At 46.4% G+C, this 54,247-nt stretch carries 45 protein-coding genes, 5 tRNA genes, 1 pseudogene and 1 riboswitch; of the genes and pseudogenes, 39 read left to right on the top strand and 12 right to left on the bottom strand.

Translation table 11 applies throughout. The features are described 5' to 3' along the window. Window positions 1-40 precede the first annotated feature (40 nt). On the bottom strand, window positions 41-3,004 hold the full coding sequence (locus ACTHY5_RS00555) for a sensor domain-containing phosphodiesterase (protein WP_441874902.1): 2,964 nt from the start codon (window positions 3,002-3,004) through the stop codon (window positions 41-43). A 180-nt stretch (window positions 3,005-3,184) separates the two neighbouring features. Between ACTHY5_RS00555 and ACTHY5_RS00550 the strand changes: the two genes are divergently transcribed. Then, window positions 3,185-3,604 carry a YeeE/YedE family protein gene (locus tag ACTHY5_RS00550; protein WP_441874900.1) on the top strand — a complete coding sequence of 140 codons (420 nt, stop codon included), beginning with the start codon at window positions 3,185-3,187 and terminating at the stop codon, window positions 3,602-3,604. A 2-nt stretch (window positions 3,605-3,606) separates the two neighbouring features. Then, entirely contained in the window at window positions 3,607-4,020 is a 414-nt protein-coding gene (locus ACTHY5_RS00545) for a DUF6691 family protein (protein ID WP_441874898.1), read from the top strand. Window positions 4,021-4,148: 128 nt separating this feature from the next. Here ACTHY5_RS00545 and bcp read toward each other — a convergent pair whose 3' ends face one another. Continuing rightward, a complete protein-coding gene (gene bcp / locus ACTHY5_RS00540; RefSeq protein WP_441874897.1) occupies window positions 4,149-4,631 on the bottom strand; it encodes a thioredoxin-dependent thiol peroxidase in 483 nt (160 codons plus the stop codon). A gap of 351 nt (window positions 4,632-4,982) precedes the next feature. Between bcp and bamC the strand changes: the two genes are divergently transcribed. Both bamC and ACTHY5_RS00530 read left to right on the top strand, forming a co-directional pair. Continuing rightward, window positions 4,983-5,975 (top strand): outer membrane protein assembly factor BamC, encoded by a 993-nt coding sequence (gene bamC, locus ACTHY5_RS00535; protein ID WP_441874895.1) that lies wholly within the window; start codon window positions 4,983-4,985, stop codon window positions 5,973-5,975. A 217-nt stretch (window positions 5,976-6,192) separates the two neighbouring features. Beyond that, window positions 6,193-8,565 carry a DNA polymerase II gene (locus tag ACTHY5_RS00530; protein ID WP_441874893.1) on the top strand — a complete coding sequence of 791 codons (2,373 nt, stop codon included), beginning with the start codon at window positions 6,193-6,195 and terminating at the stop codon, window positions 8,563-8,565. A 76-nt stretch (window positions 8,566-8,641) separates the two neighbouring features. Here the strand turns inward: ACTHY5_RS00530 and ACTHY5_RS00525 are convergent, their stop codons facing one another. The 3 genes from ACTHY5_RS00525 to ggt all read right to left on the bottom strand — a co-directional run bounded on the left by ACTHY5_RS00525 (window position 8,642) and on the right by ggt (window position 12,408). Continuing rightward, the gene (locus tag ACTHY5_RS00525; protein WP_441874891.1) at window positions 8,642-9,007 is read right to left on the bottom strand and encodes an MGMT family protein; all 366 of its coding nucleotides are present in this window, start codon (window positions 9,005-9,007) and stop codon (window positions 8,642-8,644) included. 12 nt (window positions 9,008-9,019) lie between these two features. Continuing rightward, window positions 9,020-10,573: a methyl-accepting chemotaxis protein gene (locus tag ACTHY5_RS00520; RefSeq protein ID WP_441874889.1), complete on the bottom strand. Its 1,554-nt coding sequence runs from the start codon at window positions 10,571-10,573 to the stop codon at window positions 9,020-9,022. A 98-nt stretch (window positions 10,574-10,671) separates the two neighbouring features. Continuing rightward, a complete protein-coding gene (gene ggt, locus ACTHY5_RS00515; RefSeq protein ID WP_441874887.1) occupies window positions 10,672-12,408 on the bottom strand; it encodes a gamma-glutamyltransferase in 1,737 nt (578 codons plus the stop codon). Window positions 12,409-12,718: 310 nt separating this feature from the next. Between ggt and ACTHY5_RS00510 the strand changes: the two genes are divergently transcribed. From ACTHY5_RS00510 to ACTHY5_RS00500, 3 genes are all read left to right on the top strand, one after another. After that, window positions 12,719-12,794, top strand: a tRNA-Gly gene (locus ACTHY5_RS00510). A gap of 19 nt (window positions 12,795-12,813) precedes the next feature. Beyond that, window positions 12,814-12,887, top strand: a tRNA-Cys gene (locus tag ACTHY5_RS00505). Window positions 12,888-12,902: 15 nt separating this feature from the next. Further along, window positions 12,903-12,989, top strand: a tRNA-Leu gene (locus ACTHY5_RS00500). A gap of 195 nt (window positions 12,990-13,184) precedes the next feature. Here ACTHY5_RS00500 and ACTHY5_RS00495 read toward each other — a convergent pair. After that, a complete protein-coding gene (locus tag ACTHY5_RS00495; RefSeq protein ID WP_441874885.1) occupies window positions 13,185-13,988 on the bottom strand; it encodes a DUF1853 family protein in 804 nt (267 codons plus the stop codon). Between the two features lie 73 nt (window positions 13,989-14,061). On the opposite strand from ACTHY5_RS00495, the gene ACTHY5_RS00490 reads away from it, so the two are divergent. The 9 genes from ACTHY5_RS00490 (at window position 14,062) to ACTHY5_RS00450 (ending at window position 21,028) form a co-directional block, all read left to right on the top strand. Further along, window positions 14,062-14,820, top strand: a complete 759-nt coding sequence (locus ACTHY5_RS00490; RefSeq protein ID WP_441874883.1) for a Nif3-like dinuclear metal center hexameric protein — start codon at window positions 14,062-14,064, stop codon at window positions 14,818-14,820. Window positions 14,821-15,114: 294 nt separating this feature from the next. Beyond that, window positions 15,115-16,494 (top strand): sigma-54-dependent transcriptional regulator, encoded by a 1,380-nt coding sequence (locus ACTHY5_RS00485; protein WP_441874881.1) that lies wholly within the window; start codon window positions 15,115-15,117, stop codon window positions 16,492-16,494. Continuing rightward, window positions 16,487-16,858: an Hpt domain-containing protein gene (locus ACTHY5_RS00480; RefSeq protein ID WP_441874879.1), complete on the top strand. Its 372-nt coding sequence runs from the start codon at window positions 16,487-16,489 to the stop codon at window positions 16,856-16,858. Before ACTHY5_RS00485 ends, ACTHY5_RS00480 begins: the two co-directional genes overlap by 8 nt. Before the next feature lie 381 nt (window positions 16,859-17,239). Continuing rightward, window positions 17,240-17,386: riboswitch (molybdenum cofactor riboswitch) on the top strand. Beyond that, window positions 17,374-18,354 carry a GTP 3',8-cyclase MoaA gene (gene moaA / locus ACTHY5_RS00475; protein ID WP_441874877.1) on the top strand — a complete coding sequence of 327 codons (981 nt, stop codon included), beginning with the start codon at window positions 17,374-17,376 and terminating at the stop codon, window positions 18,352-18,354. It overlaps the preceding riboswitch by 13 nt. A gap of 104 nt (window positions 18,355-18,458) precedes the next feature. After that, entirely contained in the window at window positions 18,459-18,974 is a 516-nt protein-coding gene (gene moaB / locus ACTHY5_RS00470; protein ID WP_441874875.1) for a molybdenum cofactor biosynthesis protein B, read from the top strand. After that, window positions 18,971-19,456, top strand: a complete 486-nt coding sequence (gene moaC / locus ACTHY5_RS00465; protein WP_441874873.1) for a cyclic pyranopterin monophosphate synthase MoaC — start codon at window positions 18,971-18,973, stop codon at window positions 19,454-19,456. The genes moaB and moaC overlap by 4 nt, the downstream gene beginning before the upstream one ends. Continuing rightward, window positions 19,453-19,701: a molybdopterin synthase sulfur carrier subunit gene (gene moaD, locus ACTHY5_RS00460; protein WP_441874871.1), complete on the top strand. Its 249-nt coding sequence runs from the start codon at window positions 19,453-19,455 to the stop codon at window positions 19,699-19,701. Before moaC ends, moaD begins: the two co-directional genes overlap by 4 nt. A gap of 1 nt (window position 19,702) precedes the next feature. Next, window positions 19,703-20,149, top strand: a complete 447-nt coding sequence (gene moaE, locus ACTHY5_RS00455) for a molybdopterin synthase catalytic subunit MoaE (protein ID WP_441874869.1) — start codon at window positions 19,703-19,705, stop codon at window positions 20,147-20,149. Window positions 20,150-20,152: 3 nt separating this feature from the next. Continuing rightward, the gene (locus tag ACTHY5_RS00450; RefSeq protein ID WP_441874867.1) at window positions 20,153-21,028 is read left to right on the top strand and encodes an alpha/beta fold hydrolase; all 876 of its coding nucleotides are present in this window, start codon (window positions 20,153-20,155) and stop codon (window positions 21,026-21,028) included. Window positions 21,029-21,105: 77 nt separating this feature from the next. On the opposite strand, the gene ACTHY5_RS00445 is transcribed toward ACTHY5_RS00450, so the two are convergent. The 4 genes from ACTHY5_RS00445 to ACTHY5_RS00430 form a co-directional block, all read right to left on the bottom strand. After that, window positions 21,106-21,375 (bottom strand): DUF1289 domain-containing protein, encoded by a 270-nt coding sequence (locus tag ACTHY5_RS00445; RefSeq protein WP_441874866.1) that lies wholly within the window; start codon window positions 21,373-21,375, stop codon window positions 21,106-21,108. A 47-nt stretch (window positions 21,376-21,422) separates the two neighbouring features. Further along, window positions 21,423-21,653 carry a hypothetical protein gene (locus ACTHY5_RS00440; RefSeq protein ID WP_441874864.1) on the bottom strand — a complete coding sequence of 77 codons (231 nt, stop codon included), beginning with the start codon at window positions 21,651-21,653 and terminating at the stop codon, window positions 21,423-21,425. 3 nt (window positions 21,654-21,656) lie between these two features. Continuing rightward, on the bottom strand, window positions 21,657-22,322 hold the full coding sequence (locus tag ACTHY5_RS00435; protein WP_441874862.1) for a M15 family metallopeptidase: 666 nt from the start codon (window positions 22,320-22,322) through the stop codon (window positions 21,657-21,659). Window positions 22,323-22,437: 115 nt separating this feature from the next. Continuing rightward, on the bottom strand, window positions 22,438-22,788 hold the full coding sequence (locus ACTHY5_RS00430) for an ArsC family reductase (RefSeq protein ID WP_441874860.1): 351 nt from the start codon (window positions 22,786-22,788) through the stop codon (window positions 22,438-22,440). A gap of 247 nt (window positions 22,789-23,035) precedes the next feature. Between ACTHY5_RS00430 and ACTHY5_RS00425 the strand changes: the two genes are divergently transcribed. The 21 genes and pseudogenes from ACTHY5_RS00425 (at window position 23,036) to ACTHY5_RS00325 (ending at window position 47,823) form a co-directional block, all read left to right on the top strand. Further along, window positions 23,036-24,121 carry a GGDEF domain-containing protein gene (locus ACTHY5_RS00425; RefSeq protein WP_441874858.1) on the top strand — a complete coding sequence of 362 codons (1,086 nt, stop codon included), beginning with the start codon at window positions 23,036-23,038 and terminating at the stop codon, window positions 24,119-24,121. Between the two features lie 126 nt (window positions 24,122-24,247). Next, entirely contained in the window at window positions 24,248-25,945 is a 1,698-nt protein-coding gene (locus ACTHY5_RS00420; RefSeq protein ID WP_441874856.1) for an NAD-dependent malic enzyme, read from the top strand. 311 nt (window positions 25,946-26,256) lie between these two features. Further along, window positions 26,257-27,567, top strand: a complete 1,311-nt coding sequence (tig, locus tag ACTHY5_RS00415; RefSeq protein ID WP_441874855.1) for a trigger factor — start codon at window positions 26,257-26,259, stop codon at window positions 27,565-27,567. Between the two features lie 88 nt (window positions 27,568-27,655). Next, a complete protein-coding gene (gene clpP, locus ACTHY5_RS00410; RefSeq protein WP_441874853.1) occupies window positions 27,656-28,279 on the top strand; it encodes an ATP-dependent Clp endopeptidase proteolytic subunit ClpP in 624 nt (207 codons plus the stop codon). An 81-nt stretch (window positions 28,280-28,360) separates the two neighbouring features. Next, the gene (gene clpX, locus ACTHY5_RS00405; RefSeq protein ID WP_441874851.1) at window positions 28,361-29,641 is read left to right on the top strand and encodes an ATP-dependent protease ATP-binding subunit ClpX; all 1,281 of its coding nucleotides are present in this window, start codon (window positions 28,361-28,363) and stop codon (window positions 29,639-29,641) included. A 200-nt stretch (window positions 29,642-29,841) separates the two neighbouring features. Next, window positions 29,842-32,193 carry an endopeptidase La gene (gene lon / locus ACTHY5_RS00400; protein WP_441874906.1) on the top strand — a complete coding sequence of 784 codons (2,352 nt, stop codon included), beginning with the start codon at window positions 29,842-29,844 and terminating at the stop codon, window positions 32,191-32,193. Window positions 32,194-32,411: 218 nt separating this feature from the next. Beyond that, window positions 32,412-32,684, top strand: a complete 273-nt coding sequence (gene hupB / locus ACTHY5_RS00395; RefSeq protein WP_208004770.1) for a nucleoid-associated protein HU-beta — start codon at window positions 32,412-32,414, stop codon at window positions 32,682-32,684. A gap of 115 nt (window positions 32,685-32,799) precedes the next feature. Next, window positions 32,800-34,695, top strand: coding sequence for a SurA N-terminal domain-containing protein (locus tag ACTHY5_RS00390; RefSeq protein WP_441874849.1), 1,896 nt, complete (start codon window positions 32,800-32,802; stop codon window positions 34,693-34,695). Window positions 34,696-35,060: 365 nt separating this feature from the next. Further along, window positions 35,061-35,702, top strand: a complete 642-nt coding sequence (uvrY, locus tag ACTHY5_RS00385; RefSeq protein ID WP_441874847.1) for a UvrY/SirA/GacA family response regulator transcription factor — start codon at window positions 35,061-35,063, stop codon at window positions 35,700-35,702. A gap of 8 nt (window positions 35,703-35,710) precedes the next feature. Continuing rightward, the gene (gene uvrC, locus ACTHY5_RS00380; RefSeq protein WP_441874845.1) at window positions 35,711-37,540 is read left to right on the top strand and encodes an excinuclease ABC subunit UvrC; all 1,830 of its coding nucleotides are present in this window, start codon (window positions 35,711-35,713) and stop codon (window positions 37,538-37,540) included. Between the two features lie 65 nt (window positions 37,541-37,605). Then, window positions 37,606-38,154 (top strand): CDP-diacylglycerol--glycerol-3-phosphate 3-phosphatidyltransferase, encoded by a 549-nt coding sequence (gene pgsA / locus ACTHY5_RS00375; protein ID WP_441874843.1) that lies wholly within the window; start codon window positions 37,606-37,608, stop codon window positions 38,152-38,154. A gap of 203 nt (window positions 38,155-38,357) precedes the next feature. Beyond that, window positions 38,358-38,431: transfer RNA gene (locus ACTHY5_RS00370), tRNA-Cys, on the top strand. 15 nt (window positions 38,432-38,446) lie between these two features. Next, window positions 38,447-38,533, top strand: a tRNA-Leu gene (locus tag ACTHY5_RS00365). Window positions 38,534-39,125: 592 nt separating this feature from the next. Continuing rightward, window positions 39,126-40,073, top strand: a complete 948-nt coding sequence (locus ACTHY5_RS00360; protein ID WP_441874841.1) for a TAXI family TRAP transporter solute-binding subunit — start codon at window positions 39,126-39,128, stop codon at window positions 40,071-40,073. Window positions 40,074-40,203: 130 nt separating this feature from the next. Then, window positions 40,204-42,216, top strand: coding sequence for a TRAP transporter permease (locus tag ACTHY5_RS00355; RefSeq protein WP_441874839.1), 2,013 nt, complete (start codon window positions 40,204-40,206; stop codon window positions 42,214-42,216). A 25-nt stretch (window positions 42,217-42,241) separates the two neighbouring features. Next, window positions 42,242-42,598, top strand: a complete 357-nt coding sequence (locus ACTHY5_RS00350; protein ID WP_441874837.1) for a DUF1850 domain-containing protein — start codon at window positions 42,242-42,244, stop codon at window positions 42,596-42,598. Window positions 42,599-42,635: 37 nt separating this feature from the next. Next, the gene (locus ACTHY5_RS00345; protein WP_441874835.1) at window positions 42,636-44,351 is read left to right on the top strand and encodes an ATP-binding protein; all 1,716 of its coding nucleotides are present in this window, start codon (window positions 42,636-42,638) and stop codon (window positions 44,349-44,351) included. Next, on the top strand, window positions 44,348-45,658 hold the full coding sequence (locus tag ACTHY5_RS00340) for a sigma-54-dependent transcriptional regulator (RefSeq protein ID WP_441874834.1): 1,311 nt from the start codon (window positions 44,348-44,350) through the stop codon (window positions 45,656-45,658). Before ACTHY5_RS00345 ends, ACTHY5_RS00340 begins: the two co-directional genes overlap by 4 nt. Before the next feature lie 217 nt (window positions 45,659-45,875). Further along, the gene (locus tag ACTHY5_RS00335) at window positions 45,876-46,550 is read left to right on the top strand and encodes a L,D-transpeptidase family protein (RefSeq protein ID WP_441874832.1); all 675 of its coding nucleotides are present in this window, start codon (window positions 45,876-45,878) and stop codon (window positions 46,548-46,550) included. A 151-nt stretch (window positions 46,551-46,701) separates the two neighbouring features. Beyond that, a pseudogene (locus tag ACTHY5_RS00330) lies at window positions 46,702-47,400 on the top strand (methyl-accepting chemotaxis protein); the annotation flags it as partial. A 21-nt stretch (window positions 47,401-47,421) separates the two neighbouring features. After that, window positions 47,422-47,823, top strand: a complete 402-nt coding sequence (locus tag ACTHY5_RS00325; protein WP_441874904.1) for a CZB domain-containing protein — start codon at window positions 47,422-47,424, stop codon at window positions 47,821-47,823. On the opposite strand, the gene ACTHY5_RS00320 is transcribed toward ACTHY5_RS00325, so the two are convergent. Beyond that, complete coding sequence (locus ACTHY5_RS00320; protein ID WP_441874830.1) at window positions 47,810-49,585, bottom strand: sigma-54-dependent Fis family transcriptional regulator; 1,776 nt, start codon at window positions 49,583-49,585, stop codon at window positions 47,810-47,812. The genes ACTHY5_RS00325 and ACTHY5_RS00320 overlap by 14 nt on opposite strands. Before the next feature lie 294 nt (window positions 49,586-49,879). Here ACTHY5_RS00320 and exaC point away from each other — a divergent pair, with 294 nt between their 5' ends. Further along, window positions 49,880-51,397: an acetaldehyde dehydrogenase ExaC gene (gene exaC / locus ACTHY5_RS00315; protein ID WP_441874828.1), complete on the top strand. Its 1,518-nt coding sequence runs from the start codon at window positions 49,880-49,882 to the stop codon at window positions 51,395-51,397. Window positions 51,398-51,594: 197 nt separating this feature from the next. Then, window positions 51,595-52,746 (top strand): L-threonine dehydrogenase, encoded by a 1,152-nt coding sequence (gene yiaY, locus ACTHY5_RS00310; protein ID WP_441874826.1) that lies wholly within the window; start codon window positions 51,595-51,597, stop codon window positions 52,744-52,746. Window positions 52,747-53,400: 654 nt separating this feature from the next. On the opposite strand, the gene ACTHY5_RS00305 is transcribed toward yiaY, so the two are convergent. After that, window positions 53,401-53,517, bottom strand: a complete 117-nt coding sequence (locus tag ACTHY5_RS00305; protein WP_441874824.1) for a phage integrase N-terminal SAM-like domain-containing protein — start codon at window positions 53,515-53,517, stop codon at window positions 53,401-53,403. Window positions 53,518-54,247: the final 730 nt, after the last annotated feature.

Below are 54,247 nucleotides of genomic sequence, written 5' to 3'. Positions count from 1 at the left end.
AGCTTCCTCTATGGTTATCTATAAATGTGTAAAATAATCCCTAATCCCTAATCCCCTGCAACCACAAAAGCAGTTGCTCTGCTGGCATAGGGCGAGCGCGTAAGTAGCCCTGATAAGAGGGACAATTGAGCTCGTTAAGGGTGGCCAGTTGTTGTGTGGTTTCAATACCTTCGGCGACCACATCCATATTAAGGGTACGGGCTAAGTCCAGCAAGCAGGCAATAATGGCCTTATCTTGTGGTCGCTTATCAATATATTGCACAAACGAACGATCCAGCTTGAGTTCATCTGCGGGCAGCTCACGTAAATAGGCAAACGATGAATAGCCTGTGCCAAAGTCATCAATGGAGATCTTAATACCCAAGGCTTTAATTTGTGCCATACGGCTGCGACTATCGGTGAGGTTTTCCAGAAACACCCCCTCTGTCACCTCTAAAATTAAGCGGTGACGGCAGCTGGGGTATTGCTGTAACAGTTGTGATAACTGAGTAAGAAACTGAGGGCTGTGAAACTGTCGCGCGCTAATATTGACCGATAAACAACCCACATCAATAGCTGCTTCGTGCCAACGTTGAAAGTGGGCACAGGCAGTGTTTAGCACCCAAGCGCCAATGTCACAAATTAATGATGTTTCTTCAGCAATAGGAATAAATATACTGGGTGATATGGAATTTTTTCCCTCAGGTTGCCAGCGCAACAGGGCTTCTACTCCCACGGGCTGGTTGTCACTTACCCTTTGTTGAGGCTGAAAATGCAGTGAAAACTCTTGATTGGTCAGCGCTTGTTGTAAGTCATTAGAAATTTGTAACCTTTCTTGTATTTCATCGGCCATTTCCTGGCTAAAAAACACATGGCTACCAGGTGCAACTTGTTTGGCAATGTGGTTGGCGGTGTCAGCTTGGCGCAGGTACTCATCATGTGCAAATTGGGTGTTAGGAAATAAGCTAATGCCGATGCTGGCGCTTAAATGCAGGCGTAATTTATTTTGCTCAAAGGGTAATGAAAACTGCTCTAGCAAGCCGTGGGCTATTTGTTCGGCGCGGGTTTTAGCACTGGTATAGCCGTGGCCTAACCCAGGCACTAATAATACAAACTCGTCACTGGCAATGCGCGCCAAACTTGCCCCATCAATATGGGTAATAAAGAGGTTTAACCGCTCAGCCACTTGGATCAGCAGCTGATCGCCAATGGCATAGCCAAGCGAGTCGTTAATATTTTTAAAATCATCTAAGTCCAGTAAAAGCAGGGCGCCTCGGCTGGCATCACTTTCTGCTTGTGCCACCGTGAGATTGATATGCTTTACCATATAACGGCGGTTATGTAATCCGGTTAACTCATCAAAGTAGGCCATTTTTTCGATCTGCAAGTTCGCTGCTTTATGAGCAGACAGATCTTCTAAGGCACAAATATGATGAATAACACCTAATTTATCTTTTACTTGTGAGAGGTGTACGTTAACAGGCAAAGACTCACCATTATTACGCAATAAAGTTTGCTCTCCTTGCCAGCGTTGGTGCTGAGCCAAGCTCTCGGTAATATGCTCTGTGCTGGCATGTTCGTCATCGTCTATGCGTAAACGCAGGGCTGAGCGACCTAATAGGGTGTCAGAGTCATAGCCGCTCATTTGCATAAAAGCGTGATTAACCTGTTGGATACGCATTTGGTGATCAGTAATAAATAAGCTTTCTTGTGTTTCAAAGGCCACCGCGGCTACTTTTAATGCTTCTTGATCTTGGCGGCGTAATAACTCAGCACTCATTCTGTGCGCTAGCTGTTCCAGTAATAACTGTATTTGACTGGCGTCTTGTAGTGGCTGCTTAAACAGTAAGGCAAGTATGCCAATCGGCTGTTGGTCTTGATCGGTAATGGTTAAGCCAATATAGCCTTGCATATTATGTTTTTGCAGTATCACATCGTCGGGAAATAATTCAGACACGCTATGGTGATAAATAAGTATACTTTTTGTTTGTTGCAAACAGCAATAACAGGGGGTGCCGGTTAGGTGATAGCTAAAAGGCGGCTGTAACTCTCCTTGCAGTGCACAAGCCACTGCATGTACCTCTTGTTGCTGGCGCGAGAGCAATCCAACTAAGGCCCCCTCAGCTTGGCATTTGTTAGCAAGCTGCATGCACAGTTGATTAAAGAAGTCTTGGCCTGTGTGGCGCAGCAATAAAGGGGTGAACTGTTCAATATCTATCTTGATATTCTGTTCTGGGATAAGTGGTTTAGTATAAGTAATAAGCTCAGCTAAACGAGCAGCAATAGCGGCCACAAACTGCATATCTGAGGGCGTAACCGGCGCTCTAGTTTGAACATACTCTAAGCTAAGCACCCCCACCAGTTGCTGCTCAATCAGTAAAGGGATATCTAAGCGATGCACAATGCCGTCACCTGCCAAATACGTAAAAGCGCTTAGCAGTGGTTGATGCGCACAGTGGCTATAACTTAAGCCACCTCTTTGTTGTAGGGTGCGTAAATAACGTCGTTGTGCTTTAACAGGCTCAAGATCAAAGGGCAGGCCTTGGCTATAGAGTGGGCGCAATATTTCCTCTGTCGCATAATGGCGCCACAATACAACACGATTTGCCCTTTGTTCTGTCATCAGCAGATCAACTAAGTCGGGTAAACAGGCGGCTAATGAAGGAGAGGTCGTTTGTGCCCAGGTCTGTTGTAGCTGCCATTCACTGATCCCCAGCGTGTCTTGCTGTTGGTGTTGTGCTATGTCAGCACTCACTAACCAATGATTATTTTCAACAGGTGCAAGGTGGCATTGCCAGCGGCGCCCGTGAATCGTAAGCGCAATACTTGCAGGGAGCTGTTTGGCACAAAGCTGCTCTAATTGCTGCCTGTCTACCTCATTAAGTTGACTTAATAACGACAGCTGCGCATCTGGTAGTGAAATAGTATCAGCGGGAGCCGTTGTTAACAGGGTCAAATAGAATTGAGAGTCTAGCCTAAAAAAGCATAAGTGGTGCTGCGGACGGTGTAATGCAGGTAACTGCATATCGATACTATTCCTTTATTGAGCAAACGCTTACTTAGATCTTCTATAGTGAATGCTTAGTGATAAATTGTAAATAATGGCGGCACAATTGTGAGCAGCAAGTCTCATTAAAGAATAAGACCTTGCTAATATAGTGGTGGCTTGTATCATTAGGTAATACTAATGTAAGAGAGCATAAACATGACTATTGTAAATTTTACACCGTGGACGGCCTTAATAGGCGGGGCCTGCATTGGCGCAGGAGCCTTGTTATTAATGTTGGCAGCCGGAAAAACAGCCGGCATTAGCGGCATTGTATCGGGCATTGCGACACAAGCTGATAAGCATTGGCGGCTTGCCTTTGTGCTGGGATTGATATTAGTGCCTGGCGTATTATTTGCCACGCAGCTGGTGGCGGTACCTGAGTTGGCATCAATGTCTGTGGTTAAGTTAGTACTGGCCGGCTTGCTAGTAGGCGTAGGGACTCGCCTAGGCAATGGCTGCACCAGTGGGCATGGTATTTGTGGTATTGGGCGTTTTTCTTGGCGCTCTTTGGTGGCCACTGTGGTGTTTATGGTTGCCGGCATTGCAACGGTGAGTGCATTGGGATGGGGGGCGTAAAAATGTTGGCTATTATTTCATTATTATCGGGTGCGTTATTTGGTTTAGGCATTGCGGTGTCGGGCATGATTAACCCGGCTAAAGTACAAGGCTTTTTGAACCTATTTGGTGAGTGGGATCCCAGTTTAGCACTAGTGATGGGAGCCGCCTTGTTGGTCTTTACCCCCGGTTATTGGCTATGGCGCAAAGCGGGCCGCACTCAATCGCTACTTGGCACTGTAATGCCGAAGGTACCAGCTCCTGTCATTGATAAACGCTTGGTACTAGGCGCGCTTATTTTTGGTATTGGTTGGGGGTTAGTTGGCATCTGCCCCGGCCCTGCATTGGGGTTGTTAGGCAGTTTGCAGTGGCAAGCGGGTGTGTTTGTGTTGGCCATGCTTGGCGGGTTTTGGCTGGTAGGAAAAATACAGCGCTAAGCTAATAAAGATCCAACCCTATTTTGGCCACGAAATACACGGAGAAAAGAGCATCAAAAATGGCACTCGTCAATATTTTCTGTGTATTTCGTGGCGATAAAGTCTTTAATCTTGGGTTTAGCTGCGTGCTAGGCGTTCGGCGCTTGTGCTTCAGTTAAGTAATCCATGACGACTTGATGATGATCTTTGGTTTTAAACTTGTCGAACACGTGGGCCACTGTGCCTGTCTCATCAATTAAAAAACTAATGCGGTGAATACCATCGTATTCTTTACCCATAAACTTCTTCAGCCCCCATACCCCAAAAGCGTCGGCAATGGCATGATCTTCATCAGAGAGTAGCGTGAAGTTAAGCTCATCTTTTTCTTCAAACTTCTTTAAACGGGCGACGGGGTCGGGGCTAACCCCTAATACCACCACATTGTGTTCAGCCAGCTCAGCTTGGCTATCACGTAAACTACAGGCTTGCACTTTACAGCCCGGCGTCATGGCTTTGGGATAGAAATAGACCAACACTTTTTTACCGCTAAAGTCAGTTAAACTAACGGTGTTGCCGTTTTGGTCGAGCAGAGTAAAAGCAGGTGCCGGGCTACCAGCGGGTAAGTATGTCATTGTGAGTCTGTCCATATAAAGAGTGGAAGCGATAAATGATGTTAGCATAAATTGTACCGGCCTCCAGTGGCTCTCTTGTATTCAGCATCAGCCCCCACTAACATACGGTGTTATTTTATTCGACGGTGTCGCTTAGCCTGTGGGTTTGCGGCTTTTTAGTTGATAATAGAAAACACTAGGTGGTAGGGGAACTTATGCTTATCATGGCCATCCAAAATGCCATTCAATCCTCTGATCTCACCAGGTATATCTGTATTTAAAAGCCGCGTTTACCTTGGTGCACCATTAAAAAGGGAACTGTAGGTTGGGGATGCATTCATTAAAGCGGAGTTAAAAGGCGTGGATAAATCGTTGAACACAAAAAAATTAGTTATGGGGCTGCTGGCCGTTAGCGTATTGGCAGGCTGTAGTAACCCTGAAAAACGGGCACAAGCTAACCGTGGGTTTGAATATCAGGATGCAACATTAAGAACCACTCCTTTGTTGATTCCCGCAGGCCTTGAAGCACCACACTTTAATAATGAGTATGTGATCCCAGCCGCCGCGCCTACCGGCGACGACGTGGTTGGAAAAGCAGTCGACGTGCGTCCTCCCACTCAGGTGTTGCCCTTGATCCGGGGAACTGAAGTATTAGATAGCGGCAGTGGCTTGTGGTTTTATCAGCAACGTATAGATCAGCCATTAGCCCAAGAGCTAAACCAAGCATTAGCTGACTTTTTTAGTGAGCAAAATACGCAACATAGCCAAACTGAACAAGGGTGGCAGAGCAACGGCCAAGCCATTGGCAGCCCTAAGCAACAGTTTAATTGGACGTTAACGCCCAACAGCGTACGCCGTGCGGTGTCGGTACAAGTTACTATGAATAACGGCAGTGATGCCTTGGCACAAAATATTCAACGAGCAGAAGCGGCCATGCTTAACGCTTTTTCGCTGTCTTATCAACGTGCACTAACTCAACAGCAAAACTTACTAGACCGCAGCCCAATTAAGTTAACACACGACTCAGCACAAGGGCGGTTACTGGTCGCGCAAGGGTATGATAGAAGCTGGAAGCGCTTAATTACCTTGTTACCCAAACTTGGCTTTGAACTCACTAACCGCCAACAGGCACTCGGCTATGTTGATGTGGAGTATGATGGTTTAAGTAAGCGTAAATGGCGTGATTTAGGCGTGGCTAAGCTGGATATTCCTGAACAAAAGTACCGTATTCAGTTGGGTGATTTAGGGGAGCAAACAAGCCTTACGTTAAGTGATAAGAATAAGACGCCAGTATCGGCTGAGCTGCTCAGCCAAGTCGCTACGACTTTTGCGGATGCTTTTCAACGCACCGAACTATTGCGCTAACACAGCATGCTGAATTTGCTTAAGTGAGTACAACACTATCAAGCTCCGTTGTTCGGGGCTTTTTTGTACTTATGCTGCTTACCTTGCCTTTCTCGTAAAATAACTTCCCCCTTACCCCATGGTCGGGCTGATGGCGCGTCGAGGGAGGTGACTCTGTTTCTTCTTTATACTGCATTTAAATAGATCGATTATTTAGTGTGTTTGGTATAATGACATTATGAAACATATTGAGCAGGGATTTATTTTAACCCGCCATAGCCGCGACCGTCAGGGTTTGTGTGAAATAGTCTATTGGCTAATCACCGATCATGGCCCTGTACGCTTAGTACTCAGTGGTGAGCGGCCTTTGTTTATGGTGCCCCACCACCAGCATATTCAAGCCTTGCAACTCCTTTCTCATGCTCATATACCTGTGCAATGGTCTGATCCGGGGTTACAGACCTTGGAGCATCAAGCGGTAGGAGTATTATATTTTGTCACTATAGCAGGACATAAAGCTGCGGCGGATATACTGCGCCGCGAGGGCATTTCGGTATTTGAAGATGATATTCGTCTACATGAGCGATTTTTGCTCAGCCGTTTTATTCGCGGCAGTGTGGCTTTTAAAGGAGAGGCATTATCTGCTCCTGCAAGTGGCGCTTTACCCACAGCCGGCTTTCGTCAATTTAACCAAGCACGATTAAAAGCCGCCGATTACAGCCCTCAATTTCGGGTGCTGTCATTAGATATTGAATGCTCGGGTCAAGGCGAGCTGTATTCCATTGGGTTTTATGGTGATGGGCTGGCGCGAGTATTAATGATAGGCAAGCCAGAGCCAACTGATATCGATATGCAATGGCAGGCTAATGAGCAAGCCTTATTAAAAGCGTTAGTCGATACTCTTAACGATTATGATCCCGATATTATTATTGGTTGGAATGTGGTGGGCTTTGATTTTCGCTTACTGTTACAAAGGGCGGCTTTATATGGCATCAAACTGCGCTTAGGGCGAGCAGGAGAAACGGCATTTTTGCGGGAGTCAGCTTATACGGGACAAGCTTTCATTACCTTACCCGGCAGAGTGGTGATAGATGGCATTGCTGCTCTTAAAACGGCTTGTTATGAGTTTGATAGCTTTAGTTTAGAATCGGTGGCTCAACAGCTACTCGGGCGGGGTAAGCAAACTGAAGATGTTGCCAACCGACTGGCGGCCATTACGCGAGATTTTTATCATAATAAGCCGAAACTTGCCGCCTATAATCTAGCTGATTGCCGTTTAGTGTGGGATATCTTTAGCCACACTCGATTACTGGACTTTTTACAGTTACGCAGCCAACTGACGGGTCTGGAACTGGAACGCATTGGGGGGTCGGTGGCCGCCTTTACCCAAGTGTATTTACCCCACTTACACCGAGCGGGTTTTGTGGCGCCTAACTTGCCCGCAGGAGGAGGTTTAGCAAGCCCTGGCGGTTATGTAATGGACTCACGACCTGGCTTATATCGTCATGTGTTGGTGTTAGACTTTAAAAGTTTGTATCCCGCCATTATTCGCACTTTTAATATAGACCCACTGGGGCTCGCTGTGGGCTTAAACGAAACAGATGCCATTGCTGGATTTCGTGGCGCGCGTTTTTCTCGACATCAGCACTTTCTGCCCGCCATAATTGCGCATTTATGGCAGGCGCGAGATCAGGCAAAGCGTGAGCAAGACGCCCCTCGCTCGCAAGCGATTAAAATATTAATGAACTCTTTTTATGGGGTGCTAGGCTCGGGAGGCTGCCGTTTTTATGATACCCGATTAGCGTCATCTATTACGCTACGTGGTCACGAAATTATGCAGCAAACGGCGCGCTGGATAACTGAACAAGATCATGAGGTGATCTATGGTGATACCGACTCTGTGTTTGTGTTACTTAATGGACAACATAATGAACATAGCGCCAGTACAGAAGGGCGGCGACTCGCAGCGTTAGTCACACAGCACTGGCAAGTCCACCTAAAGCAAACGCAGCAAGTAGAGAGCCAGTTAGAGCTGCAATTTGAGTGTTATTATGCCCGGTTTTTAATGCCGACCATTCGCGGCCAAGAACACGGATCTAAAAAACGTTATGCCGGATTACGTATCACTCAAGGCGATAAACAATTAGTATTTAAAGGCTTAGAAACCGTGCGCTCCGACTGGACGCCTCTAGCAAAGCAGTTTCAAACACAGTTATATCAACTTATATTTGATGATCTTGACCCCAGCGATTTTATACGTGACACCTTAACGCAAACTCTCAAAGGCCAGCGTGACTCAGACTTAGTCTATCGCAAACGACTACGTCGCCCATTAGCACAATACGTAAAATCGCAGCCGCCTCAAGTAAGAGCTGCACGCTTAGCAGATCAGCATAATGCCCGCCTTGGCTTAGCGCTACGTTATCAAAATAAGGGGGAGATCCATTATGTGATCACCGTTAATGGTCCTGAGCCGCTAGAGTATCTGCAATCAATTATTGACTATCAACATTACGTTGACCGCCAAATTAAACCGGTTGCTGATGCGATATTGCCGTTCATAGGGTTAAGTTTTGACGCCATCAGTGGGCAACAGCTTGGACTATTTTGAAAACATTTTGTTGAGGATAAAAGGCTAACAATATTTGGACAATAAGGCCTGAGTCACTGCGTTAGCAGGCTTATGGTCACCCTTCAAATAGCATGAGTATGGCGCCAAGATCGGGTTGCCATTGATGTAGAGTCATGGCCACACATAATCCGCTAATAGCATCGCCTTTAAAGGTAATACCTTCACTTAATAAGCGTTGCCTTTGCTCGATTAAAGCGTGACTGCCTTTGGGTAAACTTAACCGGCCGTTAGCCGCTACCACTCTGTGCCAAGGCAGCTGTTCCGTATCATGCCGGCGTAAGGTGTGACCCACTAATCGGGCACGACCGGGTAAGCCAGCTAAATCAGCAACTTGACCATAACTGACCACGCAGCCATAAGGTATCAATGACACCAGATGTAAAATAGTGCGTGCGTGATCAGTTGCGGTAGGCTTTATCACATCAGTATCCGTTTAAGAGAAAGTACGAGTAAGATCGTTTAGCCCCTGAGATTGCTCAAGTAGCTGTTTACTCGAATCCTCTACCTGTGCAATTTTAGTTAAATTGGCAGAAGAGGTTTCTGAAATATGATGCACGTTATGACTAATTTCTTCAGCAACTAATTGTTGCTGTTCGGCAGCAGAAGAGATTTGTACCGTAATGCCCACAATATGATCAATTTCACTTACCACGCGCTTAAGGCTGTCGCTACCGGCTTGAGTCGTCTGTACACAGTCTTGACTGTGCTCCATGTTGGTTTCCATCATGGTGCGCCATTGTGCAAGAGTCTGTTGAATTTGACTGATACTGCCTTGAATTTGCTGCGTTGCACCATGGGTTCGAGTCGATAAAGCGCGCACCTCATCGGCGACCACCGCAAAACCACGCCCATGTTCACCCGCTCGAGCCGCTTCAATGGCGGCGTTAAGCGCTAACAGGTTTGTTTGATCGGCAATACCTTGAATTTCACCCATTAGCGTGCCAATGCGATCTGACTCTTCGGTTAGCGCTAAGGTCGCCGTGGCGGCTTGTTGAGTATCTTCAGCCAAACTGACAATTTTAATGCGAGTTTGCTCGAGTTGTTGTTGGCTAATATAACATTGCTGCTGTGCCTCTTCGGCATTGGTGGCAGCTTGTTGGGTATTGCGGGTGATTTCATTTGCGGTGGCCGACATTTCATTAATGGCTGCCGCAATTTGGTGGGTATCACTATCTTGCTGGCTTAACTCTACCCGCGCTCCTGTCATGGCTTGCCCCATAGATTGAGACAATTCTTTAAGTGAATCAGTGGCATCATCCACGCGGCCTAGAATAGTGCGGGTACGAGCTTGCCACATTTTAAGGTGATAATCGGCAATAGAATGCGCTGCATCACCAGAGTAAACCAGCCGTGAAATACTGTCGTACTCTTGGCCAAGCCCACGCAAGTAACGCCGAGTGCCAAATAACGGCTTGTGATAACATAAGGCTAACCAAGCTAGAGGTAGCAGGCTCCACAGCAGCTGACTGGCGCCACCAGTGAAAAATGCTGCAATTAATATCGCGCATAACCCAGCGATAGGCAATGTAGCAATAGCAGGCTTTAACCAAGTGTGTGGCTTACGTTTTTGTTTTTCTTGTTTTAATAACTGTTGATAAGCTTGGCTGGCAACATCACGGGTTTTATCGTCTAACTGAGTACGTACTGACTGGTAGCCCGTTATTTTGCCTTGCTGATAAATAGGGGTAACGTAAGCATCTACCCAATAGTAGCGTCCATCTTTACAACGGTTTTTAACCGCACCCCGCCAAGGGCGGCCGGCTTTCGCATGCAGCCAAAGGTCCCGAAATGCCGCTTTAGGCATATCGGGGTGGCGAATAATATTATGGTTTTTTCCATCCAGCTCACCGGGTTGATAGCCCGCCACCCGACAAAAAACATCGTTGGTATAGGTTATAACACCACGTAAATCAGTGGTGGAAACTAATTGTTCATGGCGTCCGTAGGTGACTTCCTCGTCGATAACGTGCTGGTTTCTTCTATTCATTGATTGTGATGCCCGCAATTAGAAAGACAGTTATTGTCGTAATTGTATCTTTATTATCAACAAGAAACTTATTGGCAGCGCATTATTTTTTAAATACCTTAATCAGCCGCCAGTGCGACTCCTTCCCGCCTAGGATCTGCAGCTCCTGTAATACCTTCATCGGTCAGCATAATGGCGTGCAGCCCAGAATTAAGCTCTGTAAAATTGACAGTAAATCCAAGTGCAGACAGGGCGGGTTGTAAGGCAATGTTTCTGCCAATAGGCTCCATTTCTAGCACCTTACCTCTGTGTAATATATGCGGTTGATGCAATGCTTGCTCGGGGGTCATTCCCCAATCAAGCATATTAATAATGCTATGCAATACATAGCCAATAATGCTACTGCCACCTGGCGACCCGACTATTAGCACCGGTTTGTTATCTTGCATAATAATAGTGGGAGCCATAGAAGAACGTGGGCGTTTACCGGGCTCAAGTCGATTGGCTACCGGCTCTGCGTTGTCAGTGGGACTAAAGGCAAAGTCGGTAAGTTCATTATTGAGTAAAAAGCCCTGTACCATTAATCGTGAGCCAAAGCCGTTTTCTATGGTGCTGGTCATAGAAAGTGCATTCCCGTTTTTATCAATAATGCTGATGTGTGTGGTTGAAGGAAACTCTGGGGAGTTATCTGATGCATGGCGGTTTAGACTGGCTAAAGGTTGACCTGGGCTCACACTGGGCAGTGCCTGATTAGATTGACTTAGCAAGGCGGCGCGCTGAGCGAGGTAGTCTGGGTCAAGTAATTCGGCTGTGGGGACCTTAACAAAATCGCTATCGGCCACATAACGATTACGATCGGCAAAAGCTAAGCGAGAGGCATCGGCGATCAGACGCCAACTGCGCGATGAATGAGGACCTAAGGTGGCTAAATTAGTGTGCGATAGCATCCCTAAAATTTGGCCCAAAGCTACCGTTCCCGAGCTAGGAGGCCCCATACCGCACACTTGGTATTGCCGATAAGGTGCACATAAGGCCGGGCGCTCTTTTATCTGATAATTACTGAGATCTGATAAGCTCAAATAGCCTGGATGTTCAGCTTGAGCGACTTTATCTACCATGGCCGCTGCCAGCGGGCCTGTGTAAAAAGCATCAGGACCATGGAGGCTAATTTGGTGAAGCACTTGGGCCAGTTTAGGGTTCGTTTTGAGATAACCTTTGGCTAGTGGTTGGCCTTGCTTATCAAAAAAATAGGCCCGACTGTCACTATCTTTTATTAAGTGCTGCTTATCTTTGGCAATCAGTCGGGCGAGTCGAGATGACACCTCAAATCCCTCTGTTGCTAAGCGAATGGCTGGGGTAAATAAGGTTTGCCAATCGAGCTCACCAAAACGCTGGTGGGCTTGCCACATCAACCTAACCGTGCCAGGTGTTCCCACAGATCGTCCACCCACCACGGCATCGTAAAAGGCAAGTGGTTGTTGCTGCTCATCTAAAAACAGATCACTGGGTGCGGTCATGGGGGCTGTTTCTCGACCGTCTAAGGTCGTTAATATGGCATCTTGTTGTTGCCAATACACCATAAAACCACCGCCCCCTAGGCCAGAAGACTGTGGCTCAACCAAGGTTAACACAGCTTGAGCAGCCACCATGGCATCTACCGCACTGCCGCCAAGTTGCAACATTTGCTGTGCGGCTTTGCTTGCATAGGGGTTAGCCGTAACAACCATGGCATTTTGTGCTTTTACCAGCGGTTTGTTTGTCCAACCGGTTGCCGCTTCTGGCGCCGGTAAGCGTGAGTCTGCCTGTGCAGAAAGGCCGACGAAGGCCCAAATTAACAGCAATAAATGAAAGCGCATGCCTGTGCTCCTAAGCGAAAATAAATAATGAGTCTAGCCTCTTGTTGCTTAGGCCAACATGGTTATTTTTATTAATCAAAAGCGGGTGAATATAGCAGCTAAATATATTGAATATGTATTAAAAAGCAACAAGCTGACTAAAATAAGACCATTTAAACATAATGATCATTAAAGTACTTGTATTGCACATCGCTATGCTTATAATGCGCAACCATTGAACGGCAAGTTAAAGTCGTATTCAAACAATAAGAATATGTTTGAAGTATATAATGGTCATCACGACCATAAAAAATGAATAACCAGTTTAAATGCGGGAATAGCTCAGCTGGTAGAGCACAACCTTGCCAAGGTTGGGGTCGCGAGTTCGAATCTCGTTTCCCGCTCCAAATTTAGTAGTATATGTTGGGCGCGTTAGCAAAGCGGCTATGCAGCGGATTGCAAATCCGTTTAGTCCGGTTCGACTCCGGAACGCGCCTCCATTGTAAAGTTCGTCTGCCCGGATGGTGAAATCGGTAGACACAAGGGATTTAAAATCCCTCGCTCGCAAGGGCGTGCCGGTTCAATTCCGGCTCCGGGCACCATAAGTCATACAAAAAAGCCACTCGCAAGAGTGGCTTTTTTGTATTTAAAGCATCTATGTAATATCAATCTACCCCGAGCATAGGGTCGAATTTATTCGACCTCTTTAGTCCTTGCTATGGCTTTTAGTCGATTGAAACCGACCCTATGGAAGCCATAAAACCTGAACCGTTAGTTTTCCTGATGGGGTGAGGCAGTTATTGAGTGCTCGCTAACCAGTCTTTATCAACTTGAACATACCAATTGCCTGCAGCATCTTGATAGCTTTGCCTTTGTTCCCGCCGCTCGCTAACGCGTGAGCCAGTTAGCCAGCCTAATTTTTGTTGAGGGATAAATTCAGCACTAGGGGAGGGTATTCCCCAGGTGCCTCTTTCTCCGTTTTCATCCAAAAACTGTTGGCAGCCACTGGGATAATATAAACGTCCTTTTAAAATTAAACGGGTGTGCTGAGGAAGTAAGTTTTGCTGTGATAGTTTCAAATGAACCTGTGGGTGTTGACTGAGCATCAATTGATGATGGATCATATGGTTATGCTTGCGTCGTAATTTGTCGCGCGTGTTAATGCCTACCGCGCTCTCAAATGGCTGTTCTTGTTGGCTAATAAGATAAAATTTCACGGCCAACTCCCAATGCTCCATGCGCTTTAGTTGTTGATCCCAAACAATAAAATCAAATGCTCCTAGCGTGGTACCATCAATTACTTGCTGCCAGTTATGCGCCAGTACTTGAAATCGAGTGTGATCAAGCAAAAAGAAGTGCCAAAGAGATTCAAAATAGAAGCCAAGGCGGCGTTGTGACTGGCAGTGGTGATGTAATAATGTGGGGTTAGCGTCAAGTTCAAACAGGCGCGTTCGATATTCGCCGATAAGCTGTTCATACCATGCATTGTCTGGTGCTAAAGCTGATGCTTGCAACAGATTAGGGCTGGCAATTGCCCATGCTAAATCACGCACTATAGGATCGGTAAGTTGCGCTAATAGCGCAGTAAGAGTTTGACTCATTTAAGTCACCTTTATCAATGACAGCATGCGATACACGTGTGTCGTCTAATGCCAAACACGTTATGGAGTTAGCATGAATAATTTAGAACTTGAGCAGCTACTTAATGCGCAGCTTAATGTGGCTGCCATTAAAGATTACTGCCCTAATGGCCTACAAGTTGAAGGCAAGTCTGAGGTTAACAAAATCATCACAGGGGTAACAGCCAGCCAAGCACTGATTGACCAAGCTATTTTGGCAAATGCCGATGCCATATTAGTGCACCATGGTTATTTCTGGAAGGGCGAAAATGAGCAAGTACGTGGTATGAAGCGCCAGCGCTTAAAAGCGCTATTGGCTCATGATATTAATCTTTATGCCTACCATTTGCCGCTGGATATTGCCCCTGAACTTGGCAACAACGCACAATTAGCGGCCTTGCTTAATATTGTCAATACCGGGCCATTAGAGCCAGGCAATGCCTTGTCGGTGGCACGATACGGAGAATTGGCCACCCCCTTGAGTGGCGAGCAATTGAATGAGCGACTACAGTCGGTACTTGGGCGCTCTATATTACATGTTGGTGACTCAGCACCAGCGCAGATCCGTCGAGTGGGCTTTTGTACGGGAGGGGGCCAGGGATTTATTGATTTAGCTGCGGCACAAGGCATGGATGCGTTTATTACTGGTGAAGTTTCTGAGAAAACAGTTCATGTGGCACGAGAATGTGGCATTCACTTTTTTGCCGCCGGCCACCATGCCACCGAACGTTATGGGGTTAAGGCTCTAGGGGAATGGTTAGCGCACGACCACCAGATGACAGTGAGTTTTATTGATATTGATAATCCGGCTTAATGTGCGAGCTATAACAAGGCAGTAACAGATAAAAAAAGACCAAGGTATATTGATACCTTGGTTTCGCAGCAGCCACTAGGCCAAAAAATATAGGTGTTGTTAGCAAGCACAAAGGCTTAACATAACAAGAGAATCAATAGGTAAATGCACATCACAAAGAGCATTGAACACACCATGCTAGGTGCTGAATGAATGTTTACATAAAGTTAATTTACTGTAAAGGCTTTTCGCATTAAGGTGTGAAAATCGGTATGCCAATACTAACCTAATCAGGGTTAAGGGTGAGATAAATACATGAGTGATGAGAGACTAAATGTCTTATTGGTAGAAGATACAGCTTCTTTGGCTGCTCTCTATCAGGCTTATCTTCAAGATGAACCTCTGTCACTGACAGTGGTGAGTAATGGGCAAGAAGCGCTTGAACATATTAGACAACAACCGCCAGATATATTATTGCTGGATTTAATGCTACCCGATATGCCGGGCATGGATATTTTGCAATGGCTGCATAATGAGCATCCCAATATTACTACCATAGTGATTACCGCCCATGGCTCAGTCGATGTTGCCGTAGATGCGATGCGCCTGGGGGCACACGATTTTATTAATAAGCCGATAGAAATTGAGCGGCTTAAAGTGACTTTGCATAATACTATGCAATTTCGGCGCCTGAATCGGTTGGTTGATCGCTACCGGCATGACATTGAAAAAGAGCCATTTCAAGGGTTTATTGGCACCAGCTTGCCGATGCAAAAAGTGTATCGTCTCATCGAGAATGCTGCGCCAAGTAGCGCAACTGTATTTATAACCGGCGAAAGTGGCACAGGTAAAGAAGTGTGTGCCGAAGCTCTGCACCAACTCAGTGCAGGCAGTGATGGACCTTTTATTGCACTCAATTGCGCCGCTATTCCCAAAGAGTTAATGGAAAGTGAACTGTTTGGTCATATTAAGGGAGCCTTTACTGGCGCACTGCAAGACAGAGAAGGCGCCGTGATCCGTGCCAATGGCGGTACCTTATTTATGGACGAGATCTGTGAGATGGATTTGGAGTTGCAAAGTAAGCTACTCCGCTTCTTACAAAGTGGCCAAATACAGCCCGTAGGCAGCTCTCAGCAAGTGAAGGTCGATGTGCGCATTGTGTGCGCAACCAACCGCGATCCTTTGTTAGAAGTGGAACAAGGGCGCTTTCGTGAAGATCTTTATTATCGTCTGCATGTTATTCCTATTAACTTGCCTCCATTACGCGAGCGTGGCACAGACGTCATCAGCATTGCCACAGCGCTGGTACGTCAAGCTTCTCGAGAAGAAGGTAAGTCGTTTGTCGGCCTATCTGAGCCAACCAAAGATCGATTACAAGCCTACCATTGGCCGGGTAATGTGCGACAGCTACAAAACGTAATCCGTAACGCTGTGGTACTGCATCAAGGTGAATGGATTGAGCTTGATATGTTGCCCGCACCGCTGGACCAGCCACTGAGTGGGTCTGCATCTTATGAAGTAGTGGCCAATGCCTTACCCGCTCCAATCGTGCCATTGGCGGTACTTGAGCGCGAGGCGATAGAAAGAGCGATTGGGCATTGTCAGGGTAATGTGTCGCGGGCTGCAGCCTTACTTGAAGTGAGCCCTTCTACAATTTATAGAAAGCTACAAAGCTGGGAACTCTCCCATGATTAATTGGCAGGCACTGCAAGCGCAGTTGCCGGTGCTGGATAATTATCAATTACAACGCATGGAACAAGAGCTTAGTCTTCCGGTCACCGAGCGGCTACTTCACTTGTTTCTTGTCGATACTCAGCAACTTGCAGAGCGCTTACAACAGGCCTATCAACAAGACGATTTTATAGATATGGCAGCACAGTGCCATAGTCTAAAGTCTGCTTGTGGCAGTTATGGTGCGCTGCGTTGTCAATACTTGAGTGAGAAGCTAGAAGCATCCTGCATGCAACAAGACCAAGCAAGCATAAGGTTGCAGCTCCATGCTTGGCAAAATGCGTTAGAGGCGACTTTAATCGCACTACAACAAAGATTAGCGGACTAGGCGGTTTTTTGCTTTTTATCTCGGTGGCAAATAGCGATGTTAAGGTTATTTTGGCAAAAAAAATGGCCAACCCAAATGGATTGGCCGAACTTCAGCAATAAGCTGAAGAGAGCACGGGATAAAAACAACTGTCTTACTACATGAAATAATCGTGCCAACTTTTCAAAGCCCATGACAGCCAGTATGTGTATAAAAAATAAGCGCCTTAGGCTGTTGTAAATTGCGAGTGTGTGCCATTATGCAATAGGTTAATTGCAATGTGAGAGAGTGAGCCTGAGTTGCTCACGTTACTACTGCAAGGGGGTGTTTAATAAATTGCTTGATTTGAAGCTATAGCAATTTAAGGTAAGGTAACGATATTACAATTAAGAACAAACCAAAATGTATTAAAAACTCCGAGTCGGGTAAACCTACGTTATCGAGTAAGCCGAATAATAAGGTTGCCAGACCGTTCAGCAAAGCGCTGTAAGGGTTGCGGGAGAAATGCCGCAGCCTCCCGCATTGGAAAGGTGTTTATGTTTGAATTACAAGATGCGTTCGCGCGCAAGTTCCAGTATCTGCGATTGTCTGTGACAGATGTCTGCAACTTTAAATGTCAATATTGTCTGCCAGATGGCTATATGCCAGATGGTCGCAAATCATTTCTTACCCTCGATGAAATTCGCCGTATTACCCATGCTTTTTCCGCCATGGGCACCAGTAAGGTGCGCATTACCGGAGGAGAGCCTTCTTTGCGCAAAGATTTTACGCAAATTATTGAAACGGTTGCAGCCACTCCTGGTATCGAAAAGGTTGCGGTGACCACCAACGGTTATCGTATGGCAAAGTTTGCCAGTGAGTGGCGTCAAGCTGGGTTAACCGCCATTAATGTCAGTGTTGATAGCCTAGATCCACGTATGTTTCATCAAATTACCGGCCAAAACCGTTTTCACGAAGTGATGGCGGGCATTGATGCCGCTTTTGTGGCAGGTTTTGAGCAAGTAAAAGTAAACGCAGTATTAATGCGTGACCTAAATGATGGTGATTTAGACCAATTTTTGGCCTGGATCAAAGACAATCCCATTCAATTGCGCTTTATTGAGCTAATGCAAACCGGTGAAATGGATGCCTTATTTGAGCGCCATCATGTACGCGGCTCGCTTATTAAGGAAGTCTTGCTGCAACAAGGGTGGCAACAACAAATAAAGGCACATAATGATGGCCCTGCCGAGGTGTTTTCTCACCCCGACTATCAAGGCGAAATAGGCTTGATTATGCCGTATTCCAAAGATTTTTGTGCCAGCTGCAACCGCTTGCGAGTCTCGTCATTAGGCAAGCTGCATTTATGTTTGTTTGGCGATTATGGTGTGGACTTACGAGATTTATTGGCTGATGACCAAGATCAAGCGGCATTACAGCGACGTCTAAGAGAAGCGTTAGCTGATAAAAAAGCGACGCATTTTTTACATGAAGGGCACGCCGGTATGACACCCCATTTAGCCTCCATTGGGGGCTAATATTTAACGCCGTGCTCGGTGTTAAAGCATACAGATTGCCACTGTTCAGCGCTTTAGCTGGGCGCGATGTTTTATTAGATAATGATTGGTATTAAGGGCACTTTATGAGTCATGTTGCGACTGCTTTTGTATCGCTAAAGGTAGCGGTATTAACTGTTTCAGATACCCGTGATGAAGACACTGACAGTTCGGGAAAATATTTGGTTAACGCCATTACTGACGCGGGTCATCAATTGGCAGAAAAAGTCATTCTTAAAGATGATAAATACCAGATACGTGCTTTGGTATCGCGCTGGATAGCCAGCACAGACGTACAAGTGGTACTGATCACTGGCGGAACTGGTTTTACGGGCCGTGATACGACTCCCGAGGCCATTGCTCCGTTATTAGATACACATATAGACGGCTTTGGAGAGTTATTTCGCCATATTACTTATCAAGAATTAGGCACCTCTACCGTGCAAAGTCGAGCCCTAGGCGGCTTGGCTAATCATACCGCTATTTTTTGCTTACCGGGCTCAACGGGAGCTTGTCGTACCGGATGGGCGGGTATTTTGGCCGAACAGTTAGATGCGAGCCATAAGCCGTGTAATTTTGTACAACACTTGGTGGGCGCATGAGTGAGCATATAAGCGAATTAACACATATAAATGCTGCTGGTGAAGCCAATATGGTGGACGTGAGCAGCAAGGCGCAAACGGTACGAGAAGCGCGTGCTGAAGCGTGGGTGTTTATGGCAGAACATACGCTGGCGTTAATTGTGAATGGTCAGCATCACAAGGGTGATGTGTTTGCCACAGCACGTATTGCCGGCATTATGGCTGCAAAAAAAACGGCAGATCTGATCCCATTGTGCCACCCACTGGCTTTATCTAAGGTAGAGTTGCAATTAACGCCTGATATTGCGCGTGGTGGCGTGCACATTCAAAGTTATTGTAAGTTATCGGGCCAAACCGGCGTAGAAATGGAAGCGCTAACGGCGGCATCGGTGGCAGCACTGACGATTTATGATATGTGTAAGGCTGTGCAAAAAGACATGCTGATTGACGGTATTCGTTTATTAGAAAAGCGTGGTGGGAAATCAGGAGATTTTACAGCATGACAATAACAGTAAGGTTCTTTGCCTATATTCGTGAACAAGTCGGTCAAGACAGCCTTACCCTAAATGGTGAGTTTGCTAGTGTGCAGGCGCTACGTTTGCACCTGGTTGCTAAAGGGGAGCCTTGGTTAACTGCACTGGGACACCCTGCATTATTAGCGGCGGTTAACCACGATATAGTGCCACTGACCACCGCCGTGTCTGATAATGATGAGGTGGCTTTTTTTCCGCCGGTAACAGGGGGATAAGATGATCCGAGTGCAAACGGCAGACTTTGATCTTGCCACCGAGTATGCGGCTCTAAGTGAGTCTTACCAAACCGGTGCAATTGTCACCTTTGTTGGCAAAGTGCGTGATATGAATCAGGGCGATGCAGTAAACAGTCTCACCCTAGAGCATTATCCTGTGATGACAGAAAAAGCATTACAACGCATTGTTGATCATGCGAAGGAGCGGTGGCCATTATTATCTTGCACTGTCATTCACAGAGTGGGAAAACTGGAGCTGGGTGACCAAATTGTGTTGGTGGGAGTGGCCAGTCAACATCGCGAAGCGGCCTTTCATGCTTGCCAATTTATAATGGACTACTTAAAAACCCAAGCTCCATTTTGGAAAAAAGAACAAACACCAGATGGCACACGTTGGGTTGACGCTAAAGACGGCGATACTCAAGCGGCTCAACAGTGGGAGCAATAACGTATGGTGGGTGTGTGTCAGCAGTGGAGTTTTACCTATAATAATCGACAATTAGCGGTAATGGAGTGGGGCCCTAAACAGGGAACACCGGTAATTGCACTACACGGTTGGTTAGATAATGCTGCCAGTTTTAGCTTACTGGCTAGGCTATTGCCAGAGGTTCGCCTGATTGCTCTCGATTTGGCCGGCCATGGTTTATCTGATCATCGCCCCTTCGGTCAGCCTTATTATATTTGGGACAATGTGGCCGATGTACGGGCATTAGTGAATCATTTAGGCCTAAATAAAGTAGTATTAATGGGGCATTCTTTAGGGGCGGGGGTGGCCAGCTTATTCGCGGGTGCTTTTCCTGAGCAAGTGAGCCGTATGGTGTTATTAGATGGCTTAATACCGCTGGATTATCCTGCCGAGCAGCTGCCTGAACTCATGGGCAAAGCTTTGCGCCGCGGAGAACGGCTAGCACGCCGCTCACTTAAACCCTATGCAAGCTTTGAACAAGCCTTGGCTACGCGAATCAACAGTCGCTGGCCGGTAAGCCGAGAAGCGGCCACTTGGTTATTAGAGCGCGGCATGAAACAAACAGCGCAAGGCTGGGTATGGCGCAGTGATATGGCGCTGACTCAACCTTCTATTATTCGCTTATGTGAGTCACAAATCCGTGCTTTTGTATGCCGGTTAACTATGCCAGTGCAGTTGATTATGGCTGAGCGTGGAGAAGAGTTATCGCTTATTGAGTCTATGATACCTCTCATCCCTGATCTTGATTTTAAAACGGTGGTAGGCAGCCATCATTTTCATCTTGAATCTGCGCCTGCACAGCAGGTTGCAGACTGGCTTTGGCACGGGTTACAACAAGCAGATACCCCGCAGAAACAGTAACGCAGTGGCTGGTACGCCCACAAAAAAGATTTAAACTCATCGAGTGTCTATTGGTTGGGACTTTTTTTATCTTGGTGCTATTCTTTTGGATCTAGTTTCAGCGTATTTTGTGGCTCAGGCTGGGTGTCTAGTTGCAGTTCTTTTTGTTTTTTACGGGCAGTGGCTAATATGCGGCGCTTTCTATCTTGGCAGAGCCGGATCACATCCCGCTGTTGTCTTGGGCTCATTGTCAGCCAGTTAAAGCGCTCATCACGATGGCGAAAACAGCCTTTGCAATATCCTTTGTTATTGGCCTGACACACCCCAATACAGGGGCTAAGTAGGTCAAAAAACTCCAGTTGCTCCATCTTATGTCCTCCACTGACGGGCTCACACTAAGGCTGAGTAATGGTGTTTATTTTTTGTCCTGATCATTAGGATGATAGCTATCACGAGGAGCGGGTGGCACTCCCCAATTATCTTCTTGTTCTTTATTTTTTCTTTCTTCTTGATCCCAATCTTTCAGCTGCATTTTATCGCGGTTGCGCTTTACCGAGCGCTCTACTCGTTTAGTGTCTTTGAGTGCACTCACAAATAAACCGACAATAAATAACAAGGGCAAGGCAATCCACAGTAATGTGCTCATTCTTTAATCCTCTGTAATATAACGGACAAAAATAGTATCTAATTGATTAAGGATATGCGCTTTTCCACTAATTTGCTGCTCTTTTAATGTTTGCGCTACTAATGCGGGAGTCAGTTGGGTTGCGCATTGCGCAGACAGCGGCCTGTAACTTAGGTGCCAGGGTTCAACTGCAACCCCGCGGTTATGCTGTGCAAAAGGTAAATAAAAGCCAAAGCGAGCCATATTGTGTGCAAGCCACTGGCTAAGAGGGTAAAAATAACCTTCTTGCTCATATTCCCAAGGTTCCAGTTTTAATTTAGCATCTTGGGGCAATAAGCTGGGATCATAAATGTCAAGATCGGTGCCCCAATGGTGGCGGCTGGTGCCGGGCAGGGCACTCCAACGCAAAATGGCATTAACACGCTCAGCGTCAGTTAAAGAGTGAGTCTCTATTGGTTGGCTATAAGCATCCAGCAGTGGGCGAGTACCGTCAAATTTACCGTTCCAAATAGCAAGCTGGCGTTCAAAGCTGCGAAAGCTAGAGGCAGGCATCAGTTGCAAACCCGCTTTTGCTGCAGCTGCTTGCATGGCCATAAAGGCCTGCTTAGCCTCAGCTTGCAGGCGGTGACCCGGTTCGGTTAATGGTACCAAGTGACTATCATCTAAGCCCAGTAAGCAAAGAGTATTCATTGCACGCTCCTTAACGTAAGTTAATGCGCTATACGCCCTATAGTTAAATTTAAACCCCCTATCCGAAAAGGGCCTGGGCTTTTACTGACGGCGTATAGCGTACTGTTTGCTGTTATTACTTGCTAAACAGCTCGGCATATTGAGCGTCTTTAAAACCCACAGACAGCTGGCCGTGATTATCTAATAAGGGGCGTTTAATTAACGTGGGGTGAGCCAGTAGCAGGGCGCTTGCTGTGTCAGGGCCCAAGTTGGCTTTATCAGCATCAGGCAAGGTTCTATATGTAGTGCTGCGTTTATTCACCAGTTGCTCCCAGCCCAGCGTATCAAGCCAATGGTGAAGATTGTTGGGATTAAGCCCGTCAGCGCGGTGATCAACAAACACATAACTGATCTGATGCTGCTCTAACCATTTGCGAGCTTTTTTAACCGTATCGCAATTTTTAATGCCATAAAGTGTAGTAGACAAAGTATGTTCCTATAAATAAAAAGAAGCCATGTGGATCTGGGGGCGCATAACATCACAAGCAGAAATTTTGTCACTTAAGCGCTTTGTCTGCAACCGAGAGTAAGAACCATAACAAAAGCCTGATTCATCATGCTTTTTAATGAGTGACATTATACACTGGTGGCCATTAACCGCAGTGGTTACTGTTAGCCTTTTATCGTGTAACACCGCCAACTTAACGATTGAACAGAGGAAGAAGGGGAATGAGATGGGTCTAAATGAGTACTGGAGTGATCGATCTCATTCTCAGGATTTTAAGTTAATCCGTATCGGCTTTGTCGCGGTGCGCTTTCGTTGGTTAGTCAGTTTGCTATTAATGGGCATTGCCGGTTGGATTGCGGTGGATTGGTGGGTGCTAGACAGTGCACATTTTCATCTATTATGGAAAGTTCGGCTGATGACTGGGGTGATGCTAACGCCACTTTTGCCGCTGAGTTATCTATGCAAGCTTAATCGGCGTTGGATGGTGTTATCGCTATTTGCGCTATTAGTTATTTTACTGCTGTTTAATGCGGTCAGCTTGTGGAGTTTTAGGGATGTAGCCACCATGCCCACCGGCTATATGGCATTTCCTTATTTTTTATTGGCGTTACTCGCGGTATTACCTCTGCCTATTCGCTCGGGGCTTAGAGTGGCAATCACTATTACGGCTGCCGTTTTGGCCACCGATTATTGGTTAGACTCTCACACTTTAAGTAATGGCAAACTTATTGAACGAGTATGGCTACTATTGTGCTTTAGTTTGGCTATGTTGTGGGTGCAAACGGGGCAATTACGCATGTTAATGGATTTGTACCGAGAATCGACGCGCGACCCTCTTACTCGGCTAATGAACCGCCGCTTATTTATGGAGCAGTTTAAAACGGTGCGTTATGAGAGCAAGCCTGGCCAAATGTACAGTGTTATCTTGTTTGATATGGATAAATTTAAACGCATTAATGATGAGTGCGGTCATTTAATTGGTGATGAAGTGCTGGTCAGTGTGAGCACTACCTTGGCCGATATTTTAGGGCAAGATGCGATTGTGGCTCGTTATGGTGGCGAGGAATTTGTAGTGCTATTACCTAACACTGAACTTGATCAAGGTATTCGCCAAGCTGAAACCTTGCGCTTAGCAATAGAATCACAACCCATAGTCAGCCCGTTAGATGAAAGTGAAATATTGGTCACTGTCAGTGCCGGTGTGGTGGCGGGGGATAACACCCACAGTATTAGTGAGCTATTGCAGCAAGCGGATGAAGCGCTTTATCAAGCAAAAAGTCGTGGTCGCAACTGCGTTATTGCCTACGAATAACAGAACAAATGCAGAAGGGCTCAGCTGGCGGTGGTTTGCTGAGGTAGCTTGGCTTATACTAGCGGCGAGCCCCCACTTATTCGAATCAAATTCCCCTGCGGGACTATAACTTAAGCGAGATGTCTTATGCCCAAAGAGCATCATGAAAAACGTGCCCTCTATGTACCTTATGCCGGTCCAGCCCTACTTGAAACACCCCTGCTTAACAAAGGCGGTGCATTTTCTAAGGATGAGCGTATCGCCTTCAACTTAGATGGTTTAGTACCTCACTGTATTGAAACCATTGATGAGCAAGCTGCACGGGCATATCAGCAATACACTGCTTTTCAAAACGACCTTGATAAGCATATTTACCTACGTAATATTCAAGATACCAACGAAACGCTGTTTTATCGTTTAGTTCACGATAACTTAAGCACCATGATGCCGATTATCTATACCCCAACCGTGGGTAAGGCATGTGAAGAGTTTTCTAATATTTACCGTCGTGCCCGTGGTTTATTTATTTCTTACCCTGATCGTGACCGCATTGATGATATTTTACAAAACGCTACTAAGCGTAATGTAAAAGTGATTGTGGTTACCGACGGTGAGCGTATTTTAGGCTTGGGTGACCAAGGCATTGGTGGCATGGGTATTCCGATTGGTAAGCTGTCTTTGTATACCGCATGTGGTGGTATTTCGCCAGCTTACACGCTTCCCGTTGTATTAGATGCGGGCACGAATAACCAACAACTGTTAAACGATCCTGTATATATGGGGTGGCGTAACCCGCGTATTTCGGGCGAAGAGTACGAAGAGTTTGTTGATGCCTTCATTCAAGCCGTAAAACGTCGCTGGCCAGACGTGTTGTTGCAGTTTGAAGATTTTGCACAGAAAAACGCCATGCCGGTACTCACGCGTTATAAAGACGAACTGTGCTGCTTTAATGATGATATTCAAGGGACTGCGGCTGTTACTTTGGGCTCTTTAATTGCTGCATGCCAAGCTAGTGGTAGCAAGATTTCTGAGAAAAAAGTGGCATTCTTGGGTTCAGGCTCAGCCGGTTGTGGTATTGCCGAGCAAATTATTGCCCAAATGAAAGCCGAAGGTTTAAGCGACGAAAAAGCTCGCCGGCGCGTATTTATGGTGGATCGCTTTGGTTTGATCACCGACAACATGCCCAACTTAGTCGACTTTCAGCGTCCATTAGCGCAGTCACCGGCTGATCTGGCCGAGTGGCAGACCTCTGGAGACAATATTTCGCTGTTAGAAGTGATGCAAAATGGTAAGCCTGATATTCTAATTGGGGTATCTGGTCAGCCTGGTTTGTTCACTAAAGAAGTGATTCAAACCATGCACTCTCACTGTGAGCGTCCGATAGTATTTCCGTTGTCTAACCCAACCTCACGAGTAGAAGCCACCCCAGAAGATATTTTAAACTGGACCGATGGCCAAGCGTTGGTTGCCACCGGTAGCCCATTCTCTGCGGTTGAGTATAAAGGCAAACGCTTTGAAATAGTGCAGTGTAACAACTCTTACATCTTCCCTGGTATTGGCTTGGGCGTATTAGCCTGTGGTGCTAAACGTGTAACCGATGCCATGTTAATGTCGGCTAGCCGCGCATTGGCGGCCTGTTCGCCTATGGTAGACAATCCTGAGGGGGCATTATTGCCGCCGTTAGAAGACATTCAAGAGGTAAGCCGCCAAATAGCCAAAGCGGTTGCCAAAACGGCTCAGCTACAAGGTCAGGCGCTGCAAATTTCTGATGCGGCCCTTGATGCTGCCATTGAGGCAAACTTCTGGGAGCCAGAATACCGCCAGTACCGTCGCGTTTCTTTTTAAGCCAAGGTTACTGTTAGCAAAGATAAAGGCATGCTTAGGCATGCCTTTTTTTAATAAAGCTTATTTTATGTCGATTTTTAGTTGAAAAACACAAATTCATCCTCATATAACCTAACCTGAGCCCCAGTGATGCTCGACGCTGCCAACATGCCTCGTTATAATGCGGCGTCTAATTTGCCAATAGGGCACTTGATGGAAACCATTTACTTGCATCAAGGTCGTCTCTATCAATATTCAAGGAAGCAGCCCAGGCTGTTTTATATTAACCACAAGGTCAGCACCACTGTGCTGAAGAACATTGAGGTAGAAGAATGCAAGTTTCAGTAGAAGCGACTCAAGGCCTGGAGCGCCGCCTGACCATTACCGTACCTGCTGAGCAGGTTGATGGCGAAATGACAAGCCGTCTTCGTCAATTGGCTAAAACACGTCGTATTGACGGGTTCCGCCCTGGTAAAGCGCCAATGACTGTGATCAAGAAAATGTTTGGTGCGTCAGTAGAAGAAGACGTAGCAGGCGATTTGATGCAGCGTAACTTTTTTGAAGCGGTAATAAGCGAAAAGCTAAACCCTGCCGGCATGCCTACTATGGCGCCTGAGTCAATTAAAGCAGGTGAAGACTTTACCTTTATCGCCACCTTTGAAGTCTATCCTGAAGTGGAAGTGAAAGGTCTTGATGCGGTAACCGTTGAAAAGCCACAAGCTGAAGTACAAGATGCCGATCTGGATAAAATGATCGAAACCTTACAAAAGCAGCATGCTGACTGGGTAAACGTTGAACGTGCAGCCAGCACAGATGACCGTGTAACCATGAACTTTGTCGGCTCTATTGATGGTGAAGAGTTTGAAGGCGGTGCCGCTGAAGACTTCGCACTGGTATTAGGCTCAGGCCGTATGATCCCAGGCTTTGAAGAAGGTCTAATGGGTAAGAAAGCCGGTGATGACTTTACCCTAGAGATTACGTTCCCTGAAGATTATCAAGCTGAAAACCTAAAAGGTAAGCAAGCGCAGTTTGCTGTTAAGGTCACTAAAGTTGAAGCACAAGAGTTGCCTGAGCTAACAGAAGAGTTTGTTAAGCGTTTTGGTATTGCTGATGGTGCGCTTGACGGCTTAAAAGCAGAAGTGCGTAAAAACATGGATCGCGAACTAGCTCAAGCCTTAAAAGCTTCGGTAAAAGAGCAAGTCATTGATGGTCTGTTAGAGCAAAACCCAGTAGATGTACCGCAATCTTTGGTCGATAACGAAATTGAAACCCTGCGCAAGCAAGCACTACAGCGTTTTGGTGGTGCCGATCAAGCCAATGTGCCACAGCTGCCTGCTGAGTTATTCCAAGAGCAAGCTGAGCGCCGTGTACGTGTAGGCTTGTTACTGGGTGAAGTGATCAAGCAAAACGAAATTAAAGCAGATGACGCAAAAGTACAAAGCATCATTGCTGATATGTCCTCTGCTTACGAAGATCCATCTGAAGTAGTGGCACATTACAACGAAAACCCAGAAATGCTGGAAAACGTGCGTAACCTAGCCATTGAAGATCAAGCAATTGAGTTGGTGCTTAGCCAAGCTAAAGTTACCGACAAACAGGTTAGCTTTGATGAACTAATGAACAAGTCTGGTGCTAACGTATAATAACCAGTTGACTTAGTCGTTAAGCTCTTGCGTATAATGGCCCCAGTGTAAGTGCACTCGGGCCATTTTGTTTTAAGGACACTATTTTATGTCAAATATGCATGATTCAATGACGGACGGGCCCTTAGCTGCTCTTATCCCCATGGTGGTAGAACAGACAGCCAAGGGGGAACGTTCTTACGATATTTACTCTCGCTTATTAAAAGAACGAGTGATTTTTCTGACCGGCCAAGTAGAAGATCACATGGCTAATCTGATTTGTGCGCAATTACTGTACTTAGAGTCAGAAAACCCAGAAAAAGACATTTATTTGTATATTAACTCTCCCGGTGGGTCTGTGACTGCAGGCATGTCAATTTATGACACTATGCAGTTTATTAAACCCAATGTCAGCACAGTGTGCATGGGCCAAGCGGCCTCTATGGGGGCCTTCTTATTAGCCGGTGGCGAAAAAGGTAAACGCTTTGCACTGCCTAATAGCCGAGTGATGATCCACCAGCCATTGGGCGGGTTCCAGGGTCAGGCGTCTGATATACAAATACACGCTAAAGAAATTCTCTACATTAAAGAAAAGCTCAACCGCCTCTTAGCCGAACATACAGGCCAAGACTTGGCGATTATTGAACGCGATACCGACCGTGACAACTTTATGTCCGCAGAAACAGCTAAAGAATATGGTCTGGTCGATGAAGTATTATTCAAACGCGATTGAGTAACACGGCGTGGTGTGCGGTACACTCTTAAATAGAGTGCACTAAGCACATCCTTTGCCGTACGCATACGAGGTGACTGAATGACAGATAAACGCAAGGGCGAAGAAGACGGTGGTAAGCTGCTGTACTGTTCTTTTTGTGGTAAAAGCCAACACGAAGTGCGCAAGCTCATTGCCGGCCCTTCCGTCTATATTTGTGACGAATGTGTTGAGCTATGCGAAGACATCATTCGGGAAGAAATTAAAGACATTTCGCCCCAGCCAGAAAGTAATGAGCTGCCTACGCCCCATAAAATTCGTGCCAGCCTAGATGACTATGTTATTGGTCAAGAACATGCCAAAAAAGTACTAGCGGTGGCTGTATACAACCACTACAAGCGGTTGCGCAATGCTGGTAGCACTGAAGGGGTTGAGTTAGGTAAGTCTAACATTTTGCTGATTGGTCCTACCGGTTGCGGTAAAACCTTATTGGCAGAAACCTTAGCTCGCTTACTGGATGTGCCTTTTACCATGGCCGACGCTACCACACTGACCGAAGCAGGTTATGTGGGTGAAGACGTTGAAAACATTATTCAAAAGCTGCTGCAAAAATGCGACTACGATGTAGAAAAAGCCCAGCGTGGCATTGTCTACATTGATGAAATCGATAAAATTTCTCGTAAGTCCGATAACCCCTCCATCACGCGTGATGTGTCGGGCGAAGGGGTGCAGCAGGCCTTATTGAAGCTAATTGAAGGCACAGTGGCGTCTATTCCGCCACAAGGTGGACGCAAACACCCACAGCAAGAGTTTTTGCAGGTTGATACCTCTAAAATACTCTTTATCTGTGGTGGCGCATTTGCCGGCTTAAATAACGTCATTGAACAGCGTTTAGACAAAGGGACTGGCATTGGTTTTGGTGCTGATGTGAAGTCGAAAGATGACAGCTCCTCGCTCAGTGAAATTATTACTCAGGTTGAACCAGAAGACTTGGTTAAATACGGGTTAATTCCTGAGTTCATTGGTCGTTTGCCGGTAGTCGCTACCTTAACCGAGCTAGATGAAGCAGCCTTGGTTCAGATATTATCTGAACCTAAGAATGCGCTTACTAAGCAATATGGTGCCTTGTTTGAGCTAGAAGACGTAGAGCTTGAATTTCGTGATGACGCATTACGTGCCATTGCCCACAAGGCCATGGAACGCAAAACCGGCGCTCGCGGTTTACGCTCTATTGTAGAAGCGGTACTGCTTGACACCATGTACGATTTACCCGCTCAAGAAGATGTAGCCAAGGTGGTGGTAGATGAAACCGTCATCAAAGGTGAGTCGGCTCCCTTACTGATTTATCAGAAAGAGGATACACAGGCCGCGTCGGGTGATTAATTGCAATAATACTGCACAATAGAGTTAGGCGTCATTGGCATCTTTTGTGAGCCCAAACACTAAAGTGCGTTATTTTTGACCAAAAAAAGGGGCGTTATGTCCCTTTTTTTGTTTTTATGGGCTCAATGATTGAATCTTTAGATCCTGCCCCCATATACTTCCCAAGCGCTATAACATTGCATTCAAGCCGAGAGGACACTATGACCCTAGAGCGTTGTGAACGCATCGATACCCCCGTTCTGCCTCTCCGTGACGTGGTGGTATACCCTCACATGGTGATACCCCTATTTGTGGGACGGGAGAAGTCCATCCGCTGTTTAGAAGCAGCCATGGACCAAGATAAAAAAATCTTTCTAGTTGCACAGAAAGAAGCATCAACGGATGAGCCCCTAGCTGATGATCTTTATCAGGTAGGAACAGTTGCCAATATACTGCAATTGCTGAAACTTCCCGATGGCACCGTTAAGGTGTTAGTTGAGGGGGGACAGCGTGCGCGTATGGAAGAATTACGCGAGCAAGACGGCTACTTTGTGGCTCAAACGCAATACTTAGAAACTGAAGCACTAGATGAGCGTGAGCAAGAAGTATTAATTCGCTCCTCTATTACTCAGTTTGAAGATTACATTAAGCTCAATAAAAAGATCCCGCCAGAGGTACTGACCTCCTTGTCGGCGATTGAAGATGCTGCTCGCTTAGCCGACACCATGGCTGCCCACATGCCTTTAAAGCTTGAAGATAAGCAAAAAGTGCTAGAAGTGGTACAGGTAGGTGAACGGTTAGAATATCTGATGGCCATGATGGAATCAGAAATGGATGTTCTGCAAGTGGAGCGCCGTATTCGCGCCCGCGTTAAAAAGCAGATGGAAAAAAGCCAGCGCGAGTACTATCTCAATGAGCAAATGAAAGCGATTCAAAAAGAATTGGGTGATATGGACGACGTGCCCGATGAACTTGAAGCGCTACAGCAAAAAATTGAAGATGCGGGGATGAGCGAAGAAGCTCGAACCAAAACAGATGCGGAAATGGCCAAACTGAAGATGATGTCGGCGATGTCGGCAGAAGCGACAGTAGTCCGCGGTTATATCGACTGGATGGTGGCTGTGCCTTGGAAGAAAAGATCTAAGGTGAAAAAAGATCTTGGCAAAGCCGAAGAAACCCTAGATGCCGATCATTATGGTCTAGAGAAAGTTAAAGAACGCATCATTGAATATTTAGCAGTGCAAAGTCGCACCAAAAAGCTAAAAGGGCCTATCTTGTGCTTAGTTGGGCCGCCTGGGGTGGGTAAAACTTCTCTTGGGCAATCCATTGCTAAAGCCACCGGACGTAAATACGTGCGTATGGCGTTAGGTGGGGTGCGTGATGAAGCTGAAATTCGTGGTCATCGCCGTACTTACATTGGCTCTTTACCGGGTAAGTTGATTCAAAAGATGGCCAAAGTAGGGGTGCGTAATCCACTATTTTTGCTTGATGAAATTGATAAAATGGCATCAGATATGCGTGGTGATCCCGCATCTGCGTTATTAGAAGTGTTGGATCCAGAGCAAAACCACAGCTTTAACGATCACTATTTAGAAGTCGATTACGACTTATCGGATGTGATGTTTGTGGCCACCTCTAACACCATGCATATTCCTGGTCCCTTACTTGACCGTATGGAAGTGATCCGTCTTGCGGGTTATACCGAAGATGAAAAGCTGAATATTGCTAAAAATCACCTGCTGGCTAAACAAGTGGAGCGCAACGGGTTAAAAGCCTCTGAAGTGACCATTGAAGACTCCGCCATTATTGGCATTATTCGCTATTACACGCGTGAGGCGGGGGTGCGCAGTCTGGAGCGAGAAATTTCTAAACTGTGCCGCAAGGTCGTTAAAGAAATATTGCTTAACAAAGACATTAAGCAAGTGACTATTAACCAAAACAACCTGAAAGACTATTTGGGCGTGCAGCGCTTTGACTACGGTAAAGCTGAAGAACATAACCAAATTGGTCAGGTTACTGGTCTCGCATGGACCGAAGTGGGCGGCGAGTTGTTGACCATTGAAGTGGCTAACGTACCAGGCAAGGGTAAACTGGCTTACACCGGCTCCTTGGGCGATGTTATGAAAGAGTCGGTGCAAGCCGCCATGACAGTGGTGCGTTCTCGAGCTGATAAATGGCGGATTAATAGTGACTTTCACGAAAAACGTGATATTCATGTGCATGTGCCAGAAGGAGCCACACCTAAAGATGGTCCGAGTGCCGGTGTCGCCATGTGCACAGCACTGGTGTCGAGCTTAACCGGTAACCCGGTTTGTGCCGATGTGGCCATGACGGGTGAAGTGACCTTGCGAGGCGAAGTATTGCCTATTGGTGGTCTTAAAGAAAAGTTACTTGCGGCCCGCCGTGGTGGTATCAAACGAGTACTCATTCCGAAAGAAAATGAGCGTGATCTCGAAGATATTCCAGAAAACGTAAAACAGGAACTCACAATTTATCCAGTGCGTTGGATAGAAGAAGTGCTAGAACTTGCGCTTGAACAGCCACCAGAAGGCTTTTCTGGCGTCTCTAAATAAGCTTTTTCGCCATACTTGGGGTTTCTGACTTGTCAGCGGCCCCAAGTCGCAGTAGCCTTGAGCACAATAATTTAGCTACGCTGTTACTAGGTAGCCTGTTTATGTGAATCAGCCGGCATGGATCCCTGTTGGGGAGCAAGCCATTCATTTACTGTATTAATAATAAAATAGACGGGTTGCTGCTAAGCAGTAACGTATTAACGACAAGGGGAATGACTTTGAATAAATCGCAACTGATCGACAAAATTGCCGATGGCGCCGACATTAGCAAAGCAGCAGCTGGCCGTGCCTTAGACGCCTTTGTTGACTCTATTACCGAGACATTAAAAGAAGGCGATACTGTTTCTTTAGTGGGCTTTGGTACCTTTTCTGTGCGCGAACGCGCTGCTCGTACCGGCCGTAACCCACAAACCGGTGCTGCAATTGAGATTGCTGCAGCTAAAACACCTGGCTTTAAAGCCGGTAAAGGTTTAAAAGACGCAGTGAACTAAAGACGTGTGTGCAGGGCATTAAGTCCGCTAGCAAGCATGTTAGAAGGCGCATCACATTGGTGCGCTTTTTTTCGATTACCACTCAATATCCCATCTGCGGGAGTAAAAGCACATTATGTTTTTTGACAAATTAAGAGCGGGCGCTCAAGGCACAGTGTCTAAAGTCATCCTAGTATTAATTATTTTATCTTTTGCCCTCGCCGGGGTTGGTAGCTACGTTACGCAGCCTAAAGAAGAAGTGGCAGCTGTGGTTAATGGCGAAGATGTGACGGCTCAGATGCTGGAAAATGCCTACCGCAATGAGCGCACTCGGTTAGAAGGTCAACTGGGTCCGCAGTTTAGTGAGCTACTGGGTGATCCTTTATATGTAGAGCAGTTACGCCGTTCGGTACTTGAGCAGTTAATAGAACAGCGCTTAATTGATCAAAAAGTGCAAGAGCTCAACTTATACGCCAGTGACAGCCAAGTGCGTAATGCCATTCGTGAACTGCCTGAATTTCAGCAAGACAACCAATTTAACAACGAGCGCTATCAACAGTTATTATCGCGCAGTGGCATTACCCCTGAGCAGCTGCGTGATAATATGCGCCAAGACTTAAGTCGCCAGATGTTATTAAATGCCGTTATTGGTTCAAGCTTTACCTTAGAAGCCGAAGCAGGCTTGCTTGATACACTTAGCCGCCAACAGCGCCATGCTGAATTAGTGCGTTTGCCGCTTGAAAATTTTAGTAACGAGGTGACGTTAACCTCAGCACAGGCCAAGGCGTATTATGAACAGCACGCCAACCAGTTTCAGCGCCCAGAGCAAGTTAAAATCAACTATGTATTGCTAGATGCTAGCGCACAAGCTAATGCCGCTGTGGATGAGGCTGATATAGAGGCAGAGTATCAGGCCAACTTATCCGCTTATACACAGCCAGAGCAGCGCCAAGTTGCTCATATCATGTTAAACAAAGGCGACGATGCTAAAGAAAAACTACAGGCTATTCGTGACCGTGTGATGGCAGGCGAATCATTTAGTGAACTTGCCCAAGCTGAGTCAGACGATGTGTTCTCAGGGGCGCAAGGCGGCGAATTAGAATGGATGGAGCAGGGAGCTTTAGATCCTGCATTTGATGCTGCTGCATTTGAATTAACCGATATTAACGAAGTATCTGAGATAGTAGAGAGTGAATTTGGCTTTCACCTTATTACTTTGCTAGATAAGCGTGAAGCAACCACCCAACCACTGGCTGAAGTTCGTGATGTCATTAGTAGTCATTTAGTGCAAGAACAAGCCGCCAATGCGTTTTATGAACAGGAACAGCGTCTAGCCGAGCTGGCATTTGAGTTTCCTGACTCATTAGACATGGTTGCAGATGAGCTGGATTTACCCATTGTGACAACTGAGTTTTTCTCGGCACAAACCGCCCCCGAGATACTCAATGACACGCGTGTTCTGACTCAGGCCTTTGCTGAAGATTTTCGCCATCAAGCCATGAACTCCGATGTGATCGAGCTGGGCGATAACAAAGCTGTGGTCATCCACTTAGTTGAGCATAGAGACGCTGCAGTACGTGATTTTACCGACGTGAGTGACCAGGTACATGAGTTGGCGTTAGCCGATAAAGCTCGCCAATTAGCTGCGACTGCCGCGACTGAGTTACAACAAGCGTGGATAGCAGGAGAGCAAGCTGCTTGGTTAGCGGAGCATAGCCTAACGGTTAATAAGCTTGATAAGGTGACGCGTGAAAGTGAACAAGACGGTGCCGTGTTAAGTGCGTTATTTGCCATGCCTACCCCCACAGAGCAAACACCTAGTGTGCGTACCTTAAGCTTAAGTGATGGCAGTCAAGCAGTACTAAAGCTTAATGCGGTGATAACGCCGACTGAACCTTCCGATTCACTAGCGCGAATTCAAGAAGGGCAAACTGGCATTCAAGGGCAGCGTGAATACGAAAGCTTGCTCTCGGCGCTTAAAGCTTCGGCGAGTATTCAATATCGCAAGCTAGCAGCAGATGATAATTTCTAATTATCAATCATTTAAAAAAGGCGCTACGGCGCCTTTTTTAATGGCAATATAAAACGTGAAGCGCATGAAATTTGCCTGAGTATTTTAGCTGTTCGTCGTGAGTTACGCCGCGACGCGGCAAGCCATAGAGCAGACAGCAATAAGCCTTCTATAAAAGCTATTTCGCCAGTGCGACCTAGAGCTGGCGAGTTTCCGTTTCTAGCGTTTCCTTTTCGGTGGTATCTTCGCTATGATGCTAATAGAAATCATATTATATAATGAGTTAATTATACCAAGTAAATTAACGGCTTGATCAGGCCGTAGCCCTTGCCTAAACAAGGTCATCTATTAATGAAGTTGGTATTAATACAGTCGGAGAGCATCTTTTGATTAACGTATTCCTGGTTGATGACCATGAGTTAGTGCGCACAGGGATCCGACGCATACTAGAAGACGTCAAGGGAATGAAAGTGCAGGGTGAAGCCTGCAGCGGTGAAGAAGCAGTACAATGGTGTCGTGAGCAACATCCCGATGTGGTGTTAATGGACATGAATATGCCGGGAATTGGTGGCTTAGAAGCGACCCGCAAAATACTGCGCTTTAACCCAGACATTAGAATTATTGTGCTGACCATTAATACCGAAAACCCCTTTCCTGCTAAGGTGATGCAAGCCGGCGCTTGTGGTTACTTAACCAAAGGGGCTGCACCAGAAGAAATGATTAATGCGATTCGTTTGGTACACAGTGGTCAGCGTTACATTTCGCCTGATATTGCCCAGCGCATGGCTTTAAGCCAATTTTCTAATGACGAAAACCCCTTTAAGCACTTATCGGAGCGAGAGCTACAGATAATGCTGATGATCACCAAGGGTGAGCGGGTAACAGATATTTCTGAACAGTTAAGCTTAAGCCCAAAAACCGTGAACAGCTACCGCTATCGTTTATTCAGCAAACTGGATATTAATGGCGATGTTGAGCTAACACACCTTGCCATCCGTTATGGTATCTTGGATGCAGATAAAATATAGCCTTATCAATGAGTGACTCTTTTGATGCAGCCGCCTTTTTAAAGGTGGTAACAGAGCAACCTGGCGTGTATCTGATGTTTGATGACGCTGGGGTTATTATTTATGTTGGTAAAGCTAAAAACCTAAAAAAGCGTCTGGCTTCATACTTTCGCGCTCAAGTAAGTAGCGAGAAAACCCGTGCGCTTGTACGCCACATTCGTGATGTACAGGTCACAGTGACCCACACCGAAACCGAAGCGTTAATACTTGAGCACAACCTGATCAAGCAGCATTTGCCACGTTACAACGTCTTGCTGCGCGACGATAAATCCTACCCCTATATCATTATCACTGAACATCAACACCCCCGCATTGGGTTACACCGCGGGGCCCGTAAAAAAAAGGGCGAGTATTTTGGCCCTTACCCCAACGGGGTTGCGGTGCGGGAAAGTTTGCACCTGATGCAAAAGCTATTTCCAGTACGCCAATGCGAAGACAGCGTGTACGCCAATCGGTCTCGGCCTTGCTTGCTTTACCAAATTAAACGCTGCTCAGGCCCTTGTGTGCCCGGCTTGGTGAGTGATGAAGAATATAACCATCAATTACAACTCGCGCGTTTATTCTTACAAGGTAAAAACCAACAAGTGCTGCAAGATGTGGCCAATAGCATGGAGCTTGCGAGTAACGAGTTGCGCTTTGAAGAGGCGGCCAAATATCGCGACCAACTTCATGCCCTACGCCGAGTACAAGAGCAGCAGTTTGTAAGCGGCAATGTACTTGATGAGCTAGATGTGATTGGCCTAGCGCAATCGAACCATCAAGCTTGTGTGCAAGTATTGTTTATTCGCCAAGGCAATGTGTTGGGAAGTCGGAGTTACTTTCCTAAAATGCCTGCCGGTACCGAGGCCGAAGAAATACTAGAAAGTTTTGTGCTGCAATTTTACTTAGCGGGTATTGGCGGGCGAGAGGCGCCCGCAGAAATTCTGTTAGATCATACCTTGGCCGACGAAGAGGCGTTAAGTGAGGCATTAAGTCAGCACTTTAACCGCCGTATCAAATTACGTAGCCGCACTCGTGCCGAGCGAGCGCGATTTATTAAGCTGGCTCATACCAATGCTGAAACAGCCCTTGCCAGTCATTTAGCTCATAAAAGCACCCAACGCCAGCGCCTGCTTCAGTTAGAAGAGGTGCTGGCTTGCCCGCCCATTTCTCGTATGGAGTGCTTTGATATCTCCCATACCATGGGAGAGAAAACCGTCGCTTCTTGTGTGGTCTTTAATCAAGAGGGCCCGCAAAAAAGTGAATATCGGCGCTTTAATATTACCGGGATTACCGGCGGCGATGATTATGCGGCCATGGAACAAGCCCTAAGCCGCCGCTTTCATCAGGCGGAGCTTGATAAACTGCCTGATATCTTATTTATTGACGGTGGTTTGGGACAGTTAGCAAGAGCTGAAGAAGTGATTGCCCGTGAATTAGTAGACAGCCCACGGCAACCATTGCTTATTGGCATTGCTAAAGGTGTGACCCGTAAGGCTGGCCTAGAAACCTTAATTATGGGGGGCAACCATGAAGAGCGACATTTACCTGCCGACTTACCGGCATTGCACCTTATTCAACATATTCGTGATGAATCGCACCGCTTTGCTATTACCGGACACAGAGCACAAAGAGGTAAAGCGCGTACCACCAGCACCTTAGAAAGCATTGCTGGAGTGGGCAGCAAACGACGCCAAGCTCTGTTAAAATACTTGGGCGGCATTCAAGAAGTAAAACGTGCAAGCATTGATGAGCTGGCTAAAGTACCAGGGATCAGCCAAGCATTAGCAGAAAAAATTCACGATGCACTGCATCACTAAACACCACCATGCAGCTGCACACGTTAGTGTGCATCACTGTAGCTTTGACTAATGGTCTTAAAATAATGATAAATATACCTAATTCTCTTACCCTGTTTCGATTACTGTTAGTCCCCATTTTTATTGTATTGTTTTATATACCCATAGAAGGGGCCTACATGTGGGCTGCTGCTGTGTTTACTTTTGCGGCCGCTACTGATTGGCTGGATGGTTTTTTAGCTCGTACGTTAAAGCAAAGTACGCCTTTTGGGGCCTTTCTTGATCCTGTTGCCGATAAAGTGATGGTGGCTGCTGCCCTTATTATTGTGGTTGAGGATTACAGCAGTCCCTTGGTGACATTACCTGCGATGATCATGATCAGCCGAGAAATTGTTATTTCTGCATTACGTGAATGGATGGCAGAAATAGGGCAACGTGCTCAGGTAGCAGTAAGCTGGATTGGTAAGTGGAAAACAACCATTCAAATGGTGGCACTCATCGCCTTGATCTGGCAGCACAACCTATACATGATTTGGTCCGGTTATATATTGCTCTATATCGCAATGGGGTTAACCCTCTATTCAGCATACGATTATTTAAAAGCGGCCTGGGGTGACCTTACTGACTCAGCCTAACTCGAAACGCCGTTCATATCTCAGCAAGGCGATATGAAGAAATGGATAGAGTAGGTAGTTAATGAGCTAGAAGATGATTTAACAGCCAAAAATAAGCGTTAGTGAATAAAAAACGTTCGAACGAACTAGAAATAGCAAATTAGTGTTGAAGTCTGTGCGGTAATCATTAAAATGCCTAGCAAGTCAGTGAGGCAACTCATAAAGGCGCGTTAGCAAAGCGGCTATGCAGCGGATTGCAAATCCGTTTAGTCCGGTTCGACTCCGGAACGCGCCTCCATTGTAAAGTTCGTCTGCCCGGATGGTGAAATCGGTAGACACAAGGGATTTAAAATCCCTCGCTCGCAAGGGCGTGCCGGTTCAATTCCGGCTCCGGGCACCATAAGTAAAACAAAAAAGCCACTCGCAAGAGTGGCTTTTTTGTGCCTGAAATTTAATAAAGTTATCCATGCCTTCAGTATAGATGCTACTCGAGGCAATAGAGTTATACCAACCTAAGTAAATATGTGATCTATTTTTACCAATCTACCCCGAGCGTAGGGTCGAATTTATTCGACCTCTTTAGGCCTTATTATGATTTTTAGTCGATTGAAATCGATCCTACAGAAGCCATAAAACCTGATCAGTTAGTTTTCCAGATTGGTATTATCTCCCACGCCACGCCACTGGGCTAGCCATCTTTGCAGTGTAACAACTGCGAATATTCACAGGATATTTGTTTTATTAACCCCCCCAGGTTCAACAAATATACACGCCAGTAAGCTGGGCCATACGAAGGCATTGAAATTAGTTAGTCTTTTTCTGTAAATCCAGAACACTTACCCTCTTAATTCTGAAGCTTCAGAATTTTAAAGGGGCATATCTTACCTTAATGCCTGATACAACAGCATTTAAACATTAGTGTAACCTTGGCATGCAAAGTGCAACATCTAGGCTGCATTACTATAACTACACGCAAATAAGGATATGGACTAATGAAAAAAATCAAACAATGTATGCTCGGTATTACCCTAGCTTGCTCGGTGAGTGCTGTGCAGGCTAGTGAGTTTATTAATGTGCTTACCGGTGGTACCAGTGGTGTTTATTACCCGTTAGGCGTGGCTATCTCGCAGCTTTATGACAAAAACATACCGAATGCTAAGGTGCAGGTGCAAGCCACGCGTGCTTCGGTAGAAAACTTAACGCTGCTCGAGCGTGGCCGAGGTGAAATAGGGTTTGCATTAGCTGATAGTGTTGAAGATGCTTGGCTGGGTGTTGAAGAGGCGGGTTTTAAAAAGCCGCTCTCTAAATTAAGAGCTATTGGCTCAACTTATTCTAACTATATTCAAATAGTAGCGCGTGCCGACAGCGGTATTAGCAGTCTGGAAGATTTGAAAGGTAAACGTGTTTCCGTTGGGGCGCCACGTTCGGGTACCGAGCTTAATGCGCGGGCCATCTTTAAGGCTGCCGATCTTAGTTACGATGATTTTGCACGTACAGAGTACCTCTCCTTTTCTGAGTCGGTTGAGTTGATGAAAAATCGTCAACTAGATGCCACTTTACAATCTGCCGGTTTAGGTATGGCTGCATTTCGTGATCTTGCCTCTCATGCTCCCGTGGTCTTTATTGCTATCCCTAACGAACTGGTTGCTAAGATAGACAGTGACGCCTATCGCACCAGTGTTATTCCTGCGGGCACTTACACTGGGCAAGATGAAGACGTGGCCACGGTGGCCATCAGTAATTTATTAATTACTCATCAGGGGGTATCTGAAGAAACGGCATACCAAATGGCAAAACAGGTCTTTGAAAACCTGCCCGCATTACGCAATGCGCACAGTGTCGCCGATAGTATCACTGCAGAAGGCGCGGTTCAGGGACTACCTTTGCCTCTACACCCAGGTGCTAAGCGTTATTACCAAGAACAAAATTTAATAGAATAGATTATAGCGCCACCTCATAAAAGGTGGCGTTACCTACATTAAGCAGCCTAATAACGACGAGCCTCAGGAACGAGCGTTCGATGTATATAATAACCCGGCGGGTTTATCTCGTGCGGTGTTAGGAGTCGTGATGAGCAATAATCAACTTAAGCCTCAAACTATCGTGTTTTATGCGGCCATTGCCTTTTCAATATTTCAGGTAATTACTGCCGCCTTTAGTCCCTTATCCACCACAGTAGTACGTGCCGTTCATGTCGGATTCTTGCTGTTTTTGGTTTATCAGTTATACGGTATTAATGGTAAACGCCTTAGCCGTCCTTCGGTATGGGGCATGTTATTAGGGGCGAGTGCACTACTGTTGGCTTTTTATCACTGGTGGTTTGAAGCCGACTTGGTTTATCGCGCAGGTGATATGAGTCAAGCAGATTGGCTCGTGGGTTCGGTGACCTTACTGATGGTATTTGATGCTGCACGCCGTTTAATGGGGTGGGCACTGCCGCTTATTTGCTTAAGTTTTGTCGCCTATGCGTTATTTGGCCAGTACCTACCCGAGGTGCTAATGCATCGCGGTTATGGACTAGACCAAGTTATTTCGCAGCTTTCTTTTGGTACCGAGGGTATTTATGGTACGCCCACTTATGTCTCTTCCAGCTATATCTTTTTGTTTATCTTATTTGGTGCCTTTTTAGAGCAAGCAGGCATGCTGGCTTTGTTTAATGATATTGCTATTGGCTCTGTGGGGCATACCCGCGGTGGTCCGGCCAAAGTATCAGTTTTATCTTCCGGTATGATGGGTACCATCAATGGCTCAGGAGTTGCCAACGTAGTCAGCACTGGTCAGTTTACTATTCCTTTAATGAAGAAATTTGGCTTCAAGTCAGACTTTGCTGGCGCCGTAGAGGCCACCAGTTCTATGGGCGGGCAGATTATGCCACCGGTGATGGGTGCCGTGGCCTTTATTATGGCTGAGACCATTAATGTGCCGTATGTGGAGATCACTAAAGCGGCATTAGTACCGGCTATATTGTATTTCTTTACCGTGTTTTTAATGGTGCATTTAGAGGCTGGCCGTGCCGGGCTCAATGGCTTGCCAAAATCTGAATGCCCTAATCCTTTGGCGGCACTGAAGCAACGCTGGTATTTATTAATGCCATTGATTGCCTTGATCGTCATGCTATTTTCAGGCTTTACGCCATTATTTGCTGGCATGATGGGCCTAGCACTCACAGTGGTGTTAATAATGGGGAATGGCCTAGCCAAACATCTGAATGCGACCGTGTTGCGTTACGGATTTTGGATAGTGTTGGGTTTGGCCTGTGCAACCTTTAATTATTACGGTATTACTGCCATCTTCGCCATAGTGGCCGTCTTAACAGTATTACTATTGGCCAAACGCGAACAAGGCGTTTTAGAAACCGTGGTGCAAGCTTTATACCGAGGCGCAATTCATGCTCTGCCGGTTGGCGTAGCCTGTGCCTTAGTAGGCGTGATTATTGGTGTGATATCGCTAACGGGTGCCGCCACCATAGTCGCTGGTTTCATCGTGCAACTGGGTTCTCATAGCCTGTTGCTATCTTTGCTGTTAACTATGGTTACTTGTTTAATACTGGGTATGGGGATTCCAACCATTCCTAACTATATTATTACCAGCTCTATTGCCGCGCCGGCTTTACTTGAGTTAGGAGTGCCATTAATTGTTTCGCATATGTTTGTATTTTACTTTGGCATTATGGCGGATCTCACGCCCCCGGTAGCGTTGGCAGCATTTGCCGCCTCGCCCATCGCTAATGCGTCAGGCCTCAGGATCGGCATGCGCTCATTGCAAATTGCCATCGCCGGTTTCGTGGTGCCCTTTATGGCAGTTTATGCACCAGAGCTTATGTTGCAGGGGGATGCGGGATTATTCGCTACCATCTTTGTCATCATTAAGGCGTTGCTGGCAGTCTCGTTGTGGGGGATGGGAGTGATAGGTTACTGGTTACGTCCATTCAGCTTTGCTGAGCGTTTACTCGCCGTGTTGGCCGCCGTAATGTTGGTTTTTGCGCTGCCCTTTAGTGATGAAATAGGCATCATGCTAGCGTTATTATTGCTAAGCAGACACTGGCTGCAGTTTAAACGCCAGCCACCAGTGGCTGTCGCTTAATATGCTGTGTCTTAGTACTGCTACTATGACGGTAATGCTGCTCTCGGGCAGCATTACGCTTAACTGGCAGCATTCCATTGAGAAAACTCATTGGCAGGAAAGCTATCAACTAAGTGAGGGACAATTGCGATTAACCCATGCAAGCGTGCAAGGATCTGGTGCGGGTATGGAACCGCCTCCTGAGGCTGTGTTGCGCAATGGAGCTTGGCATTGGCAACCTGATATCACCCTAGATCAGCTAACCCTAGCAAGCTCTGAGTTTACTGCTGAGTATACCTTGTGCACTGATCCTGAGTCGTGTTTTCCGCTTAGTCACTGGGTGCCGCAGGGGAGCAGCGTAACCTTGCTAGCTTGTGTTGACGTAGAGGAAACAGAGTATTAATAAACCATCATTAAACGTTTTTTGGTTACTGGGTGGCTTGCTGTTCATCTTGTTGCTGATTGTGGTGTGGTTTAGTAGTTGGCAGCGTCAGTGGCAAGAGCAAGAACAAAGTGCCCAGCAACAGTTACTGGTTTATCGCACCGCTCTGGAATCAGAAATTGCTCGCTTCGAGAATGTACCCCGAGCCTTACAAGAACACCCAGTGTTACTGGGTGCTCTGACCTATGCTAACGATCCAGAAGCCATTAAGAAGGCCAATCTGCTGCTGGAGCAATTAGCCACTGCTACCGGTATTGAAGCTTTGTATATGATGAATGATCAAGGCGTGGTGCTAGCCACAAGCAATTGGCGCCAGCCCCATTCCTTTGCTGGACAAAACTATCTGTTTCGACCTTATGTTTATGACGCCATGGAGGGCAGCTTTGGCGAATATTATGGGGTAGGTGCGACGACTGGCATCCCTGGGTACTTTTTTGGTTTGCCTGTGGGAAATGCGCGACAGCCGCAAGGTGTGTTGGCGGCAAAAATTACTTTATTGGATCTAGAACAAAGCTGGACTTTAAGTAAAAACTTGGTGATGGCAGTCGATTCCGATCAAGTCGTCACGCTCAGCTCTTCTCCAGATCTTAAATTTAAAACGCTAGCCCCGTTAACGGATGAAGCGCTGGCGCGCATCGCACAAACTCGACAATATTATCCGCTGCCCTTAACGCCGCTGGCGCTGAGCCATCAGCAGCAACAGCAACTCGTATGGCAAGGTATTCAATATCAAGTGAGTGAAGTGTATCTGCCTAAAAATCAGTGGCGATTACAGTTGTGGTCTCCTAGTCGGCCGTTAATTCAGCATGCTACCTTAGTTACCTCTTTAACCGCTTTTAGCATTATTGCTATGATCCTTTTGCTGCTCTACTGGCGACAACGCCGACGCTATATTCTTGCCCAATTGCGAGCGAAAGAAGAGCTAGAATATAAAGTTTCTACCAGAACCTCGGCGCTAGCGTTGTCTAATCAACAACTAGAGCATCAAGTGACGGAACGCTTTCAAGTAGAGGCTAAGCTTAGAGCCATGCAGCATGAGCTAATCCACACTAATCGCTTAGCTGCGCTTGGACAGATGGCCGCCAGTGTCGCTCATGAAGTGAATCAACCCTTAACCGCTCTCAAAAATCAGTCGATTAATACCAAGCTATTACTAAACCAAGGCCAACACACACAAGTTGTTGCTAGTTTAGAGGTAATGGGTACGCTGGTAGATCGAATTGCTCGACTTACCTCACAACTTAAAAACTTTGCCGCCACTCGCCGTAAAACTCGGGGAGAATGTCGGCTCGATGAGGCGTTAGAAAATGTATTAAGCTGGTTGAACCCAAGATTAACAGAACAAAACATTAGCCTCGACCGATCACAAGCTCGTGATTTGCTGTTACCGATAGAGCTGCATGCTTTAGAGCAGATATTGGCTAATATACTGGAAAATAGTGCCGATGCGCTTACCGACCAACCGCAGCCGATGATCACGTTGAGCGCGCAGCCAAGCGGGCTAGCTATATATGATAATGGCCCCGGTATCGCACCTGAATTACTTGATAAAGTCACAGAGCCGTTTTTCTCTACTAAGCAATACGGCAAGGGGCTAGGTTTAGGTTTAGCCATAGTTAGAGACTTGATCGAGGCCAGCGACGGTAACCTTACTTTATATTCGCCCCCAGCAGGGGGAACTCATTTTATTCTTAGTTGGAAAGTAGACTCGTGAATAAAGCTCATGGCATTGAAGTTTGGCTAGTCGAAGATGATGATGATGTTCGCCAAACATTATTACAGACCCTGCAGCTTTCGGGCATTAAAGCTCGAGGCTTTATCCGGGCTGAACTGGCATTACACTCGCTAGTTCCTGAGGCTCCAGTAGTGGTATTGTCTGACGTGCGTATGCCCTCTATGGATGGCTTACAATTGTTGCAACATTTACAACAATTCGATATTGATTTACCGGTTATCTTGCTCACAGGTCATGGTGATATTCCCATGGCCGTAGAAGCGATGCGCCTTGGTGCCCAAGATTTTTTTGAGAAACCTTTTGAACCTGAGCAGTTGTTGCATAGCCTGCAACGAGCTATAGATAAACGCAGCCTTATATTAGAAAATCGGCGCTTACGTAAACAACTCGCCAATCAAAAAGGCCTGCCCTTAATCCTTGGTCAAACACCGCAAATAGAGCAGCTGCGTTGTCAAATCGATAATATTGCCGATACCAGTGCCAGCGTACTTATCTTGGGCGAAACAGGTACCGGTAAAGAAATGGTAGCACGCAGCCTACATCAAAGTAGCGGTCGCAAGGGTAACTTTGTGGCAGTGAACTGTACCGCCTTGCCAGAGTCTATTTTTGAAAGTGAGATGTTTGGTGCCGAACCGGGTGCCTATACCGGCATTAATAAAAGACGTATTGGTAAAATGGAGCATGCCAATGGTGGTACGTTATTTTTAGATGAAATAGAGGGGATGCCTTTAATTTTGCAAGCAAAAATGTTGCGGGTCTTGCAAGAGTCGGTACTAGAAAGATTAGGCGGTAATAAAGCCATTAATATTGATGTGCGTATAGTTGCGGCTACTAAAGTAGACCTACTGAGCGCCAGTGATGCAGGGAATTTTCGAGCAGATCTTTACTTTCGTTTAAATGTGGTAACCCTAACCTTGCCACCATTACGCGAGCGCCGCGCTGATATTCCGCTGCTGTTCTTACATTTTGTCGATCAAGCTAAGCAGTCTTATCAACGTAATGTATCGGCGCCTAGTGATGACATGATACAAACACTGATTCAAAAAGACTGGCTGGGTAACGTACGCGAGCTGCGCCATTACGCAGAGCAATATGTATTAGGCGTACTGCCCGCCCAAGATGTGCCGTCACTAGAGTTAAGCTTACCCCAGCAATTGCTGCAACTAGAGCAGCAACTAATTTGTAACGCTATGAGCAATCAACAAGGTAATGTGGCATTGGCCGCGGAGCAGCTGGGCATACCTCGTAAAACCCTATACGATAAGTTAGCTAAGTATAAAGCTTAATCAACTACTGTAAATCTTCAAAAGCTATTTATTGCTTCTGAACATTAAAATGCATAGATTCAATGATCCAGTGTTCATGGGCTTAATAACCTAATAAGGTCGTAATTAAGTATTATTTTTCAACAATAGATTTCATCTAAGTTAAGCTCACGCTACTATTAGCAGATACAATTATTGGGTCTAACTGTTACTTATGCGCCTTTTCCGAGAGATTATCATGTCATCGTTAGTGTTAACGACATTAGCTTCACCTATGGCAACTGCAACGCAATACCCACATAGCATTAGCTCTGTGGTATCTGAATATGGTGGTTTGGCTGAAATTCGTATGAAGCCTTATTTTATGCGCGCCAATGTAGCTTATCCTCCGCAAGAAGTGGTGTTGCTAGCTACTAAAGAAGAGCGAGAGCTTGAGCTGTGGGCGCGTGATCATGGGGATTTTACCTTTATTCGTAGCTATCCCATTCGTAAGGCCAGTGGCCAAGCTGGGCCTAAACTCAAAGAGGGTGATAAACAGGTACCTGAAGGTATTTATCGTATTACGCATCTAAACCCTAATAGTCTATTTCATTTATCAATGGGCCTAGATTATCCCAATTCCTATGACTTAATGCGTGCGGCAAAAGAAGGGCGTACCGATTTGGGGGGCGATATTTATATTCATGGTAAAGCGCAATCTACAGGCTGCTTGGCGGTAGGAGATATTGCAGTAGAAGAACTGTTTGTATTAGTAAACCAGGTGGGAACCCATAATGCTTCTGTAGTGATTGCCCCTCACGATCCTAGGCGCAAGCCTTTAGATGGTTTTTCGGCTAACTTACCGCGTTGGGCTGTCGAATTGTATGCCGATATTTCACGGGAGTTTGCTAAGTTTCCTAATAGCGATATTTAAGGCAAGGCTGCCAACGCCGTTGGCTAACTCAAATGTGCCTTATGTCACAGCCTTATTTAAATTAAATATATGTAAAGTCTAATGTTGTTATAATAATCATATGATAAAGCTTTGTATTATTGGAGAATAACTCCAGATTTAATAATCTGATATGTCGGCGCTAACTAAGGGATTAAACAGTATGTTTGGCAGCAAAGCAAAAAAGCAGGTCGTAGATTTAGAGCAAAAATTAGCAGCGACCCAAGCGCATTATGAAACTAAACTGGCCGCGCAACAAAGTAAACTCACCGAGCTGCAAGTACAAGTGAGTAAGCAGCAAGCGGCACAGCAACTGTGTAATGATCTAACGAGTGTGGTATTGCAAGGTACTGATATGCTGGGCTCTATTAGAGAAAGTATGGTGGTGAATGCGCAGGCTTTATTAGAAGAGCAAGCCAAGCTTACCGAAATGGAAGAAGTATTTGCCCAAACATACCAAGCGACAGATACCTTAAAAACTCGTGCACTGGCAATTAATACAGAAGTTAATCACAGCGCAGAAAGCTCTGCCGTATTAGCGGAAACAGCCAATAAGATCAGCAACTTTGTGTCGGTTATCCAAGGTATTTCTGAGCAAACAAACTTACTTGCACTAAACGCGGCTATTGAAGCCGCCAGGGCGGGTGAGCAAGGGCGAGGCTTTGCTGTAGTAGCAGAAGAAGTGCGTAACCTAGCCACCCAAGCTCATGAAGCCAGTGGTAATATTAGTGTATTAGTGCAACATGTGCTTGAGCAAAGTCAGACTATTAATAGCTCAGTGGCAGAGTCACTAGAAAGTACCAATGAAGTGTCTGCCTCATCCCAGCAAATTGATGAAGTCACGCGAGAAGTTATGCAGCATGCAAACAGCATGCGCAGCGTGATAAGGCGCAATGCGGCATCGGCTTTTTTAGAGGCGGTTAAGCTGGATCATGCCGTCTGGAAAAATGAGGTTTATCAGTGTGTTGATACTCAACAGTTTGATACTGAATTAAGCACTCACAGAGACTGCCGTTTGGGTCAGTGGTATTACCAAGGGCGAGGTGCCCAATTATACAGTCATTTAAGATCATTCGGGCGTCTTGAAAGCAGTCACGAAATGGTGCACAAAGCAGGGTTAGATGCATTACAAGCATGTGCCAGTGGCGAACAGCAACAGGCTATACAGGCATTACAACTAATGGAACAATCAAGCTTAGAGGTTACTAATGTGCTAACTGAGCTAGAAAGTGAGATGCAAGCTAATTTTGCTTAATCGCCCTAAGCCGGGCATAAACAGTGGTCCGGCTCATATTTAACTGGCGTGCTGTGGCACTCATATTACCGCCGCACTGAGCCAAGGTATCTATAATCAATTGATCCGTTACAGATTTTAAATCCTTGGGCTTTGTTGTCTGCTCCGTTAAGGGAGGGAGAGCAGAGAAATGGGTTAAATCAATGGCGTGCCCCTCGGCTAATATAATAGCCACTTCTAATTGCTGTTTAAATTGACGAATATTTCCCGGCCAGTGATACGCCCGCAGTGCACTAATAACTTCATCACTGAGTGTGGTGGGAGAAAAGAGGGCATGAGAGGCGGCGAGTTTCTGTAATAGCTGTTGTAATAACGCTGTAAACTCAGCCTCTGAATACGCTCGCAGTGGCGGCAGTGTTAAGGCATAACCATTGATTCTAAAGTATAAATCTTGGCGAAAAGTCCCTTGCTCTACCATGGCTGCAATATCTTGGTGGCTGGCGGCCACTAGCTGAAAGTCAACCGCTTGTGGTTGATGACATCCCAAGGGCGTCACGGTTTTTTCTTGCAACACTCTTAACAACCGCGTTTGTGCCGCCAGAGGCAACTCACCAATTTCATCAAGAAACAACACTCCCTTATCGGCGGCTCTAATATACCCAGGCCGACCCTGTTTGCTCCCACCAGTAAAAGCCCCCGCCACATAACCAAATAACTCGGCTTCTAATAACTCGCATGGCAATGCCCCACAATTTACGGCAATGAGTGGCCCCGAGGCACGGTTGCCTGCTTGATGTAAACAGCGAACTAAGTGATCTTTACCGGTGCCGGTTTCTCCTTGAATAAGCAGCGGAATATGGTGGTTCATTAATTTAAGTGCGCGATGTTCATTCGCAGTTAGCGCAGTCTCTGTAAGAAGGGCAGTTGAAGCGGTCGTCTGAGAGTGACGCCTTTTATCCATTGTAGGTTGGCGGCTGAGTAAAACAATTCCTTGTTTAACGGGAGTGAGCTCGCCTTGTTGCAAACCATGGATCATGGTTGGTATATCGAGATCCGTTAACCATTGCCGAGCACTACGATTTGCCCCTAATACTTGGCCATTTTCTCGTAACGCAACAATACCCGACCAAGGTTGCTGTAAGCTGCCAGCATCGGGGGCGAGGTTGAGGATCCAATGTGTATGCGCTTGATTAATCACCAAGGCATTTTCAAGCGCTAAGGCCATCAGCCTGGCCGTTAATGGCATATCTTGGCAGTGCTCGCCTATTTCGCTTGAAATATCTATAACCCCTAGCATGTCACCGTTAGGTGATAATACCGGGCAAGCACTACAGCTAATCTTTTGGTTGGTCGCCAAAAAATGCTGCTGGCCTAGCACGCTTACCTCAGCTTGTTCTTTTAGTGCCGTGCCTATGGCGTTCGTACCCATGTGTTGTTCGTGCCAGCTAGCACCGCTGGCAAGGGCAATTTTTTGTGCCTTGTTACCAAAGTAAGGGTCACCGGCGCTCAATAAAATAGTGCCTTGAGCATCAGCAAACAATAACCGGCAACGACGCCCCTGTTGTAACTGTTCAAACAGCGGCAAGTGTGTATTGAGGTGATGCAGCAAAGAAGCATGGTGTTGTTGAGCATGATGTAAAGCGGTTTGGTCCAATAATTCGGGTGCATGATGACTGTGCTGGCTTAAGCCATAGTCGTGACTACGTTGCCATGAACGCATCAGTAACTGCGACTCTTGCTCTGGATGTGTGAGCGCGGCTTTGTTCACTACATTCAATGTCATTGTTTTCTTCCTATTAAAATCGACCCGCTTGCACTGTTCATTTCTACTGTACATCTGCACTGTACAGCTTGTTCAAAAACAGCACACTTTATTATTGAAACATTCGTTTTTCATTATCATCACCAAACTAGATTAGCCCTCTAGAGTATGAATGTAACGGGTTTGTAATTTTATTTTATTGATTTGTGATAATTGGCACCTTGTTTGCAAATCATTAACTGAGTCAAAAGGCATTGCCAAGGGCAGCCTTAGGTTAAATCATTAATATATGCGCTATCTGCAAGGAGAGTCACTATGATTTATCAGCAACCAGGAACCGCCGGTGCCGTCGTTAACTTTAAGACGCGGTATCAAAATTTTATTGGGGGTGAATGGCAAGCGCCAGTCAATGGTATTTATATGGATAACCGTTCACCCGTTAACGGCGCAGTGTTTTGTGAGGTACCACGCTCAGATGCCGATGACATCGATTTAGCGGTTAAAGCTGCACAAACTGCTTTTGCAACCTGGAGCAAAACGGCGGTGGCCGAGCGCGCTAATGTCATGTTGCGTATTGCCGATCGCATAGAACAAAACATTGAAATGCTGGCGGTGGCCGAAACCTGGGATAACGGCAAAGCGGTGCGCGAAACTTTGGCCGCCGATATTCCGTTAGTGGTGGATCATTTCCGTTATTTTGCCGGAGCCATTCGTGCCCAAGAAGGATCAGCGGCCGAAATTAACGACACCACAGCCGCCTATCACTTTCAAGAAGCGGTGGGCGTGGTGGGGCAAATTATTCCGTGGAACTTTCCATTATTAATGGCCGCGTGGAAGCTCGCCCCCGTGTTGGCTTCGGGCTGTTGCACGGTATTAAAACCGGCTGAGCAAACGCCGGCATCTATCTTGGTACTTATGGAGCTAATTGGCGACTTGCTGCCCCCTGGCGTGATTAACGTGGTGAACGGCATTGGTAATGAAGCCGGTGAAGCCATATTGCGCCACCCCGGCATTGCCAAACTTGCCTTTACAGGCTCAACCCCCGTCGGCCAGCATGTATTGACTGCGGCGGCCGAGCGGCTAATTCCGTCTACCGTAGAGCTGGGCGGTAAATCCCCCAATATTTTCTTTGCCGATGTGTTTAATCACGAGCCTGAATTTGTTGATAAATGCATAGAAGGCATGTTGCTCACCTTCTTTAACCAAGGCGAAGTGTGCACCTGTCCGTCTCGTGCCTTAGTAGAAGAGAGCATTTATGATGAGTTTATGGAGCGGGTGTTAGAGCGCGCTCGCCAAATTAAACAAGGCAATCCATTGGATACTGAAACGCAAGTAGGGGCACAAGCGTCACGGGAGCAATTCGACAGAATATTGCGTTATATGGAAATTGGCCGAAGTGAAGGCGCCAAAATGCTACTAGGGGGCGAAGCCCACACCGTAAGCGGATTAGAAAACGGCTACTATATTCAGCCGACTATTTTTCACGGTGACAATAAAATGCGGGTCTTCCAAGAGGAAATCTTTGGCCCAGCTCTTGCCGTTACCACTTTTAAAAATGAAACAGAAGCCTTGGCTATCGCCAATGACACCGAGTTTGGCTTAGGGGCAGGGTTATGGACGCGCGACACTAATCGCGCTTATCGTATGGCTCGCGGTATTCAAGCGGGGCGTATTTGGATGAACTGCTACCACGCATACCCGGCCCACGCCGCTTTTGGTGGCTATAAAAAATCCGGCATTGGCCGCGAAACGCATAAGATGATGTTAGATCATTACCAGCAAACCAAATGCATGCTGATCAGTTACGACACCAACCCACTGGGGTTCTTCTAATTTAGGTAAACATGATCTAGCGTAATATCCTTTATATTATTCTCTATAAGCTTAATACAGGCTCGGCAAGATAAAGGCGGGCCTGCACTTTAAAGGGAGTGTCATTAGTACAAGTTATCTAACAGAGTGCGGGTGATACATTATTATAAAATACACCTGCATTCAGTTCTCTTTTTAACGTAATAAAGGAAGTGAATATGAGCACAGCGACATTTTATATGCCTTCAGTGAACGTTATTGGTGCCGGTGCCGTTGAACAAGCCGTGAATGAATTAAGTCAGTTAGGGTTTAAACACGCCCTTATTGTGACGGACAAACCGCTGGTTGAATTAGGCTACGCCGGTAATTTACAGCAAGCATTGGCCAAGCAAAATATTAACGCCTGTATATTTTCTGATGTGCAAGCCAACCCCACCACCGGTAATGTAAGCGCGGGCTTGGCCATGTTGCGCGAACATGACTGTGACTTTGTAATTTCATTAGGTGGTGGCTCCCCCCACGACTGCGCCAAAGGCATTGCCTTGGTGGCCAGTAATGGCGGCGATATTCGAGATTACGAAGGCGTAGACTGCTCTAATAAGCCTCAACTGCCACTGGTAGCGATTAACACCACCGCCGGTACCGCTTCAGAAGTCACACGGTTTTGTATTATTACCGACGAAGACACCCACATTAAAATGGCCATTGTGGATAAAAACGTCACCCCCATTATGTCGGTTAACGATCCGGTATTAATGAAAAATATGCCGAAATCTCTCACCGCCGCCACCGGTATGGATGCCCTCACTCACGCCATAGAAGCCTATGTCTCTACTGCGGCCAACCCCATTACCGACACCTGTGCCCTAAAAGCGGCCACCTTGATCAGCCAGTACTTAGTGCGCGCGGTAAACGATGGCACTGACATGGAAGCCCGCGAGCAAATGGCTTATGCCCAGCTATTAGCCGGTATGGCATTTAATAACGCATCGCTAGGTTACGTACATGCCATGGCCCATCAATTAGGGGGCTTTTACGACTTACCTCATGGGGTTTGTAATGCCATTTTACTCCCCCACGTACAGCGCTTTAACAGCCAAGTGGCCAGCGAGCGTCAAACCGACATTGCTGCCGCCATGGGGTTAGAAGTAGCAGGGCTAAGCCATGAAGAGGGCGCTAAATTATGCATCGACGCCATTGTACAACTGGCCGATAAAGTAGGGATTCCTAAGGGTTTAGCCGGATTAGGGGTACAAGAAGCCGACTTTGATACTCTGGCCACCAACGCCATGAAAGACGCCTGCGGCATAACCAACCCCATTCAGCCTAGCCATCAAGAAGTCGTTGCCATGTTTAAAGCCGCTTTTTAAGCGAGCTAATTAGGCCATAAACCCAATTAATGATTAGCATTTAACCACACGCTCAGTCACTTAAATAAGAGACTGGGCGTTTATTTATCTAGCTCCTTCCTAACTAGTGGGTAGTGCACCACAAACAATAGCGACTTTTGCGTTTCATTTTGCCTCGCAACTTGTCTATAATGCGAGGCCTCAATTGAGCCAAACTCGTCACATCGATGCTGCCTCATAACAAGGAAGATAAGGCAATAGCCGCCTGCAAGGCTCGGCGGTAGCCTTGCTAGCAGTCCTCATCGACAGGACTTCGCACCCCGAATCCTCCCTTGCGTACCGCATGGCTCGCTGCACGCCGCGAGCCAATAAATGGTGACGACGCACCACATTGCTGCGTGGGTCTATGGCCAACTGGCCATGAAAGCGAATAATACCCATCGTACTAAATAAGTAGTCAGTTGTACTGCCTGTAAAAGCCGAACAAAGGGGCCACTCCACCGACACGCTACAAGCACCTCCCTGTGGCGCTCAGCACATGACGTCCCTGTCATGTGATGGTCGGTGGAGTCGCTCCCTTTATCCGACTCTAGGTTGTAGAGTCGCCTGTGATTAGGGCTAGCTGACAGTCTAGTGCCTCAAAGGAGCTGACTCTGTTTCCTTTTTATAGCGCATTTAAATAGAGCGAATATTTAGTGTGATTGGTATAAATCGCTTAACCCAGTGGCAATAAGTTTGCTCGGTTTTGTAGGCCAGATTTCGGCTACGAATTAAAGCGCGCAGTTGATCCATGAAGCGCGTAGGCTTGTCTGGTAGTCTTGGGGGACATCCAGCATCATGCTCTAGCTTTTTTGCTGTGTTTATATACAACAGTTTAGATCCTGACTACGAACATTGCACCCTGATTAAGGTGGAGCTATACGACAACTGTCGTAAAACTCCGCACTATTTACTTTATAAAGCTTACAAGTCACTGAAAAATATGGAATAGTTGTTGTGCTTAAAAATGAATAAGCGAACAGCCACGTTGCATAAAAAGCGACACGTGACGCTTATTTCCTAAGATGTTATTTCAACTTTCACTCAAGTGTTTGATAATAATCTGTTTTTTAATGATGGTGTTTATGTTTTGCAGAAATAAGCGCGTTTTGCATAGATGTCATTTGTCGTTGAATTAGCTGTTAACTGGCTCGTCTGGTTTGGCTTTTTGCCAGCTTGAAGTAATAAATTCTGTAGGTAGCTTTGCTTTTCATCTCAAGCTCTAGCCGAAAGCTCTTGGCTTCGCTTTGGTATTTTCAGTAAAGTTAGGCGGTCACTTGCAGCCTTCGGGTTTTATTTGGCAAGTGACTCTTCCGGGCTTGGTCCGCTGCGCTTATAGAAGTATTGGCCGCTCGCCAAGTTAACCAGTCACCTAAGTCGGACGCTCGTACCTCGCGCCGCTTGGCTCAAGCGTTATGAGTCAGTTATCTGCCAAATACGGAGTCGTTTTTTAGACTTATAACCGAGCTTTGCAGGCTGAAAC

The organism is Oceanisphaera sp., assembly GCF_052084945.1.
Lineage (GTDB): Bacteria > Pseudomonadota > Gammaproteobacteria > Enterobacterales > Aeromonadaceae > Oceanimonas.
This window is presented reverse-complemented; position numbering and strand designations above follow the sequence as displayed.

Coding starts and splice junctions, on each gene's coding strand:
- ACTHY5_RS00335 (WP_441874832.1), top strand. CDS start 45,876: ATGTCATCGTTAGTGTTAACGACATTAGCTTCACCTATGGCAACTGCA.
- ACTHY5_RS00390 (WP_441874849.1), top strand. CDS start 32,800: ATGTTTTTTGACAAATTAAGAGCGGGCGCTCAAGGCACAGTGTCTAAA.
- ACTHY5_RS00425 (WP_441874858.1), top strand. CDS start 23,036: ATGGGTCTAAATGAGTACTGGAGTGATCGATCTCATTCTCAGGATTTT.
- ACTHY5_RS00325 (WP_441874904.1), top strand. CDS start 47,422: ATGCAGCATGCAAACAGCATGCGCAGCGTGATAAGGCGCAATGCGGCA.
- ACTHY5_RS00545 (WP_441874898.1), top strand. CDS start 3,607: ATGTTGGCTATTATTTCATTATTATCGGGTGCGTTATTTGGTTTAGGC.
- ACTHY5_RS00450 (WP_441874867.1), top strand. CDS start 20,153: ATGGTGGGTGTGTGTCAGCAGTGGAGTTTTACCTATAATAATCGACAA.
- lon (WP_441874906.1), top strand. CDS start 29,842: ATGACCCTAGAGCGTTGTGAACGCATCGATACCCCCGTTCTGCCTCTC.
- moaE (WP_441874869.1), top strand. CDS start 19,703: ATGATCCGAGTGCAAACGGCAGACTTTGATCTTGCCACCGAGTATGCG.
- ACTHY5_RS00445 (WP_441874866.1), bottom strand. CDS start 21,375: ATGGAGCAACTGGAGTTTTTTGACCTACTTAGCCCCTGTATTGGGGTG.
- uvrC (WP_441874845.1), top strand. CDS start 35,711: ATGAGTGACTCTTTTGATGCAGCCGCCTTTTTAAAGGTGGTAACAGAG.
- moaD (WP_441874871.1), top strand. CDS start 19,453: ATGACAATAACAGTAAGGTTCTTTGCCTATATTCGTGAACAAGTCGGT.
- pgsA (WP_441874843.1), top strand. CDS start 37,606: ATGATAAATATACCTAATTCTCTTACCCTGTTTCGATTACTGTTAGTC.
- ACTHY5_RS00480 (WP_441874879.1), top strand. CDS start 16,487: ATGATTAATTGGCAGGCACTGCAAGCGCAGTTGCCGGTGCTGGATAAT.
- ACTHY5_RS00350 (WP_441874837.1), top strand. CDS start 42,242: ATGACGGTAATGCTGCTCTCGGGCAGCATTACGCTTAACTGGCAGCAT.
- ACTHY5_RS00320 (WP_441874830.1), bottom strand. CDS start 49,585: ATGACATTGAATGTAGTGAACAAAGCCGCGCTCACACATCCAGAGCAA.
- ACTHY5_RS00520 (WP_441874889.1), bottom strand. CDS start 10,573: ATGAATAGAAGAAACCAGCACGTTATCGACGAGGAAGTCACCTACGGA.
- ACTHY5_RS00360 (WP_441874841.1), top strand. CDS start 39,126: ATGAAAAAAATCAAACAATGTATGCTCGGTATTACCCTAGCTTGCTCG.
- ACTHY5_RS00435 (WP_441874862.1), bottom strand. CDS start 22,322: ATGAATACTCTTTGCTTACTGGGCTTAGATGATAGTCACTTGGTACCA.
- tig (WP_441874855.1), top strand. CDS start 26,257: ATGCAAGTTTCAGTAGAAGCGACTCAAGGCCTGGAGCGCCGCCTGACC.
- ACTHY5_RS00355 (WP_441874839.1), top strand. CDS start 40,204: ATGAGCAATAATCAACTTAAGCCTCAAACTATCGTGTTTTATGCGGCC.
- ACTHY5_RS00555 (WP_441874902.1), bottom strand. CDS start 3,004: ATGCAGTTACCTGCATTACACCGTCCGCAGCACCACTTATGCTTTTTT.
- ACTHY5_RS00305 (WP_441874824.1), bottom strand. CDS start 53,517: ATGGATCAACTGCGCGCTTTAATTCGTAGCCGAAATCTGGCCTACAAA.
- moaB (WP_441874875.1), top strand. CDS start 18,459: ATGAGTCATGTTGCGACTGCTTTTGTATCGCTAAAGGTAGCGGTATTA.
- ACTHY5_RS00490 (WP_441874883.1), top strand. CDS start 14,062: ATGAATAATTTAGAACTTGAGCAGCTACTTAATGCGCAGCTTAATGTG.
- ACTHY5_RS00550 (WP_441874900.1), top strand. CDS start 3,185: ATGACTATTGTAAATTTTACACCGTGGACGGCCTTAATAGGCGGGGCC.
- ACTHY5_RS00420 (WP_441874856.1), top strand. CDS start 24,248: ATGCCCAAAGAGCATCATGAAAAACGTGCCCTCTATGTACCTTATGCC.
- ACTHY5_RS00495 (WP_441874885.1), bottom strand. CDS start 13,988: ATGAGTCAAACTCTTACTGCGCTATTAGCGCAACTTACCGATCCTATA.
- moaC (WP_441874873.1), top strand. CDS start 18,971: ATGAGTGAGCATATAAGCGAATTAACACATATAAATGCTGCTGGTGAA.
- clpX (WP_441874851.1), top strand. CDS start 28,361: ATGACAGATAAACGCAAGGGCGAAGAAGACGGTGGTAAGCTGCTGTAC.
- clpP (WP_441874853.1), top strand. CDS start 27,656: ATGTCAAATATGCATGATTCAATGACGGACGGGCCCTTAGCTGCTCTT.
- ACTHY5_RS00530 (WP_441874893.1), top strand. CDS start 6,193: ATGAAACATATTGAGCAGGGATTTATTTTAACCCGCCATAGCCGCGAC.
- bcp (WP_441874897.1), bottom strand. CDS start 4,631: ATGACATACTTACCCGCTGGTAGCCCGGCACCTGCTTTTACTCTGCTC.
- ACTHY5_RS00485 (WP_441874881.1), top strand. CDS start 15,115: ATGAGTGATGAGAGACTAAATGTCTTATTGGTAGAAGATACAGCTTCT.
- yiaY (WP_441874826.1), top strand. CDS start 51,595: ATGAGCACAGCGACATTTTATATGCCTTCAGTGAACGTTATTGGTGCC.
- moaA (WP_441874877.1), top strand. CDS start 17,374: ATGTTTGAATTACAAGATGCGTTCGCGCGCAAGTTCCAGTATCTGCGA.
- ACTHY5_RS00440 (WP_441874864.1), bottom strand. CDS start 21,653: ATGAGCACATTACTGTGGATTGCCTTGCCCTTGTTATTTATTGTCGGT.
- ggt (WP_441874887.1), bottom strand. CDS start 12,408: ATGCGCTTTCATTTATTGCTGTTAATTTGGGCCTTCGTCGGCCTTTCT.
- exaC (WP_441874828.1), top strand. CDS start 49,880: ATGATTTATCAGCAACCAGGAACCGCCGGTGCCGTCGTTAACTTTAAG.